52 protein-coding genes and 1 pseudogene (1 of these 53 cut by a window edge) are annotated in these 55,910 nt (G+C 65.1%); 25 read left to right on the forward strand and 28 right to left on the reverse strand.

Features of this window, described 5'->3' with window-relative positions; all coding sequences use genetic code 11:
- The 7 genes from CLI93_RS05810 to CLI93_RS05840 form a co-directional block, all read right to left on the reverse strand.
- Window positions 1-641, reverse strand: the 5' portion of a protein-coding gene (locus CLI93_RS05810; RefSeq protein WP_095543121.1) for a glycosyltransferase family 2 protein. 211 nt of this gene lie to the left of the window's left edge; only the first 641 of its 852 coding nucleotides appear in the window; the start codon lies at window positions 639-641; the stop codon falls past the left edge of the window.
- A 193-nt stretch (window positions 642-834) separates the two neighbouring features.
- Window positions 835-1,263 (reverse strand): glycerate kinase, encoded by a 429-nt coding sequence (locus tag CLI93_RS05815; RefSeq protein WP_095543120.1) that lies wholly within the window; start codon window positions 1,261-1,263, stop codon window positions 835-837.
- Between the two features lie 42 nt (window positions 1,264-1,305).
- Window positions 1,306-1,851, reverse strand: coding sequence for a hypothetical protein (locus tag CLI93_RS05820; protein ID WP_143326441.1), 546 nt, complete (start codon window positions 1,849-1,851; stop codon window positions 1,306-1,308).
- A gap of 13 nt (window positions 1,852-1,864) precedes the next feature.
- Complete coding sequence (locus tag CLI93_RS05825; protein WP_095543118.1) at window positions 1,865-3,319, reverse strand: phosphatase PAP2/dual specificity phosphatase family protein; 1,455 nt, start codon at window positions 3,317-3,319, stop codon at window positions 1,865-1,867.
- 23 nt (window positions 3,320-3,342) lie between these two features.
- Entirely contained in the window at window positions 3,343-5,136 is a 1,794-nt protein-coding gene (locus CLI93_RS05830) for a bifunctional alpha/beta hydrolase/class I SAM-dependent methyltransferase (protein WP_095995993.1), read from the reverse strand.
- Window positions 5,137-5,426: 290 nt separating this feature from the next.
- Window positions 5,427-9,278 carry an exodeoxyribonuclease V subunit beta gene (gene recB, locus CLI93_RS05835; RefSeq protein ID WP_095542029.1) on the reverse strand — a complete coding sequence of 1,284 codons (3,852 nt, stop codon included), beginning with the start codon at window positions 9,276-9,278 and terminating at the stop codon, window positions 5,427-5,429.
- A 43-nt stretch (window positions 9,279-9,321) separates the two neighbouring features.
- Window positions 9,322-9,906 (reverse strand): DUF4124 domain-containing protein, encoded by a 585-nt coding sequence (locus tag CLI93_RS05840; RefSeq protein ID WP_095542030.1) that lies wholly within the window; start codon window positions 9,904-9,906, stop codon window positions 9,322-9,324.
- A 278-nt stretch (window positions 9,907-10,184) separates the two neighbouring features.
- Here CLI93_RS05840 and CLI93_RS05845 point away from each other — a divergent pair, with 278 nt between their 5' ends.
- The 6 genes from CLI93_RS05845 to CLI93_RS05870 are packed head-to-tail and all read left to right on the forward strand — an operon-like array spanning window position 10,185 to window position 14,281.
- Window positions 10,185-11,051 carry an ABC transporter ATP-binding protein gene (locus CLI93_RS05845; RefSeq protein ID WP_095542031.1) on the forward strand — a complete coding sequence of 289 codons (867 nt, stop codon included), beginning with the start codon at window positions 10,185-10,187 and terminating at the stop codon, window positions 11,049-11,051.
- Entirely contained in the window at window positions 11,051-11,845 is a 795-nt protein-coding gene (mlaE, locus tag CLI93_RS05850; protein ID WP_095542159.1) for a lipid asymmetry maintenance ABC transporter permease subunit MlaE, read from the forward strand. Before CLI93_RS05845 ends, mlaE begins: the two co-directional genes overlap by 1 nt.
- A gap of 55 nt (window positions 11,846-11,900) precedes the next feature.
- Window positions 11,901-12,410 (forward strand): outer membrane lipid asymmetry maintenance protein MlaD, encoded by a 510-nt coding sequence (mlaD, locus tag CLI93_RS05855; protein ID WP_095542032.1) that lies wholly within the window; start codon window positions 11,901-11,903, stop codon window positions 12,408-12,410.
- 37 nt (window positions 12,411-12,447) lie between these two features.
- Complete coding sequence (locus CLI93_RS05860; RefSeq protein WP_095542033.1) at window positions 12,448-13,230, forward strand: MlaA family lipoprotein; 783 nt, start codon at window positions 12,448-12,450, stop codon at window positions 13,228-13,230.
- Window positions 13,231-13,290: 60 nt separating this feature from the next.
- Entirely contained in the window at window positions 13,291-13,929 is a 639-nt protein-coding gene (locus CLI93_RS05865) for an MlaC/ttg2D family ABC transporter substrate-binding protein (protein ID WP_095542034.1), read from the forward strand.
- Between the two features lie 13 nt (window positions 13,930-13,942).
- Window positions 13,943-14,281: an STAS domain-containing protein gene (locus tag CLI93_RS05870; protein WP_095542035.1), complete on the forward strand. Its 339-nt coding sequence runs from the start codon at window positions 13,943-13,945 to the stop codon at window positions 14,279-14,281.
- Window positions 14,282-14,484: 203 nt separating this feature from the next.
- Here the strand turns inward: CLI93_RS05870 and CLI93_RS05875 are convergent.
- Window positions 14,485-14,811: pseudogene (locus CLI93_RS05875) on the reverse strand (winged helix-turn-helix transcriptional regulator); the annotation flags it as partial.
- A 114-nt stretch (window positions 14,812-14,925) separates the two neighbouring features.
- On the opposite strand from CLI93_RS05875, the gene CLI93_RS05880 reads away from it, so the two are divergent.
- Together CLI93_RS05880 and CLI93_RS05885 are read left to right on the forward strand one after the other, a co-directional pair.
- Window positions 14,926-15,939, forward strand: coding sequence for a zinc-binding alcohol dehydrogenase family protein (locus CLI93_RS05880; RefSeq protein WP_095542160.1), 1,014 nt, complete (start codon window positions 14,926-14,928; stop codon window positions 15,937-15,939).
- 628 nt (window positions 15,940-16,567) lie between these two features.
- Window positions 16,568-18,577, forward strand: coding sequence for a BCCT family transporter (locus CLI93_RS05885; protein WP_238945770.1), 2,010 nt, complete (start codon window positions 16,568-16,570; stop codon window positions 18,575-18,577).
- Between the two features lie 144 nt (window positions 18,578-18,721).
- Here CLI93_RS05885 and CLI93_RS05890 read toward each other — a convergent pair whose 3' ends face one another.
- The 9 genes from CLI93_RS05890 to ypfJ all read right to left on the reverse strand — a co-directional run bounded on the left by CLI93_RS05890 (window position 18,722) and on the right by ypfJ (window position 27,245).
- Entirely contained in the window at window positions 18,722-19,393 is a 672-nt protein-coding gene (locus tag CLI93_RS05890) for a LysE family transporter (RefSeq protein WP_095542038.1), read from the reverse strand.
- Between the two features lie 195 nt (window positions 19,394-19,588).
- Complete coding sequence (ampD, locus tag CLI93_RS05895) at window positions 19,589-20,185, reverse strand: 1,6-anhydro-N-acetylmuramyl-L-alanine amidase AmpD (protein ID WP_095542039.1); 597 nt, start codon at window positions 20,183-20,185, stop codon at window positions 19,589-19,591.
- A 95-nt stretch (window positions 20,186-20,280) separates the two neighbouring features.
- Window positions 20,281-22,182, reverse strand: coding sequence for a sigma 54-interacting transcriptional regulator (locus tag CLI93_RS15110; RefSeq protein WP_238945771.1), 1,902 nt, complete (start codon window positions 22,180-22,182; stop codon window positions 20,281-20,283).
- A 30-nt stretch (window positions 22,183-22,212) separates the two neighbouring features.
- Window positions 22,213-23,859, reverse strand: a complete 1,647-nt coding sequence (locus CLI93_RS05910; protein ID WP_420823112.1) for an acyl-CoA synthetase — start codon at window positions 23,857-23,859, stop codon at window positions 22,213-22,215.
- Window positions 23,860-24,040: 181 nt separating this feature from the next.
- Complete coding sequence (locus CLI93_RS05915) at window positions 24,041-24,376, reverse strand: thioredoxin family protein (protein WP_095542040.1); 336 nt, start codon at window positions 24,374-24,376, stop codon at window positions 24,041-24,043.
- Window positions 24,373-24,624 (reverse strand): cysteine-rich CWC family protein, encoded by a 252-nt coding sequence (locus tag CLI93_RS05920; RefSeq protein WP_143326359.1) that lies wholly within the window; start codon window positions 24,622-24,624, stop codon window positions 24,373-24,375. The genes CLI93_RS05915 and CLI93_RS05920 overlap by 4 nt, the downstream gene beginning before the upstream one ends.
- Before the next feature lie 11 nt (window positions 24,625-24,635).
- The gene (locus CLI93_RS05925) at window positions 24,636-25,577 is read right to left on the reverse strand and encodes a phosphatidate cytidylyltransferase (protein WP_095542041.1); all 942 of its coding nucleotides are present in this window, start codon (window positions 25,575-25,577) and stop codon (window positions 24,636-24,638) included.
- Entirely contained in the window at window positions 25,574-26,362 is a 789-nt protein-coding gene (locus tag CLI93_RS05930; RefSeq protein ID WP_095542042.1) for a lysophospholipid acyltransferase family protein, read from the reverse strand. Before CLI93_RS05930 ends, CLI93_RS05925 begins: the two co-directional genes overlap by 4 nt.
- A 37-nt stretch (window positions 26,363-26,399) precedes the next feature.
- Window positions 26,400-27,245, reverse strand: a complete 846-nt coding sequence (gene ypfJ / locus CLI93_RS05935) for a KPN_02809 family neutral zinc metallopeptidase (protein WP_095542043.1) — start codon at window positions 27,243-27,245, stop codon at window positions 26,400-26,402.
- A gap of 334 nt (window positions 27,246-27,579) precedes the next feature.
- Here ypfJ and CLI93_RS05940 point away from each other — a divergent pair, with 334 nt between their 5' ends.
- From CLI93_RS05940 to CLI93_RS05965, 6 genes are all read left to right on the forward strand, one after another.
- The gene (locus CLI93_RS05940) at window positions 27,580-28,701 is read left to right on the forward strand and encodes a 3-deoxy-7-phosphoheptulonate synthase (protein WP_095542164.1); all 1,122 of its coding nucleotides are present in this window, start codon (window positions 27,580-27,582) and stop codon (window positions 28,699-28,701) included.
- Window positions 28,702-29,091: 390 nt separating this feature from the next.
- A complete protein-coding gene (locus CLI93_RS05945; protein ID WP_095542044.1) occupies window positions 29,092-29,517 on the forward strand; it encodes a hypothetical protein in 426 nt (141 codons plus the stop codon).
- Between the two features lie 65 nt (window positions 29,518-29,582).
- Window positions 29,583-30,191: a GTP-binding protein gene (locus CLI93_RS05950; RefSeq protein WP_143326360.1), complete on the forward strand. Its 609-nt coding sequence runs from the start codon at window positions 29,583-29,585 to the stop codon at window positions 30,189-30,191.
- A 4-nt stretch (window positions 30,192-30,195) separates the two neighbouring features.
- Window positions 30,196-31,527 carry a phosphatase domain-containing protein gene (locus CLI93_RS05955; protein WP_095542045.1) on the forward strand — a complete coding sequence of 444 codons (1,332 nt, stop codon included), beginning with the start codon at window positions 30,196-30,198 and terminating at the stop codon, window positions 31,525-31,527.
- Window positions 31,528-31,631: 104 nt separating this feature from the next.
- A complete protein-coding gene (locus CLI93_RS05960; protein WP_095542046.1) occupies window positions 31,632-32,033 on the forward strand; it encodes a hypothetical protein in 402 nt (133 codons plus the stop codon).
- 138 nt (window positions 32,034-32,171) lie between these two features.
- Window positions 32,172-32,534, forward strand: a complete 363-nt coding sequence (locus CLI93_RS05965) for a roadblock/LC7 domain-containing protein (protein ID WP_275249334.1) — start codon at window positions 32,172-32,174, stop codon at window positions 32,532-32,534.
- A gap of 105 nt (window positions 32,535-32,639) precedes the next feature.
- On the opposite strand, the gene CLI93_RS05970 is transcribed toward CLI93_RS05965, so the two are convergent.
- The gene (locus tag CLI93_RS05970; protein ID WP_095542047.1) at window positions 32,640-33,512 is read right to left on the reverse strand and encodes an acyl-CoA thioesterase; all 873 of its coding nucleotides are present in this window, start codon (window positions 33,510-33,512) and stop codon (window positions 32,640-32,642) included.
- An 88-nt stretch (window positions 33,513-33,600) separates the two neighbouring features.
- On the opposite strand from CLI93_RS05970, the gene CLI93_RS05975 reads away from it, so the two are divergent.
- The 9 genes from CLI93_RS05975 (at window position 33,601) to CLI93_RS06015 (ending at window position 43,638) form a co-directional block, all read left to right on the forward strand.
- A complete protein-coding gene (locus CLI93_RS05975) occupies window positions 33,601-34,572 on the forward strand; it encodes a DUF3025 domain-containing protein (RefSeq protein ID WP_172424244.1) in 972 nt (323 codons plus the stop codon).
- Window positions 34,573-34,681: 109 nt separating this feature from the next.
- Window positions 34,682-35,542 (forward strand): protease HtpX, encoded by an 861-nt coding sequence (gene htpX, locus CLI93_RS05980; protein ID WP_095542049.1) that lies wholly within the window; start codon window positions 34,682-34,684, stop codon window positions 35,540-35,542.
- Between the two features lie 188 nt (window positions 35,543-35,730).
- Window positions 35,731-36,546 carry a prolipoprotein diacylglyceryl transferase gene (gene lgt / locus CLI93_RS05985; RefSeq protein ID WP_095542050.1) on the forward strand — a complete coding sequence of 272 codons (816 nt, stop codon included), beginning with the start codon at window positions 35,731-35,733 and terminating at the stop codon, window positions 36,544-36,546.
- Between the two features lie 120 nt (window positions 36,547-36,666).
- Window positions 36,667-37,389 carry a response regulator gene (locus tag CLI93_RS05990; RefSeq protein ID WP_095542051.1) on the forward strand — a complete coding sequence of 241 codons (723 nt, stop codon included), beginning with the start codon at window positions 36,667-36,669 and terminating at the stop codon, window positions 37,387-37,389.
- A gap of 68 nt (window positions 37,390-37,457) precedes the next feature.
- Window positions 37,458-38,711 carry an ATP-binding protein gene (locus CLI93_RS05995; protein ID WP_095542052.1) on the forward strand — a complete coding sequence of 418 codons (1,254 nt, stop codon included), beginning with the start codon at window positions 37,458-37,460 and terminating at the stop codon, window positions 38,709-38,711.
- 127 nt (window positions 38,712-38,838) lie between these two features.
- Window positions 38,839-39,786: an oxygen-dependent coproporphyrinogen oxidase gene (hemF, locus tag CLI93_RS06000; protein ID WP_095542053.1), complete on the forward strand. Its 948-nt coding sequence runs from the start codon at window positions 38,839-38,841 to the stop codon at window positions 39,784-39,786.
- Between the two features lie 104 nt (window positions 39,787-39,890).
- Complete coding sequence (gene rsfS / locus CLI93_RS06005) at window positions 39,891-40,625, forward strand: ribosome silencing factor (protein ID WP_095542054.1); 735 nt, start codon at window positions 39,891-39,893, stop codon at window positions 40,623-40,625.
- 222 nt (window positions 40,626-40,847) lie between these two features.
- A complete protein-coding gene (gene tldD, locus CLI93_RS06010) occupies window positions 40,848-42,395 on the forward strand; it encodes a metalloprotease TldD (RefSeq protein WP_095542055.1) in 1,548 nt (515 codons plus the stop codon).
- Window positions 42,396-42,618: 223 nt separating this feature from the next.
- Window positions 42,619-43,638 (forward strand): LLM class flavin-dependent oxidoreductase, encoded by a 1,020-nt coding sequence (locus tag CLI93_RS06015; protein ID WP_095542056.1) that lies wholly within the window; start codon window positions 42,619-42,621, stop codon window positions 43,636-43,638.
- Window positions 43,639-43,683: 45 nt separating this feature from the next.
- On the opposite strand, the gene dmpG is transcribed toward CLI93_RS06015, so the two are convergent.
- The 5 genes from dmpG to CLI93_RS06040 form a co-directional block, all read right to left on the reverse strand.
- Window positions 43,684-44,724, reverse strand: coding sequence for a 4-hydroxy-2-oxovalerate aldolase (gene dmpG / locus CLI93_RS06020; RefSeq protein ID WP_095542057.1), 1,041 nt, complete (start codon window positions 44,722-44,724; stop codon window positions 43,684-43,686).
- A gap of 13 nt (window positions 44,725-44,737) precedes the next feature.
- Window positions 44,738-45,697, reverse strand: a complete 960-nt coding sequence (locus CLI93_RS06025; protein WP_095542058.1) for an acetaldehyde dehydrogenase (acetylating) — start codon at window positions 45,695-45,697, stop codon at window positions 44,738-44,740.
- A gap of 117 nt (window positions 45,698-45,814) precedes the next feature.
- Complete coding sequence (locus CLI93_RS06030; protein WP_095542059.1) at window positions 45,815-46,612, reverse strand: 2-keto-4-pentenoate hydratase; 798 nt, start codon at window positions 46,610-46,612, stop codon at window positions 45,815-45,817.
- A 289-nt stretch (window positions 46,613-46,901) separates the two neighbouring features.
- A complete protein-coding gene (locus CLI93_RS06035; protein WP_095542060.1) occupies window positions 46,902-47,699 on the reverse strand; it encodes an IS3 family transposase in 798 nt (265 codons plus the stop codon).
- Between the two features lie 20 nt (window positions 47,700-47,719).
- Window positions 47,720-48,037, reverse strand: coding sequence for a DUF1153 domain-containing protein (locus tag CLI93_RS06040; RefSeq protein WP_095542061.1), 318 nt, complete (start codon window positions 48,035-48,037; stop codon window positions 47,720-47,722).
- 246 nt (window positions 48,038-48,283) lie between these two features.
- Between CLI93_RS06040 and CLI93_RS06045 the strand changes: the two genes are divergently transcribed.
- The gene (locus tag CLI93_RS06045) at window positions 48,284-49,237 is read left to right on the forward strand and encodes a 3-carboxyethylcatechol 2,3-dioxygenase (RefSeq protein ID WP_095542062.1); all 954 of its coding nucleotides are present in this window, start codon (window positions 48,284-48,286) and stop codon (window positions 49,235-49,237) included.
- A gap of 76 nt (window positions 49,238-49,313) precedes the next feature.
- Window positions 49,314-50,174, forward strand: a complete 861-nt coding sequence (locus tag CLI93_RS06050) for an alpha/beta fold hydrolase (RefSeq protein WP_095542063.1) — start codon at window positions 49,314-49,316, stop codon at window positions 50,172-50,174.
- Here the strand turns inward: CLI93_RS06050 and CLI93_RS06055 are convergent.
- Genes CLI93_RS06055 through CLI93_RS06075 form a run of 5 tightly spaced genes read right to left on the reverse strand, consistent with a single transcriptional unit; the run spans window position 50,165 to window position 55,838 of the window.
- Window positions 50,165-51,157: a DNA-binding transcriptional regulator gene (locus CLI93_RS06055; protein ID WP_095542064.1), complete on the reverse strand. Its 993-nt coding sequence runs from the start codon at window positions 51,155-51,157 to the stop codon at window positions 50,165-50,167. The genes CLI93_RS06050 and CLI93_RS06055 overlap by 10 nt on opposite strands.
- Before the next feature lie 45 nt (window positions 51,158-51,202).
- Window positions 51,203-52,117, reverse strand: coding sequence for an IclR family transcriptional regulator domain-containing protein (locus CLI93_RS06060; protein ID WP_095542065.1), 915 nt, complete (start codon window positions 52,115-52,117; stop codon window positions 51,203-51,205).
- A 5-nt stretch (window positions 52,118-52,122) separates the two neighbouring features.
- On the reverse strand, window positions 52,123-52,884 hold the full coding sequence (locus tag CLI93_RS06065) for an SDR family NAD(P)-dependent oxidoreductase (protein WP_095542066.1): 762 nt from the start codon (window positions 52,882-52,884) through the stop codon (window positions 52,123-52,125).
- A gap of 30 nt (window positions 52,885-52,914) precedes the next feature.
- The gene (locus tag CLI93_RS06070) at window positions 52,915-54,828 is read right to left on the reverse strand and encodes a TRAP transporter large permease (protein WP_095542067.1); all 1,914 of its coding nucleotides are present in this window, start codon (window positions 54,826-54,828) and stop codon (window positions 52,915-52,917) included.
- A 2-nt stretch (window positions 54,829-54,830) separates the two neighbouring features.
- Complete coding sequence (locus tag CLI93_RS06075; protein ID WP_095542068.1) at window positions 54,831-55,838, reverse strand: TRAP transporter substrate-binding protein; 1,008 nt, start codon at window positions 55,836-55,838, stop codon at window positions 54,831-54,833.
- Window positions 55,839-55,910 lie beyond the last annotated feature (72 nt).

Raw genomic sequence — 55,910 nt, forward strand, 5'->3', positions numbered from 1 at the left:
TTGCGCTTGGTCGCGCCCAGCATGGCGTACTGCATCACCTTGGCCATGGAGGTGCTGACATCGGGGTTGGTGTAGTGCACCAGCAGGGCCTGGATGTCCTTGCGCGGCGCGGGCGCGCGCAGCAGGGCCTCTTCGTGCACCACCCCCTCGAAGCGCTCGATCAATTGCCGTGGGAACAGGCGCACGACCCGGGTGCGCGACATGGTGCGCGGCAGCACGCGGCCAAATGCCACCAACTGCCAGCGGATGCGCCAGACGGCCTGGCGGTCGTCCTGCGCGACGATGGCCAGCAGCTCCTTTTGGAAGGCCGGCGAGATCACCTCGTCGGCATCAAGGAAGAAGACGAAATCGCCGCTGGCGTGCTCCAGCAGGCGGTTGCGCTGCACGGCAAAGCCGTGCCAGTCCGCATGCACATGCACGGCCGCGCCCATGCTGCGGGCGATCTCCACCGTCCTGTCGGTGCTGCCAGCGTCCACCACCACTACCTCGTCGGCAAAGGCGGCGCTTTGCAGGCATTGGCCGATGTGCCGCTCTTCATTGCAGGCCAGCACCGCGATGGTCAGCCGGGGCCGCTGGGCACCTGCGGGTGCCCGGCCAGCGGCCAGGGGGGCGACGTGGGGATGTGGCAGCTCGCGGTCCATGGTGGGGCAGGCAGGGCGAGGGGCTAGCAAAAAGCGGTGCGGGCAAGGCTGGGCGCGCGGGGCACAAACCGCCAAGGGGGCGGCAGCGCAGGCCCAGCCATCGTTAAAAACCCGCCATTATCGGCGCGCCGCCAGGGGGCGGTCCGTGCCGGGCCGCAATTTTTCAGCGCGCGCCAAGTGTGTGAACAGGCTTTCATGGCGCTGTGCTTGCATTAGCGGCTGCGGCATCGGCCGGGCGGCCCAGCTGCCAGCTTTGCAGGCGGCCGGCGCGAAAGCGGCCATCCAGCCAGGCCCCGCCCGGGTCTTGCCAGCGGTAGACCTCCTCGGCCTGGCCCAGCGGGCCTTGCGGCTCGCCCAGCGCGCGGGTGTGCTGCACGACCTGCAGCAGCGTCATGCCGACTTTCAAGCGGCTGTTGAGCATCACGGCGCTGGAGACAAAGCCCTTGGGCGAGCTGGCCGCCGCGCGCAGCACGCGCAGCACCCGGCTCAGGTGCAGCAGCACGAAAAACACCACCGCGCCCAGCGCCAGCATGAAGCCGGGCCAGCCGCGAAAGACAAACCCGGCCATGAGCAAAGCCACTGCGGCGATCAGCCACAGCAGCAGTTTCAGTGTCGCTTGCATGGGGCGCGATTGTATCGGCGGCTGCTCATTGGCCTGCAGCCATCAAGTGCGCACCAGCACCAGCAGCGCCAGGGCCAGGGCCAGGGCCAGGGTTGCAGCCTGCAGCAGCAGACAGCCGGCTTGCCGGCGCAGCAGCCGCAGGCAGGCGCGTTGGCGTTGCGGCCAGGTGCGCGGCGGCGTTGCGCTGCGGCCTGGCTTCAGCCCCAGGGCCTGCAGGGCCGCATCGAGCTGGCTGGCCGCCTGCTGCGCATCACTGGCGTGGCAGGCCAGCCAGCCTAGCAGCTGCGCGTCGATGGCCGTGCGCGCGGCGGTGAGCTTTTGTGCCAATGCGGCCAGCAGGCTGATGGCCAGGCCCAGCGCCGCCCACAGACCAAGCTGGCTGGGCCAGGGCCAGGCGGTGGTCGCCAGCGCCGCCAGCACCAGCAGCGCCAGCCCAGCCAAGGCGTTGCTGCAGCCATCGATCAGTCGGCCTTGGCGCAGCACGGCCGCCAGCACAGCCCATTGGTAGCGTTGCGCGCTGGCCTCGGCCGCAGCGCTGGGGGCTGATGCTGGAGGGCATGACACCGGGCATGGCGTCGGGCCAGGCATGGCGGGCTTCCCTTCAGTCATGTGCACAGGCCCTGGGTTGCGGGGGGATGGTCGGTTCGTTGGTCAACTTGATGGCCAATTGCGCCAGCACGGCGCGGTGGCTGGCGTGCAGCACGGTCTGGGTGCGGGCCGCCTGCAATCGGGCGACGGCCGCGGCCGGGCTGGCGGCGTGACCGTAGCGCAGCAGCCAGGCGGCCACGGCCATGGCGCTGCGCGAATAGCCCAGCGCGCAGCACACCAGCACAGCCTGGCCGGGCGCTTGGCGGCGCGCCGCCTCAATGGCGTCTGCGGCCTGCAGGCATTGCTCGGCCGTGGGGATCAGCAAGTCCAGCCAGGGCAGGGTCGTGTAATGCGCCAACTGGCGGTGTACGGCGCGCGGGCAGGGCAGCTCGGCGCACAGGTCGATCAGCGCGGCGCATTGCGGCGGCAGCTCGGTCCCGGGCCGCGCCGGCATGCGGCCCAGCCACAGGCCTGGGGCGATGGCGCTCGGCTGCGGGTGGCGCCGCGTCCACCAGTGGCGATTCAGCCAAGCCGCCAGCGTGTAAGGAGCCAGCAGCCAGCGGCTGGCTGTGCTGTGGCGGCCATCGGGGCGCTTCTGAAAACCTGAACTGCCCCACCAGGCGTAATGCCCGGCCACCAGCAGCAGCGCCGTGGCCGGCCACAGCAGCCACAGGGCGATGGGCTGGCCCGAACTGGTCAGCCATGCGGCCAGCGCCGCGCAGGTCAAGGCCCCGCCCAGGTAGCGCCGCGCCAGCCGGCGTCGGGCCGCATCGCCAGGAGCCGGGCCGGTGGCGGTGTGCGCCATTGGCGGCATGGGCCAGAGCCAGGCGGCCAACAAGCCCAGCAGCGCGCCGGTGGGCAGGTCGATGAAGTGGTGCTGCCAGGTGGTCAGCACCGACAGGCCGATCAGCGCAAACCAGCCGTGCAGCAGCCAGCGAGCCCAAGGCGCTTGCAGGTGTCGCCCGTACAGCAGCCAGAGCACCACCAGCAGCGCGATGTGCAACGAGGGCGCTTGGTTGAAGGGCTTGTCAAAGCCCATCAGCGCATCGAACAGCAGGCCGAAGACTCCGTCGATGGCGGGGCGCTGCCAGGCAAAGCGCAGCGGCCACAGCAGAAAGCAGGCGATGGCCACGGCCTGCACTGTCAGCAGCCGCCGCCAGTGCGTCAGCAGCTCTTGGCGCGAGCGGCAGACGAACAGCGACAGCGCGTAGAGCAGGTTGATGGACCAGTAGGGCACGATGGTCCAGGGCCACAGCGGGATGTGGCGCTCCCAATCGAACACCACGCTGCCCACGCCCTGGCTGCCCCAGTGGCCCAGGGCGCGCTGTTCGGCCGCGTAGTTGGCCAGGCCATAGCTGGTATAGAACAACACGGCCAGCGCCAGCAGGCGCCACAGCGCTTGCCGCCAAAGGCCGGGCGGGCGCAGTGGCTGAATGGTGCTGGCGTTTGGGGCGGCGGCGTGGGCCATGGCGCATCCTTGGCAACAGGCTTTCAGCCCAGGCGCTGCGCCAGCGAGACGCTGAAGATGCCCCAGCGGTCGATGCGCTGGGTCAGCTTGCGAAAGCCGGCGGCGGCCACCAGCTCGTCCATCTCGGCCTGGCTGCGTAGGCGCATCACCCAGGGCTGGCCGCCGCGGTGACTGCTCAGGGCCCGGGCGATGAGCTCCTGCTGCGGGTGCCAGGGCTGGCCGGTGTAGATCAGGTAGCCGCCCGGGGGCACGGCCTGGGCCAGCCCGGCCAGCGAGCGCGCCACCAGCGCGTTGTCGTCAAACAGCTCGTACAGGCCGGAGACCACGGCCAGCGTGGGGCGCGGCTGCAGCTGGGCCAGGTCTTGCTCGTCGAAGGCGTCGCCCTTGGCAAAGCGCGCCACGTCCGCCAGGCCCTTGGCGGCGATCAGGGCCTGGCCGTCGCGCACGTTGATGTCGCTGTAGTCGCGCAGCAGCAGCTGCTCGGGCAGCGGGATCCCGGCTGGGCGCTCGGTAATGGCCTCGAGCATGTAGCGGCCGTGGCCTGCGGCGATGTCCACCATGCGCAGCGGCTGGCCGGCCTCGTGCAGGCGCTGCATGGCCAGGTGCAGCAGCTCTTCGAGGTGGCGCTTGCGCTGGCGGATGCCGCGCCAGCCGATGGAGTTCAGGTAGTTGCGATCCATGAGGCGGCCCAGCGCGCTGGGGCTGTCGGCCCGGTTGCGGTACACGTAGTCCAGCGTGCTGCCGGAGTCGAAACCGGTCTCGAAGCCCAGCTTCAGCCCGTTGGAGAAGCGGCTGCCCCAGCGCAGCGCAGCGCGCTGCAGCTGCCAGTAGCGCTGCGCCAGCGAGCCTGGCGGCAGCGGCGCGGCCAGCGCTTGGGCCTGGGCGCAGCCGGGGCCGGCGCGGTCGGCCTGGCGCAGGCTGGGCGGCGCGGGCGCGTCCCAGGCGGCGAGGATGAAGCGCCGCGCCTGGGCCACGGCGTGGGCGCGGTCGCGCTCGCCCAGGGTGTCGTGGTAGAAGCCCGGCAGCACGATGTGCTCTTTGAGGCTGGCGCCCAGGCGCTCGAAAAAGCGCTGCTGCGGGCCGGTGCGCACCACCAAGTCGCTGCCCGAGACGAGCAGCTGCGTGGGCACTCGGATGGCCTGGGCGTCGGCGACGATGCGCTCGGCCGTGTCGTACAAATCCAGCAGCACGTTCACGGCAATGGGCCGGGTGATCAGCGCATCGCTGGCATAGCTGGCCGCGCGCTCGCGGTCGTGCGTCAGAAAGCGCGGCTTGACGTAGCTGTTGACGAAGAACTTGCCGCGCAGCCTGTGCAGCAGCTTCAGCGCGGGGCGCGCAAAGGGCACGTACAGCTTGATGTCGAAGGCCGGCGCGGCCAGCACCTGGGCGCGGATCGGCGGCGCGTAGTCGTGCACCCAGGTGGCGGCCAGCACCGCGCCCACGCTTTGCGCCACCAGGGCCATGTCCTGCGGGGCCACGCCGTGCTGCTGCTGCAGGTGCTGGGCAAAGCTTTGCAGGTCGCGCACATTGGTGGCAAAGCCCGGGCTGTCGCCGCGCTCGCCGCCTGACAGGCCGTGGCCGCGCGCATCCCAGGCGAAGAACTGGAACTGCGGCAGCGCCAGCTCCTCGACCAGGTGCGCCATGCGCCCGGAATGCTCATGGCCGCGATGCAGCAGCACGATGGTGGGCGTGGGCGCTGCCGCCTGCACGCCATAGGCCGCATCGCCCTGTGCTGCCGGCGCTGCAGGCAGCACGGCCGGCCAGTGTCGGTAAAACAGCGACAGCCCATCGTGCGTGGTGAAGCGCCGCTCTTGCATGGGTCGCGCTGCCGGGTGGGTGTTGTTGTGGGCAGGGGCGCTGGGCAGGTCGGGCTGTGGCTGCGGTGGCAGTGGCTGGTGTGGCATGGCGTTGACCCTCATTGGTTTGGTGTTTGGGCTGATTGGCAGGCAGGCGGAGCCGGGCGCGGTGCCCAGGGTGCCGCCTGTGCGTCAATGGAGGGGTTATCGCAGAGTGATCCCGGCGCAGGGCTTTTAGGGCCTGCGCGTATCACTTCATGCTACCGCCGGAGGCGGCAGGCCGCCCTTTGGGGCGGCTTGCCCAGACCAACTCAGGCCGATGCAGGCGCGGCCAGCAACGCGTCCATCTCGGCCAGCGCCGCAGCCGGCAGCGGCAGGTGCAGCAGCCCGCCGTCGGCGTGGTCGGCGCCGCGCAAAAACCAGTACAGCAGGCCGCCCAGGTGCTGGCCGCTGTCGTAGTTGGGTAGGCGCTGGCGCAGCAGCCGGTGCAGCGCATGGCCGTAGAGCAGGGCCTGCACGTCGTAGCGGTGCGCCAGCATGGCCTCGCGCAGCGCCGCCGCGTGGTAGCTGGCCGGGCCGGGGCCGAGCCGGTTGCTCTTGTAGTCCAGCACCCAGAAGCGTTGGTGGTGTTGCAGCACCAGGTCGGCTGCGCCCATCAGCATGCCGTGCCATTGGCGTGTCTGCAGCGCGGGGCGATCCAGCCCGGGCCAGAAGTGGGCGCGGCAAATGGCGTCGATGGCCTGGGCGCTGGCCAATTGCGGCTGCTGCGCCACGGGCAGCCAGAACTCCATTTCCGGCAGGCAGTGCTCCAGCTCGCACAGGCGCGGCGCGGCCGTGGCCTGCAGCGGCAGTGGCGTGGCCAGCAGGCGGTTGAGCCATTGCTGCAGCGCGGGCCAGTGCTGCTGCATGCCCGCCAGAGTGGCCTGGCGCTGCAGGCGTGCGACCTGGGCCGGATTCAGTTGTGTGGGAAAGCCCTCGGCCTGCAGCCATTCCAGTGCTTCGTGTATCCAGTTGCCCAGCTGGGCGCTGCCGCGCAGTGCATGCCAGGCTGGGGCGGCAGGCTGCGCTGGCGCGGCCCATGCAGGGTTGGGCGGTATGGCGGGCCATTCGTCCTGTGCGCCCAGGGCGGCCGGCGGTGTCAGCAGGGTCAGGGTATCGGCCAGGGCGTGTGGCGCTGTCTCCACCCTGGCTTCTGCGTCGGCCTGCGCTTTTTCCTCTGCGGTGGCAGGCTCTGGCGGTTGTAGTTCGCGCACCAGCGCGCTGAAGCTGGCAATGGCGAAATGCTGGTCGGTATGGCCAGGGTAGGCTTGCGGCGCGCGCCAATGCCGCTGGGGTTGCTCGGGCTGGTAGCGCGTGCTGGCTGCGTGCGCGGCGGCGGCCTGCACCTGGATGGCGGCGCAGGGCGCGGCCCAGGCGCGCAGCTGCGGCAGCCACTGCGCATCGTCCAGCTCGCTGTCGCCATGCACCAGATAGCCCAGGGCGCTGCGGTGCAAGGCGTTGACCTTGGCGCGCGCGCCGGGGTAGATGGGCACGCCCAGCCACAGCGCGTGGCGCGCCCGCGTCAGCGCCACGTACAGCAGGCGCAGCGCCTCGCGGCACTCTTCTTCGCCCGCATCCTGCCCGGTGGGGCTGGGCGCGGCGGGCGTGCGGGCGCTGGATGCGCTGGGCGGGCGCTCGCCGTGCGAGGCAAAGGGCAGCATGACCACCGGGTATTCCAGCCCTTTGCTTTTGTGGATGGTGACGATCTGGATCAGCTGGGCATCGCTTTCGAGCCGCACGATTTGCTCTTCGGCTTGCATGGCGCTGTTCGAGCCCTGCTGCGCCTGCTGGATTTGCTGCGTGAAGTGGCGGATGAGCTGGTGCTCGGCTTCGCAGCCGACACTGGCCTGCTGCAGCAGCTCGGCCAGGTGCAGCACGTTGGTGAGGGTGCGCTCGCCGCGGCCGTCCTCGGCGGCCAGCCATTGGCGCGCCAGGCCCAATTGGTGGATGCTGTGGCGCAGCATGGGCAGCACGCCCTGGCGGCGCCAGATGTGCTGCAGCTGCTGCAGCAATTGCAGCTGCGCGTCCAGCAACGCTTCCTGCTCGGCCCCGGCCAGCAGGCTGGGCAGGGGCCAACCCAGCAGAGCGGTGGCAAAGGCGGCGCGCGCGCGGGCCACGTCGCCGGGCTGGGCCACGGCCTGCAGCCACAGCAGCAGGTCGCGCGCTTCGGCGCTGGCATAGACCGACTCGCGCCCGGAGAGGTACACCGCATGCAGCTGGCGCTGGCGCAGGGCGCGCTGCAGCAGCGCCGCGTCCTTCTGGTTGTGCACCAGGATGGCGATGTCGCCGGGCTGCAGGCGGCGCACGGCGCGGGGGCTGCCGTCTGCGCCGGCCTCGTACAGCGTCAGCTGCTCGCGTTGCAGCCAGGTGACGATCTGTTCGGCGCAGAGTTGGGCGAAGTGCTCCCAGGCCTCGTCCTTGGGCTGGGCCTGTTCGGGCACGCACAGCGTCATCGCGGTGAGCGCCTGCGCGCCAGCGGCTTGCTGCGGCCCCAGCCACTGGCCCAGGCCTTGGGCCTGCACAGGCTCGAACGGCAGCGGGCTGGGCTGGGCCTCATGGTCGCGAAAGCGAAATGCGCCCGGCCCGGGGCGCTGCTCGGCCTGGCTGAAGACGTGGTTGACGGCCTGCACCAGCGCCTGGCTGGAGCGGAAGTTGGTGTCCAGCGCGTCGTGGCGGCCCTGGGTCTGGCGCTTGGCCGCCAGGTAGCTGTGGATGTCGGCGCCGCGAAAGCCGTAAATGGATTGCTTGGGGTCGCCAATCAGCAGCAGGGCGTGCTCGGCCAGGTCGCGCTCGGGCTGGTAGAGGGTGTTGAAGATCTGGTACTGGCCGGGCGAGGTGTCCTGGAACTCATCGATCATGGCCGCCGGGTACTGCGCCAGCAGCTGCGCGCGCAGCGCCGCGCCATGCGCGCCGGCTAGGGCCTGTTGCACGCGCAGCAGCAGGTCGTCGAAGTCCATCACGCCCTGCTGGGCCTTGAGCTGCTGCCAGCGCTGGTGTGTGGCCGCCAGTGCGAAGGCCTGCGCGGCCTGGCCCAGGTTGGGCAATTGATCCAGGCGTTGCAGCAGGGCCTGCAATTGCGCGATTTCCTCGGGCAGCTCTTGCGGCGTCAGCGGCGGGGCCTGCGGGCGGCGCGCCTGCTGCAAGCCTTCGAGGCTCAGGCGCTGCCGGGCGGCGGCGGAGTCGCTCAGGCCGGCGATGTGCGGCGGCGGTGGCTGCTGCCGCGCCCATTGGCGCAGCGCTTGCAGCCAGGGCTGGTAAAAGCGCGCCTGCAGCTTGCGGCCATCCCAGTGGCTTTTTTGGGGGCTGCCCGCAGCGATTTGCGCATCCAGCCAGTTTTGCAGTTGATCGGCTTTTTCGTCCCAGCCGGCGGCCCATTGCGTCAGCAGCGCCTGTTGCTCTTGCAGGGCCTGCACCAGCCAGTCGCCCAGAGCCTGGCCGGTCAGTGCGGCGTCAGCGGCGGCGTGCTCCAGAAAGGGGGCTTTTTGCAGGCGGCGGCTTTGTGCCAGCCAATGCTGGGCATCAGGCCAGAGGGCCTGCACGTGCTGCAGCACATCGCCCTGCAACGGATAGACGTGGTTGCGCCAGAAATCCAGCGCCGCCACGTCCCACAGCTGGGCGCTGTCGCTGCCCAGCTGAGCCTGGCCGAGCTGGCCGGTGAGCGCGGCGTGGTCTTGCAGGACTTTGTGGCACCAGGCGTCGATGGTGTGGATGGCGGCCTCATCCATGCCCTGGGCGGCCAGCTCCAACCGCCAGGCGGCCAGCTCGCGCTGCGCGCCGGATGGGTAGTGCGCGCGCAGTGCGTGCAGCAGTGCGTCGGCCTGGTCGAGCTGACCGCGGAAAAAGCGCGTGGCCTCGTGCAGGCGTTCGCGGATGCGGGCGCTGAGCTCCTGGGTGGCGGCGCGGGTGAAGGTCAGCACCAGGATGTGCGGCGGCGTCAGCGGGCCAAAGGGTGGCGCAGCGCTTGGGTCGTGGGCCGCGCCGCCGTGGCCCAGCACCAGCCGAAGGTACAGCGCGGCAATCGTCCAGGTCTTGCCCGTGCCGGCGCTGGCTTCGATCAGGCGGCTGCCCTGCAGCGGCAGGCGCAGGGCCAGCGGCGGGGCGGCCGCATCGGCAGCGGCCGTCATGCCGATGTGGCGGCGCGCGCAGCGGCCTGGCGGGGGCGGCGCATCAGCAGTTCTCGCGCACGATGGCCTGGGCGCGCTGGCGCTGCGCCTCGCGCGTGGCGTCGTCCATGTAGCCGGCGTTGCCCTTGGCGTCGGTGGTCATGACGCGGCGGCCAGGCTCCAGGCGCTTGAGCGTGGCCTGGGCGGCGGCGCATTGGGCTTTGCGCTTTTCGGCGTTTTCGCGCCGGATGCGCTCGTTTTCCTGGGCGATGCGCTCGTTCTCTTGCTTGATCTTGGCGTTTTCCTCATCTTGCGCCGCCTGCTCGCGCGCCTGGGCTTCAGCCTGGGCCTTGGCCTGCGCGTCAACGCGGGCTTTGAGCTCGGCGTCCTCGCCGGCGCTGCTCTGGGCGGGGGCGCTATCGCCGTTCTCGGTGCTGGTTGGCGCGGCCGCTGCGGGGGCGGCCGGGGCGGCGTCGCGCGGCGCCTTGAGGATGCGGTTTTGCGGCACGTCCGGCGGGGGCGGGCGATCGCTGTACACCTTGCGGCCGCTGCCATCAAGCCATTGCCACTGGGGCTGGGCCTGCAGGGTGCCCAATGCGCCCAGGGCCAGCGCGGCGGCCAGCATCATGCGAAGTGAAGTCTTGCTCATGGATCAGGTCCCTCTCTCTTTGGATGGATGGGCTTGGCTGCGGCGCGCTGGCGCACAGTGCCAGGCTGGAACACTGCTTCGCAGCAAGGGGCCAAGTGTAGCGGGCCGGTCGGCCAGGGGCGGACAATGTCCGTGCGATGGCATTTGCATCCACGTGGCAGCACTGATGCTGGCCAAGCGGCTGGGAAATCACTTCGCTAGAATGGCCCGCTTGCCCGCTCTCGGGCGGCCTGGCAGGCCATTGCAATGGCCAAGACCCAGGCGCTTTCTTGACTTGTATGACATTCGAACCCAACCAAGCCGGTGCCGCCGCGCCGCTGGTGCAGATTCGCAATCTGCATTTCGGCTATGGCGAGCGCCCGATCTTGCGCGACGTGAGCCTGCAGGTGCCGCGCGGCAAGGTCACGGCCATCATGGGAGCCTCGGGCGGTGGCAAGACCACGCTGCTGCGGCTCATCAGCGGCCAGCACCTGCCGCCTGTGGGCAGCGTGTTCTTCGATGGCGTGGACGTGGGCGCGCAAACGCACAAGGGCTTGTATGCGCTGCGTCGGCGCATGGGCATGCTGTTCCAGTTCGGTGCGCTGTTTACCGACATGACGGTGTTCGAGAACGTGGCCTTCCCGCTGCGCGAGCACTCGGACTTGCCTGAGGCCGTGCTGCGCGACGTGGTGCTGATGAAGCTCCATGCCGTGGGCCTGCGCGGCGCGCGAGACCTGTACCCGAGCGAGATCTCCGGCGGCATGGCGCGGCGCGTGGCGCTGGCGCGGGCCATTGCGCTGGACCCGGAGCTGATCATGTACGACGAGCCCTTTGCCGGCCTGGACCCGATTGCGCTGGGCACGACAGCGCGGCTGATCCGCCGCCTCAACGATGCGCTGGGCACGACCAGCATCCTGGTCTCGCACGATCTGGACGAGACCTTCGCCATCGCCGATCACGTGGTGATTCTGGCCAATGGCGCCATTGCCGAGCAGGGCGCGCCGGCGCAAATTCGCCAAAGCCGCGATCCGCTGGTGCGGCAATTCGTGCAGGGCGCTTTCGATGGGCCGGTGCAGTTCCACTACCCCGGCCCTGGGCTGGAAGAGGATTTTGGCTTGCCGCGATTGAGCGGGCGTGCAGAGCGCGCAGCAGGAGGGCGGCCATGATGCAGCGTTGGTGGCAACCGGCCGAGGTGGGGGCGCGCGTGCGCCAGCTGTTGGCCAACTGGGGCTATGCGGCGCGCCTGTTCGTGCGCCTGTGGTTGCCGGGCTTGTTGTCGCTGCGGCGGTTTTCGCTGGTGCGCGACCAGGTGTTTTTTCTGGGCAACCGCTCGCTGACCATCATCGCCGTCTCAGGCCTGTTCGTCGGCAGCGTGCTCAGCCTGCAGCTGTACTACATCCTGCAGAGCTTTGGCTCGGCCCAGACCCTGGGCATGGTGGTGGCGCTGGCGCTGATCCGCGAGTTGGGGCCGGTGGTTACGGCGCTGCTGTTTGCCGGGCGCGCGGGCACTTCCCTGACGGCGGAGATCGGCCTGATGCGCGCGGGCGAGCAGCTCAGCGCCATGGAGATGATGGCCGTCGATCCCGTGCAGCGCATTCTGGTGCCGCGCTTTTGGGCAGGAGTCATCGTCATGCCGCTGCTGGTGGCCATCTTCAACGCGGTGGGCATTCTGGGCAGTTGGCTGATCGGCGTGGTGATGCTGAGCGTGGACGCAGGCGCGTTCTGGGGGCAGATGCAAAGCAATGTCGGCGTCTTCACCGACCTGCGCCAGGGGCTGGTCAAAAGCGTGGTGTTCGGCATTGCCGTGACCTTCGTGGCCCTGCTGCAAGGTTACGTCGCGCGGCCTACGCCCGAGGGCGTCTCGCGCGCCACCACGCGCACCGTGGTGCTGGCCTCGGTCGGCGCGGTGCTGGCACTGAACTTTTTGCTCACGGCCGTGATGTTCACGCCGGCCCATTGAGCACACGAGGGTCGCTGCACTTAGCGCGGCACATTGAGAGGAAAGCACAACAGCTATGCAGAAATCGAAAGTGGATGTTTGGGTCGGCCTGTTCGTCATGGCCGGCTTTGCGGCTTTGGTGTTCCTGGCGTTGCAGGCGGCCAATTTGCTGAGCATCAACTGGCACAGCCGCAGCTACCAGGTGCAGGCGCACTTCGACAACGTCGGCGGGCTCAAGCCGCGCGCGGCCGTGCGCAGCAGCGGCGTGGTCGTTGGGCGGGTGCTGTCCATCGGCTACGACGACACGCTCTACCGCGCCAAGGTGGTATTGGAATTGGACGAAAGTTACAAATTCTCGCGCGACAGCTCACTCAAAATCCTCACCAGCGGCTTGCTGGGCGACCAGTACATCGGCATCGAGCCCGGTTACGAGGATGAATACCTGCGCCAGGGCGACACCATTGTCGCCACCCAGTCGGCCATCGTGCTGGAAAACCTGATCTCGGCCTTCATGTTCACCAAGGCGGCTGAGCCTGCCGGCGGCACTGGCAGCGGCCAGGCCGCCAGCCAAGGCGGCAGCCAGTGATGCCGACCACCCAAATCCCCATGAGGGGCCTCAATCCATGCCATACCCACCACCCCGCGCCCGAAACCCGCTGACCTTGGCCCTGGCCGCCGCGCTGCTGACCGCCTGCGCCACTACTGGGCCGCATGGCGTGGGGCAGGATCCGCGCGATCCCTTCGAGGGCTTTAACCGCCGCATGTACCAGTTCAACGAAGGGCTGGACCGCGCCGTGCTGCGCCCCGTGGCCACCGGCTACCAGAAGATCGTGCCCAGCCCGGCGCGCACCGGCGTGGGCAATTTCTTCGGCAACCTGGGCGATGCCTGGTCCTTCGTCAACAACGGCTTGCAGCTCAAGGGCGAGGCAGCCATGAGCAGCTTCTTCCGCGTGGCCGTCAACAGCACCTTTGGACTGGGCGGCCTGCTGGACGTGGCCTCGGAAATGCGCCTGCAGCGCTACAAGAGTGACTTTGGCCTGACGCTGGGCCATTGGGGCGTGCCCACCGGCCCTTACGTCGTGCTGCCGCTGCTGGGCGCATCGTCGGTGCGCGATACGGCAGCGCTGCCGGTGGACATCTACGGCCATCCGCTTGGCCAGCTCAAACCGGCTGCGCACCGCTATGGATTGCGCGTGCTGGACATTGTGGACACGCGCGCGCGGCTGCTGCGCGCCAGCGATACGCTGGGCGATGCCGCGCTGGACCCTTACCTGATGGTGCGCGACTTCTACTTCAGCCGTCGTGGCCAGGCTGCAGGCAGCGATGGCCGCATCGCCGACGAGGCCAGCGATGGCTACATCCCGCCAGAAGACTACGGCGATACCCCCGCCCCTGCCGCGCAGTGAGTAGGCAGGCCGAAGCCGATTGCGCCCGGGCGCGCTTGAAACCGAGAAAGGAATGACCCCATGCTGATGCAATCCATTTACCGCCGTTTGGGCGCAGCTCTGCTGGGAGCAGCGGCTCTGCTGGCCGCCGCGCCAGCGGCCGTGCAGGCGCAGGACTTGGCCCCCAATGCCATGATCGAAAAAGTCACCCAGGATGTGCTGGGCGAAATCCGCAGCAATCGTGGCGTACAGGCTGGCAACATTGCCGCCGCCACCGAAGCCGTGGACCGCGTGGTGATGCCGCACATCAACTTCCCGCGCATGACCGCCGCCGCCGTCGGCCCTGCCTGGCGCAGTGCCTCGCCCGAGCAGCGCCAGCAAGTCATTGCCGAATTCAAGGCCATGCTGATCCGCACCTATGCCGGCTCGCTCGATCAGGTTGGCGATCTGCAAGTCGTCGTATTGCCCATGCGCGCCCAGGCCGATGCCAATGATGTGCTGGTGCGCTCTGAAGTGCGCGGTGGCGAGCAGCCCATCCAGCTCGACTACCGCCTGCAAAAGACCCCTGGCCAGGGCATGGGCTGGAAGGTTTACAACGTCAACGTCATGGGCGCGTGGATCGTCGATTCCTACCGCAGCCAATTCCAACAGGAAATCAGCGCCGGCGGCATTGAAGGCCTGATAAAGTCGCTGCGCAACCACAACCGCAAACCCTCTTGAACCTGCCCCAACCATGACTGTGCAGCCCGCTGACCAACCCGCCATCGTGCCACTGCCCACCCGCCTGACCCGCGATGAGGTGACGCAGTGGGTGCGCAGCATCCAGCCGCAGCTGCAGGCAGCGCGCAGCGCTGGCCATGCCGTGCTGCTCGATGCCTCGACGCTGCGGCAGTTTGATTCCTCAGCCCTGGCCGCGCTGCTGGCGTTGCGCCGCGAAATCCTCGCCCAGGGCATGCAATTTGCTGGCGTGGCCGGCATGTCGGCCACCTTGCAGTCGCTGGCCGATGTCTATGGCATCGAAGAGCTGCTGCCCCCGAGCGCGCCCAATGCGGCCGGCAGCGCAGGATCCTGAATGCCCTGTACGACTCCGACAACCGGAACCGGCCACTGGCCGGTTTTTTTGCGCCTCCTGAACAGGTTTGGCTGCTATTCACGCCACGGTTGGAGAGGACTGTCAGAAAAAAACGGGCGCGAGGGATGGCGCGATGGGCGTGTGCACCGAGTGCGCTGAGTGCAGACCTTTCTGGAAGATCATCATGCTGGGGGGCGGCGCACGTGCGCATCGCCCCACGCTTTCAGGGCGTGGATGACAGGGGCGAGCGTTTGGCCGTATTCAGTGAGCCGGTATTCGACCCGGGGCGGCACCTCGGCGTACACCGTGCGCGCCACCAGGCCGTCGCGCTCCAGCTCGCGCAGCTGGTTGGTCAGCATGCGCTGGGTGATGTGCGGCAGCAGGCGGCGCAATTCGTTGAAGCGCAGCACTTGTTGCGTGAGCAAGCGGTAGAGGATCACGCCTTTCCATTTGCCGCCAATCAAGGCCAGTGTGGCCTCGACCGTGCAGCCGGTGGCGCAGGTGAAGGAGTCGTGCGGGGTACGGGCCATATCCAGTTCCTTTTTTGACACTATAGGCAATTTATGTGCGTTCTTTTCTTTTGATGCTGTAGCAGCAAGAATCGCTGGCATGTTTTAACAGCCTGAAAGGAATCCGCCGTGATGATGAAAGCCATTGGCTTCAGCCAGCCCCTGCCCGCAGCCGACCCGCGCGCGCTGGAGGACATTGAACTGCCCGTGCCCGTGTGCGGCGAGCACGACTTGCTAGTGCAGGTGCAGGCCATTGCCGTCAATCCGGCCGATGCCAAAGTGCGCGCCTCAGCCCGGCCTGCGCCCGGCACGTGGCGCGTGCCGGGCTGGGATGCCGTGGGCCGCGTACACAGCGTAGGCGCGCGCGTGAGCGGCTTTGCGCCGGGCGACAGGGTGTTCTACGCCGGCAGCATCGACCGGCAAGGCGCCTATGCCCAGTTGCAGACCGTGGACGCGCGCATCGCCGCCCATGCCCCCGCGAGCTGGTCCGACGAGGACGCGGCCGCCTTGCCACTGACCGCCCTGACGGCCTGGGAGGTTCTGTTCGATCGCCTGCGCATCGATGTGCCCGTGGCTGGCGCGGCCCCGGCCATCGTCGTCATTGGCGGCGCGGGCGGGGTCGGCTCCATCACGTTGCAACTGGTGCGGGCGCTGACCCCGCTGACGGCCATTGCCACGGCCTCACGCCCGCAAAGCGCGGACTGGGCGCGCCAGATGGGGGCGCAGCACGTGCTGGACCACAGCCAGCCGCTGGCGCCGCAGCTGCAAGCGCTGGGCCTGGGCGCGCCGGCCTTCGTGCTGGGCACGGCGCAGACCGAGCGCTACCTGCCCGACATCGCGGAATTTCTGGCCCCGCAAGGGCGCATGGCCTTGATCGACGACCCGAAAGCGCTGGACATCGTGCCGCTCAAACGCAAGAGCCTGTCCGTGCACTGGGAATTCATGTTCACCCGCCCCTTGCTGGGCACGGCCGACATGGCGCGCCAGCACGACATCCTGCGGCAGGTGTCCAGCCTGGCCGATCAGGGCCGCATCGCCCCCACCCGCACACGTACCCTGGGCAAGATCAATGCAGCCAACCTGCGCCAAGCCCATGCCCTGCTGGAAGGCGGGCAAACCATCGGCAAGCTGGTGCTGGCAGGATGGTGAAGGCAAAGGGGCAGGGGCGAGAATCCAGTGTTTGTGCCGGCCTTGGCGCTGACACGGTACACTTGGCCCGCCCTTGTTTTGGCGGCGCCCACTGGCCGGGCCAGTGGGCGCCGCCAGCGCTTTGTAGTCATACAGTGCCGAAAAGGGTGCGCCGTCATGGCGCACGTGGGCTGGCGCATTGCTGCATGCCCTTTTCTTGGAGCCTGTTCAAAATCTCGGCACGAGTGAGCAAGAAGCGGCTTGGAATGGACTGCAAGGCGCAGCCTTAGCCATGGCGAGGCGTTTGCAACGCGCCGAAGACCGCCCAAATCCGCTCTCTTGACGGTCGTGTAGAGATTTTGAACAGTCTCTTATGGGCCCCCATCGGGCTCCGCAGGCTGGCCTAGCGCCCGCCCGCAGCCGCCATCGGCGGCGTTTCATGCAGGGCACCTCTTGGTGCTGCCCGGCACTGCATCTCCATCCATTTGCCAGCCAAGACTGCACACTGGTGGCCTTGGGCCTATGCCGCCGCGCGCGAGGCGGTCAGCCAAGCTGCCGTGCCATGACATCCCTTGCCCGTGGCTGCACAGGCTTGGGTGCCATGGCAGCGATGTTTTGCTGCTCCCATCACACAGGAAAGGACGCACTTTTGAGCCATCCCGCCTCGCCTTCCCCCGCCCAGTCCGTTGCCGCCAGCGGCGGCAGCGCCATCAACCGGCCCGTGTTCTACACGGCTTCGGCCATCATCGTCTCCATCATTGCCTTTGCCACCATTGCGCCGCAGGCAGCCGACCAGGCTTTCAAAGCGGTGCAGGCGGCCATCGTCGCCAATGGCAGCTGGTACTACGTGTTGACGGTGGCCATCATCCTGCTGGCCGTCATTTACCTGGGCGCCTCGCGCTACGGCAGCATCCGCCTGGGGCCAGACCATGCCAAGCCCGATTACAGCAATGCCTCGTGGTTCGCAATGCTGTTTTCCGCTGGCATGGGCATTGGCCTGATGTTCTTCGGCGTGGCCGAGCCGGTAATGCACTTTCTCGCCCCGCCGCTGGGCGAGGGCGGCACGGTGCAGGCCGCGCGCGAGGCGATGCGCCTGACCTTCTTCCACTGGGGCGTGCACGCTTGGGCCATTTACGCCATCGTGGCGCTGATCCTGGCCTTCTTCAGCTACCGTCACAACCTGCCCTTGACGTTGCGCTCGTCTCTCTACCCGCTGATCGGCGACAAGATCAATGGCCCCATCGGCCACGCAGTGGATGTGTTCGCCGTGGTCGGCACGCTGTTTGGCGTGGCCACCTCGCTGGGCTATGGCGTGTTGCAGGTCAATGCCGGGCTGAACCACGTATTCCCCTCGATCCCGGTGTCGGTGACCACGCAGATCGTGCTGATCGTGGCCATCACCGCGCTGGCCACGGTATCGGTGGCCACGGGCCTGGATCGCGGCGTAAAGCTGCTCTCTGAGCTCAACCTCGGCCTGGCGGCCTTGCTGCTGCTGTTTGTGCTGTTGGCCGGCTCCACCGTGCTGCTGCTGCAGGCGCTGGTGCAGAACGTGGGCTACTACGCCTCCAACATCGTGAACATGACCTTCAACCTGTTCGCCTACCAGAAGACCGACTGGATCGGCGGCTGGACCATCCTCTACTGGGGTTGGTGGCTGAGCTGGGCGCCCTTCGTGGGCCTGTTCATCGCGCGCGTCTCGCGCGGGCGCACCATCCGCGAATTCGTCATCGGCGTGCTGCTGGTGCCCACGGGCTTTACCTTCATGTGGATGAGCTTCTTTGGCAACTCGGCCATCGACATGATCCTCAACCAGGGCATGGCCGAGCTGGGCCAAGTCGTCTCGCAAGACGTGTCGCTGGCGCTGTTCTCTTTTCTCGAGCGGCTGCCGCTCTCCAGCCTGTTCATCTACCTGGCGCTGTTCATGGTGGTGGTGTTCTTCGTCACCTCGGCCGACTCCGGCGCGCTGGTGATGGACATGCTGTGCGCCCACGGCAAGACCAGCGACCATCTGGGCTACCGCCTGTACTGGGCCATTGGCTCGGGCGTGGTGGCCATCGTGCTGCTGCTGGCCGGCGGCCTGGGCGCCTTGCAGACCATGGCCATCGCCAGCGCCCTGCCCTTTGTCACCGTGCTGATGGTGGCCATGTATGGCCTGTTCAAGGCGCTGCGCGTGGACATGCAAAAGCAGCTGGTGCAGCAACTGGCCGCGCCCACTGCCGCGCCCATGATGCGCGCGCGCGGCGCCTGGCGCGAGCGCCTGCACGTCATCATGGACTTTCCTGACCAGAAGGCCGTGCACCGCTTCGTGGACGGCACGGTGGCCCAGGCCTGCCGCGAAGTGGCCGAGGAACTGGGCTCCCTGGGCGTGCAGGCGCAGGTCAGCCAACCCGCGCCCGGCCAGGTGCTGCTGACCACCAACCACGGCAGCGAGATCGACTTCACCTACCGCGTCGTCGCCACCGCCCACGCGCAGCCGGCTTTCGTGCAGGGCGATGCCAGCCCGGCCGCTGCCGATGCGCCGCAGTACTACCGCGCCGAGGTACACCTGGGCCAGGGCGGGCAGGATTACGACATCATGGGCTGGAGCAAGGACGGCGTGATCAACGACATCATCGACCAGTACCACAAGCACATGCACCTGCTGCACAGCCTGCGCTGAGGCGCTCTTGTGTCCGGTCACGGCGCGGCCGGGCAACCAGAGTGGCTTTTTTGGGCGTGCTCTGGTGCTGGCAGGGCGCCGAATCCTGACGGCGTTTTCCGCCTGACGGCTTACTTGACCACGCGACGGCCTTGATTGCCGGCTTCAACGCTGGGCATGGGCGACGCTGTGCAGCAGCTTGGCTCCCATCAGGCCCAGCAAGGCCCCGGCCATCTTGTCTAGATAAAAGGCCAAACGGCCAAACGCTCGGCGTACGCGTTGCTGTGAGAGCACAAGGATGATGGCGGCATCCCACAGAAACACCAGCGCTGTCATCCACAGGCCCAAGCCAATACGAAAGCCGTTGCCCACCTGTGGCGTAAGTACTACCGAGAACAGGCTCAGGTAGAACAAGATGTTCTTTGGGTTGGACAGTCCTGAGAGCATTCCCAGCGCAAACTCGCGAGTGAATGAAGGTGCTCTTTGCAATGCCGTTGCATCATGGGCAGCGCCTGGGGCGCTGATGAAGGCGTAATCGCTCCGGCGTGCCCTCAAGGCATGAAAAGCCACATACAGCAAAAACAGGCCGCCAGCGATCTTCAGTATCGTCATGAGCCACAGGGAATGCGCCAGCACCGCCGCCACACCCAGAATGCACAGAGCGATATAGATGCCATTGGCCAGCGCGATGCCCAGCGCTACGCCCAAGGCGCGGCGGGGTGTATTGCGCAAGGCGCTGCGTACTACCAGCAGGAAGTCAGGGCCTGGGCTGATGAGGGCCAAAAAATGCGCGGCCACCACGGTCAGAATGATGGGTAGGGAATTGTCGGCAGGCATGGCGTCTCCTTCAATGCTGTGAACAGGCCCTAGCATATCGGCTTTGCAGACTGCAATCCTGTAGGCTTTGAACGTCCGTGACACGGCTTGTGCCACAGCGCCATGATGCTCAGTGGGTGTTGGCAGACGATCCAGTGCAGGCGGCAAGTGGCGGCGCTCAAACGGCCTGCCGCCCTTGGGTGGCAGGCCGTTTTGTCATGTGGGGAACATGGCGGTCGGCCATTGCAGTCGTTGCTGCAGCCGGGCCCAGTCAAAGCCGGGGCCGGGGTCGCGCTTGCGCCCTGGAGCGATGTGTTCGTGGCCGGCGATGTGGGCAATGGGGTAGCGCGTGCGCAGGGCCTGGCACAGCGGCGCCAGGGCCTGGTATTGCTGGCTGGTGAACAGGCCGCCTTCCAGGCCTTCGAGCTCGATGCCGATGGAGTCGTCGTTGCGGGCGCTGCGGCCGTCGTAGCAGGATTGGCCGGCATGCCAGGCGCGTGCGTCGGCATCGACGAACTGGATCAGGCGGCCATCGCGGCGGATGAAGAAGTGCGCCGAGACGCGCAGCCCGCGAATGCCCTCGAAGTAGGGGTGCGCGTCCCAGTCCAGGGTGTTGGTGAACAGCTGCTGCACGGCCTGGCCTTCGAACACGCCCGGCGGCAGGCTGATGGAGTGCAGCACGATCAGGTCGATCTGGGCAGCGTCGGGGCGGGCATCGCAATTGGGTGAGGCGATCCATTGCGCAGGCAGGTAGCGGCCACCCTGCCAGTCTTGGGTTTGAGCGGTGTCGTTGATGGGAGGCTGCTGTGGCATGGGGCGTGGCGGAGATGGTCGCGGGGGAGGTGCGCACTGCGCGCGTATTGCATCCAGCGCCGGGGAGCGCGCGCCGCAGCGCTCGGCGCAGGTTTTCAGGCGCGCGCGTCCGGCTCGGTGGGGATGTTCAGGCGCTCGATGCGGTAGCGGATCTGGCGCAGGTTCAGCCCCAACATGGCGGCGGCGGCGGTGCGGTTGTAGCGCGCCGCCTGCAGGGCGCGGATGAGTACGGCGCGCTCCTGCTCGTCGAGCCAAGCCTGCAAATCGCTGGGCAGGGGCTCGACGGTGGCGCCGCCCGCGCTTGCGCTGCTGGCGTGAGCAGCCGGTGCGGCGCTGGCGTTGGGCGCAGGTGCGGGCGCGGGCGCAGCGCCGCTGCCTGTGGGCAGGCCCAGACTGGGCATGGCGAATTGGGCCTGGTACTGCATCCATGGCGCTGCGCCGGTGTGGAAGCTGGCAGGCGGTGGCGCAGGTGCGGGCGGCGGCGGAGGAGGCTCGGCCACTGGCGGTGTGGGCGCGACGGCAGGGATGGCGGCCGGGGCAGCGACAGCCGGGGCTGCGGGCATGGCTGCAGGCGCAGCCACAGGGGCGGCCAGGGGCGCTGTGCCCGTTGGCGTGTGATTGGGTGCGGCCTGCGGCGGCGCAGCGCTGGCGTGGGCCAGGCTGCCGGCGTCGTCGATGTATTCGGGGCGCAGGATGCCGTCCTCGCTCAGGGCCATGGCGCGGTGCAGAAGATTTTCCAGCTCGCGCACATTGCCGGGGAAGGGGCGGCGCAATACGGCGGCCATGAAGGCCTGCGAGGCTTCGACGTGTTCGAAGCCCGAATCGCGCGCCAGGCGCGCCAGCAGCGCCTCGACCAGGGCGGGAAGATCCTCGCGGCGCTCGCGCAGCGGCGGGATGCGCACTTCGATGACGTTGAGGCGGTAGTACAAATCCTGGCGGAAACGCCCCTGCTCGACCTCCTGGGCCAGATCGCGGTGCGTGGCGCTGACCAGGCGCACATCCACGACTTCTTCTTGCGTGGCGCCCAGCGGGCGCACGCTGCGCTCCTGGATGGCGCGCAGCAGCTTGGTCTGCATGGCCAGCGGCAGGTCGCCGATTTCGTCGAGAAACAGCGTGCCGCCCTTGGCGGCCTGGAAGAAGCCAGCGCGGTCGTGCGTGGCGCCGGTATAGGAGCCTTTCTTGGCGCCGAAGAATTCTGCTTCGAGCAGGTTTTCCGGAATGGCGCCGCAGTTGACGGCCACCAGCGGCCCGCTGGCGCGCTGACTGTTGGCGTGCAGGGCGCGCGCCACCAGCTCCTTGCCCGTGCCCGATTCACCATGGATGTGCACGGGCGCCATGCTGCGCGCGACTTTGCCGATGCGCTCCTTGACGGCCTGCATAACGGGCGATTGGCCCACCAGGTTGGCCAGCGCGGCCGCGCCGGGGTCATCGTCGGCTTCCTGCTTGGCGGGGGCCTTGCGCTTCCTGGGGCTGGGTGCGGCAGCCGCCGGCGCGGCCGTTCGCGCGCCTGCCGCCTGTGTGGGGCTGCCGGTCTGCTCGGGCTCGGCCTCATCGCATTCTGGCTCGGGCTCAGGGGCTGGCTGCGCAGCGTGTGTGGCGACTGCCTCCAGCGCGGAGGGCTTGCCCGGCAGCCCCTGCACGGCCGAGGCCACCACAGTGCGCAGCTGCTTGAGTTCCACCGGCTTGGCCAGATAGTCGAAGGCGCCGGCGCGCAGCGCCTCCACGGCGTTCTCGGCCGAGCCGTAGGCGGTGACGACGATGCAGCGCTCGGGCCGGCCGGCCGCTTGCAGCTCCAGCAGGATCTCCATGCCCAGCCCATCGGGCAGGCGCATGTCGGTAAGCACCACGTCGAAGTGCCGCTGCAGCTTCTCGCGCGCCTGGGCGACGGTTTCGGCCGACTCGACCTGGTAGCCCTCGCGCATCAGCGTCAACTCGTAGAGCAGGCGCAGATCGGGCTCGTCGTCGATGACCAGGATGGAGGCGTTCTTCTCGGGCATGGCCCGATTATGCGGCGTGCGCCTGCGGGCTCACACGTCGATGGCCTGGGCCGAGCCCACCTGCTTGCGCAGCTCGAACTTTTGGATCTTGCCGGTGCTGGTCTTGGGCAGCGGGCCGAAGACCACGGCCTTGGGCACCTTGAAGCCCGCCAGGTGCTTCTTGCAGTGCGCCACGATGTCCTCCACCGTGGTGGTGGCGCCTTCCTTGAGTTCGACGAAGGCGCAGGGCGTTTCGCCCCATTTCGGGTCGGGCTTGGCGACCACGGCGGCGGCCAGCACGGCAGGGTGGCGGTAGAGCGCGTCCTCGACCTCGATGGAGGAGATGTTTTCGCCGCCGGAGATGATGATGTCCTTGCTGCGATCCTTGATCTTGATGTAGCCGTCGGGGTACTGCACGGCCAGGTCGCCGGAGTGGAACCAGCCGCCGGCAAAGGCCTTTTGCGTGGCCTGCGGATTTTTCAGATAGCCCTTCATGGCGATGTTGCCGCGGAACATGATCTCGCCCATGGTTTCGCCGTCCCAGGGCACGGGCTGCATGGTGTCGGGGTCGAGCACGCAGGCGTCCTGCTCCAGGTGGTAGCGCACGCCCTGGCGCGCGTTGAGCTGGGCGCGCTCGCCGATGTCCAGGGTTTGCCAGTCGTCGTGTTTGGCGCAGACGGTGGCCGGGCCATACACCTCGGTCAGGCCATAGACGTGGGTGAGGTCAAAGCCCATTTCCTCCATGCCTTCGATCATCGAGGCCGGTGGCGCGGCGCCCGCAACCATGGCCTTGACGCCGCTGGGCAGCCCCACCTTCATGGAGGCCGGGGCGTTGACCAGCATGCCGTGCACGATGGGCGCGCCGCAGTAGTGCGTCACGCCGTGCTCGCGCATGGCGTCGAAGATGGCGGCCGGATCGACGCGGCGCAGGCACACGTTCACCCCCGCGCGCGCTGCCACGGCCCAGGGGAAGCACCAGCCGTTGCAGTGGAACATGGGCAGCGTCCACAGATAGACCGGGTGCTTGGGCATGTCCCATTCAAGGATGGCTGATACCGCGTTGAGCGCCGCGCCGCGGTGGTGATAGACCACGCCTTTGGGGTCGCCGGTGGTGCCGCTGGTGTAGTTCAGGGCGATGGCGTCCCACTCGTCGGCCGGGCGCTGCCAGTCGAACTCGGGGTCGCCACGGGCGATGAAGTCCTCATAGTCGATCGCGCCGTCGAGCTGCACGGGCGCGGGGCCGTAAAGCGCGTCCTGCACGGTGATGATGGTTTTGAGGTGCTCGCTCTTGCGCAGCGGCAGGGCCTTGTGGATCAGCCCTGCGAACTCGGGATCGACGATCAGCGCCTTGGCCTCGCCGTGGTCGAGCATGAAGGCGATGGTTTCAGGATCCAGTCGGGTGTTGAGCGTGTTGAGCACGCCCCCGGCCATGGGCACGCCAAAGTGCGCCTCCACCATCGGTGGGGTATTGGGCAGGATCACGGCCACCGTGTCGTTCTTGCCAATGCCTGCTTGCTGCAATGCGCTGGCGAGCTGGCGGCAGCGCGCATAGGTCTCGCGCCAGTTGCGGCGAATTTCGCCATGCACCACGGCCAGTCGGCCGGGATAAACCTCGGCGCTGCGGCGGATGTAGTCCAGCGGGGTGATGGCAGAGAAGTTGGCGGCGTTGCGGTCCAGGTGTTGGTCGTAGGCGCTCATGATGGTGTACAGGTCTTTCTTGATGATGGAAGTGTTGGCGCGAACCTCTGTCGCATGCCGACATGGCAGGCCAGGCGCGCCGCGCGGTGACACAGGCTTGTACTGTGCCGCGCAGCGCTTGGCAATTGGCAGGAACACGGGGGTGGCCGCAGCTGCGGGAAAACCCCGGCAGGCCCTGATCTCAGGCGCCGGGCGAGCCGGGCAGCGCTGCAGCCAGTGCGGCGCGCACGGCTTCGGTCGATTCAGGGCGCACCAGCTGCGCCTGCACCTGCCCATCGCGCAGCAGGAACAGCGAGGGCCAGAGCTTGACGCCAAACTCCCGCCCCAGCGGGCGGCCCTTGCCGTCCTCGATGCGGATGTGGCGCACCTGTGGGTGATCGGCCAGCGCTGCCTCCACATGGGGGCGCGCGGCGTTGCAGATGCTGCACCAGTTGGCGCCGAAATCCAGCACCACCGTACCGGGCAGTTGCTCGGCTTGGGCGCGGGTCATGGTCTCGGGTTGATAGTCGTGGCTCATGGGGAGTCTCCTTGTGGTGTGTGGCCCGTGGCGCAGGCGCGGCACAGGCATTGCTGGGGCTGGGCCTGCTGGGCGCGCGCCAGGGCGGCGGGGGCAATGCGGATGTGCTGGCACCAGCAATCAAAGGGCCTGGCAGCCGCAGGCGCGGCGCCGTGCCGGGGCGCCATGGCGCAGCCATTGGGCGCGCCGCACAGCGGGCAGAGGCTTGCAGGGCTGGTGGCTGGGCTGGCAGACGGGGCGGGCGGCACGGGGCGCGGGCTCAAACGGGCACGCCCCAGATGTAGCGCACCAGGTGGAAGAAAATTGGGGCCGCAAAGCAAATGGAATCCAGCCGATCGAGCATGCCGCCGTGGCCTTCGATCATGTGGCCCCAGTCCTTGACGCCGCGATCGCGCTTGATGGCCGACATGACCAGACCGCCGGCAAAGCCCAGCAGGGTGACGACCAGTGCCATCAGCAGCGCATGCACCGGGCCAAAGGGCGTGATCCAGTGCAGGGCCGCGCCCAGCAGCGAGGCCAGCAGCACGCCGCCTGCAAAGCCTTCCACGGTCTTGGATGGCGACAGCGCCGGGGCGATCTTGCGCCGGCCCATCAGCTTGCCGCAGACGTATTGCAGGATGTCCGAGCCCTGCACCACCAGCACCAGCCAGGCGATCAGCAGCAGGTTGCGCCCTTCGTAGCCGGGGATGCTGATGAGCAGCAGCGCAGGCACGGCAGAGATGCAGTAGATCGCGATCATCACGCCCCATTGCACGCTGGAGGCGCGCTCCAGAAAGCGCGTGGTGTCGCCGCCGAGCGCGGCAAAGATCGGCAGCAGCAAGAAGCCGTACACAGGCAGGAAAATGGCCATCATGCCGTACCAGCCCGTGAGGATGAAAAAGTACTGCAGTGGCAGGGCCACGTAGAAGGCCGCCAGAAGCGCAAAGTAGTCCGCACGGCGCGTGGGCGTGAGCGTGATGAACTCGCGCAGCGCATAGAACGAAATGCCCAGGAACAGCAGCACCACGGCCACGCGCCCCAGCGCAAATGCCAGGCCCAGCACCAGGATCATGACCCACCAGGCCTTGATGCGGGCGTTGAGGTTATCGATCACCGAATGCGGCTGCCAGCCCGCGCGCAGCTTGAGTGCAAAGCCCACGGCCGAGGCCAGCAGCATCAGGCCCAGCACCAGGGCAGAGAGCAAGAAGGTCTCATGGCTCATGGCTGGCCCTCCCTGGGCGCGGGCGCTGGGCCCGTGATCGGGGTTGGCTCTGCGGCCAGCGCCGGCCCTGGGCTGTAGGGCTCGTCGGCGCTTTCGCCGCTGGCCAGGTGCAGCAGGGCCTGGCGGGCCCGCAGCAGAAAGTCCTGTTTTTCCTCACCGGGCAGCAGCTGCACTGGCGCGCCGAAATGCACTGTGCACAGCAGCGGCAGTGGAATCAGCGCGCCTTTGGGCATGACGCGATTGAGGTTGCCCAGCCAGACGGGCACGATCTCCACCTCCGGGTAGGCCCGGGCCAAGTGGTAGAGCCCGCTTTTGAAGGGCAGCAGGCCCTCGCCCATGTTGCGCGTGCCTTCGGGAAAAAGAATCAGCGAATCGCCCGCCTCCAGCGCGGCCTTGAGCGACTGCAGCGCATCGGGCCGGGGCGCAGCGTTGGCTGTCCCAGCACCGGCGTCGGCGTCGGCTTCGGCTGGCGCAGCGGCTGCGCCGTGGCCTGCGCCGCTGCCGTTGCGCTCGACCAGCACGCCCTGGAACACTTGGTTGATGATGTAGCGGCGCAGCCGCCCCTGCAGCCAGTAATCGGCCCCGGCCACGGGCCGGGTGCGCTTGCGCAGCAGCGGCGGCAGCGAGGCCCACAGCAGCACGAAATCGCTGTGGCTGGTGTGGTTGGCGTAGTAAATGCGTTGCTGCGGCACGGGCGCGCAGCCCAGCCACAGGCTGCGCGCACCAGTCAAAGCCTTGGCTGCACCGCAGATGGCGGAGGCGCTGAAGCGGGCCAGGATGCTCATGCGAAAGCTCGCTCTCTCCACACAAGGTGGGCTGGGGTTACAGCTGCTGGGCGTTGAAAGTGTCGCAGGCGTTGGGGTCGCCCGTCTTCAGGCCGATATGGAACCAGCGCTGGCGCTGCGCGCTGCTGCCGTGGGTAAAGCTCTCGGGCCGCACGACGCGGCCAGCGCCGCGCTGCAGCGCATCATCGCCAATGCGCGCGGCGGCGTTCATGGCGGCCTCGATGTCGCCATTTTCCAGGATCTGGCGTTGGCGGTCGGCATGGTGGCCCCAGACGCCGGCATAGCAGTCGGCCTGCAGCTCCAGGCGTACGCTCAATTGGTTGTACTCAGCCTGGCTGATCTGGCCGCGCAGCCGTTCGAGCTTGTGCGTCGTGCCTTGCAGGCGCTGCAGGTGGTGGCCGACTTCGTGCGCAATCACGTAGGCCTGGGCAAACTCGCCCGGTGCACCCAGGCGATGCTTGAGCTCGTCAAAGAAGCTCAAATCCAGGTAGATGGTCTGATCGGCCGGGCAATAAAACGGCCCTGTGGCCGATTGGCCCATGCCACAGCTGGTGGGCGTGGCGCCGCGAAACAGCACCATGCGCGGCTCCTGATAATTGCGGTAAATGCTGTTCCAGACGTCCTCGGTGTCGGCCAGCACGACCTTGGCAAACTGGCTGGAGCGGTCGTCTGGCCCTGGCGCGGGTGCGGGCGCTTGCTGCACCTGTGGGCTGGGCAGGCCCTGCATCAGGCCCAGGATCGTCAAAGGGTTGACGCCAAAAATCCAGCCGGCGACGACGGCGACGATGATCGAGCCGATGCCCAGATTGAGGCCGCCGCGCCGTCCGCCTGCGCCGCGCCGATCTTCCACGTTGCGCGATTGCCGATTGCCTTCCCAACGCATGGTCTGTGTACTCCAAGTGCAGTCAAAATATGGCGGGCAAGTGTAGCGCTGGCGGCAAAGCCTGCCTCAGGCAAATCCTTGACCCCGCCGGGTTGGCCTGGAAATCTGTGCTACATTGCGCCGCTATGGCATACACCACTTGGTTTGCATTTTTTGGCTTTTATTTCTCTGTCCAAGGCGGATGAGAGGCCCAGTCGCAAACCTGTAAAGCGCCCAAGCTCTGAAAACCGCCGCAGCCCAGCAGCTCCGGCGGTTTTTTTCTGGCATGGCGTTGTGCGTTTTTCTCTTGCTGTTCTTTTTCTTTTTTGACTATCCGACCATTACGGGGGCTCCCATGAACGCTATCGCAACACAAGGCACCGCAGCTTGGCCAGGCGCTGTCGAGAAAACCAGTCAGACAGACAACCAGCGCATTCGGGAAATCACAGTGTTGCCGCCACCAGAGCATTTGATTCGTTTCTTCCCCATTCAGGGCAGCCCGGTGGAGCGTCAGGTGCTGCAGACGCGCCAGCGCATCCGCCACATCATGCACGGCAAGGACGATCGCCTGCTGGTGGTCATCGGCCCGTGCAGCATTCACGACCCGGAGGCAGCCCTTGAATACGCACGGCGCCTCAAGCCGCTGCGCGAGCAGCTGCACGATCGTCTGGAGATCGTCATGCGCGTGTATTTCGAGAAGCCGCGCACCACGGTGGGCTGGAAGGGCCTGATCAATGACCCCTACATGGATCAGAGCTACCGCATTGATGAAGGGCTGCGCATTGCGCGCCAGTTGCTGATCGACATCAACCGCATTGGCCTGCCCGCAGGCAGTGAGTTCCTGGACGTGATTTCCCCGCAGTACATCGGCGATCTGATTGCCTGGGGCGCCATCGGCGCGCGCACCACCGAAAGCCAGGTACACCGCGAACTGGCCAGCGGCCTGTCTGCGCCCATTGGCTTCAAGAACGGCACCGACGGCAACATCCGCATTGCCACGGACGCCATCATGTCTGCCAGCCGCCCGCACCATTTCCTCTCGGTGCACAAGACTGGCCAGGTGGCAATCGTCACCACCGAGGGCAATGACGATTGCCATGTCATTTTGCGCGGCGGCAAGAAGCCCAACTACCAGGCGCAAGACGTGCAGGCGGCCTGCGCCGATCTGGAGAAGGCCAATCTGCCGCCATCGCTGATGGTGGACTGCTCGCACGCCAACAGCAGCAAGAAGCACGAGCTGCAAATGACAGTGGCCAGTGACATCGCCCAACAGATTGCCAGTGGCTCGCGGGCCATTTTTGGTGTGATGATCGAGAGCAACCTGCAGCCCGGTGCGCAGAAATTCACCCCCGGCGTAGATGATCCGCAACAGCTGGAGTATGGCAAGAGCATCACCGATGCCTGCGTGGGTTGGGATGAATCCACGCAAATCCTGCAGCGCCTGGCCGATGCGGTGCAGCAGCGCCGCAAAAGTTGAGAGCCTGCTCAAATCCCTCCGTACGGTTGCTTGCAGGCGCCTGGATTGGGCGCCTCAGGCGGCCGGGCTTTTGCTGCCATGCGGGCCGTATGGCGCGGACGATGGTTTTCAGGCCTGAAAACAGGGCGATAATGACGAGTTTGGAAAATGCTGCACAGCACAATAGGCTGCTGGCGTTGAATGGGTTTACACCTGTGAGCGCCAGTGGCTTGTTGCCATTGGGGATTGCCTGGGGGCACATCGGTGCTTGATTGACGCGTCGCGGCTGTATGCTCGCGCAGCCGGGGCTTTGATGGTCGAAGTGCGCCATACCAAAGGCGCGCAGACCGTTGTGGCGCAAAGAGTTTCCCGGTGTGCCCAAAGCCAGCTTTCGATCAATAGTTCAATGACATGACAAGTCCAAACCCTTCAAGCCATGAAACGCAAGAGGACATCCGCTCCAAGCTGTTGTACCTCAAGCAGTGGCCTGATTTTTCCAAGGAATACGATTTGGTTCGCGTAGGCGACATCGCGCGCATTTGCGCGCTGCTGGCGCGCAAGCCAACTGTAGGGTTTTTGGTGCATCGCTCGGTAGACATGCCCAGCCATAAAGTGGAGAAGGTGCTGCGCCAGTTGCAGGAGTCGGGCTGCGTGGATGTGTTCCAGACCGGGCGCGATGCATTGAAGGCTCAGATTCAGACCGTGGGCGAAATCCTCTCTGATGCTGCAGATGTCCCGCCCGACGCGGCAGTGGTGCAAGAAGACGCTGCGCCTGCGGCCATGCCAACACCGGCGGGCTCCTTTCTCAAGCGGCTGTGGAAAAAACTCTTGTCTTGATGCCCACCGCCCTGCGGCCGATGGCAGGGCGAGCATGGCGCCATTCGCGCTTTGGATGAAAAACTATGGATTGGAATATTGCGGTATTGGGTTCGGTGGGCTCGGGCAAGACGACGGCCATTCGCGCCATCAGCGACATTGAAGTGGTGGACACCGATGTCAAACCCACTGATGAGGATACCCTGGCCCTGAAGGACACGACCACCGTGGCCATGGACATGGGGGTTATGGAGTTGGGCAGCGGTGACCGCCTGCGCCTGTACGGCGCGCCGGGCCAGGACCGCTTTGACTTCATGTGGGAAATCCTGCTGGAGCAGGCCAAGGGCGCGGTGTTGTTCGTGGACCATACCCGGGCAGAGCGTTTTGATGACTTGACCACCTACCTGGATGCCATCCGCGCGCAAAAGCCCCATGGCGATGCGCCGCTGATCGTTGCCGTGACCCATGCCGAGGCCGATGAGCGCCGTAATCTGGACGAGTATCGGCGCTTTTTCAGCCAGCGCAATAGCTGCACCTGCAGCATTTGCCAGCCCCCCGTCATGTGGTGCGATGCGCGAGAGCAGCGCGATGTGGCCCTGCTGATGGTGGTCATGGCGGCGCTGCTGGAGTCGTTCCACGCCTATCCCGAATCCGTTCTGCATGAGCGCATGAGCACTTTGCAAGTGAGGACATGAGGCCATGGCCGCCACGGTATTGATGCAATTGACGGGCCTGGATGCCTGGTATGGCGATAAACAGGTGCTGCACGGCATCGATGTCACGCTGCCAGTGCGCGGTTGCACGGCCTTGCTGGGCCCATCGGGCACGGGCAAATCCACCTTGATGCGCTGCATTGACGCCTTCAGTCAAACGCAGGAGCATCAGTTGCAGCAGGACAACTGGCGCGCCAGTTACCAGCAGGGCAATGTCTCGCACGCGCCCCTGCAGCGCATGCGCGTGCAGCAAAAAGCCCAGCGCCCTGCGGGCATGACGGGGCTGCAATTCTTCGTCGAAGGCCAGGCCCAGAGCGCCGCCAGCGTCATGCAAGCGCTGCGCGAGCTGTTCGCGCAGCTACAGGAAGGCGATTTGCTGACTCGGCTGTTTGCCAACGTGGCCGATCTCAGCGACGTGGAATGGGCGCTGTTTTGTATTTTGCGCGCGGCCCAGCGCGCGCCGGACTTGCTCATGCTCGACGAGCCTACCGCTGGCCTGGCAGATGCCGATGCGGCGCGTGTTGTGGCGCTCATCGAGCGTTTGGCGCAAACGCGCGCCATTGTCATCATCACCCACCACGTGCAACAGGCCAGGGCGCTGGCGCAGCATGTGGTGCTGCTGGGCAATGGCCGAGTCGTGGAAGCAGGGCCTGCCGGGCAATTCTTCGCTGAGCCACGTACGGCAGCAGGGCAGCACTACCTGGCCAATGGCACGCTGCCCGAGCGCAGTGAGAGCGGCGATGGCGAATCCGCACTGACGGCCTGCCTGATTGAGGAAACCATCGAAACCCTCAGCGCAGGCCGCGTGCCGCGCAACGGCAAGATCAACCCCTTGCTGCCGGCCAGGTTCCGCTGGGTGGTGCCCGACCGCCTCGCCGGCGTGTCCATCCCCGGCCTGCTGCGTGAGGCGCGTCAGGATCTGGCCGGCCTGCAAGGCGCAGGCATCAACACATTGCTGAATCTGACTGAAACCCCCTTTGACCGGGAGCTGGCTGCAGAGTTTGGCATCGACTGTTTGTTCATGCCCATCCCGGATATGACCCCGCCGACCCTGGCGCAGGCCGTGGACCTGTGTGCGCTGCTGGACAAGCAAATGGCTCAGGGCCGCTGCGTGGCTGTGCACTGCAAGGCCGGCCAGGGGCGCACGGGCACGGTGCTGGCGCTGTACCTGATGTGGCGTGCCAAAGGACAGTGGAGCGGTGAGGATTCGGTCAAGGCCATGCGGCGCATTGATCCAGGCTGGATCCAATCGGCCTCGCAGGAAGTGTTTCTGTCTGCGTTCGAGCAATTCATTCGCAGAAACGTGACGTTTACATAAAAACGCTGCGCGCCAAACAGAATTTCCTTACAATCGCGGCTTCGTTCGAACGCGTTACTGATGTAACAATATTTATTCTTACTTGATCGTGAAAGGTCCCTACGATGTCCTTGGATTCCAGCCTTGAAAAAGCCGTCACCTCCATCCCCGATTGCGTAGCTGCAGGCTATGTGGATTTGGATTCCGGCATGCTGTTGGCGATCAAGACCGTTGATTCCCACGCCCAGGAAGTGATCGATCTGCTCGCCGCCGCCACGTCCGACCTGTTCCAAGGCCCCAACGTGCAGGCGATCGAAAAGATCTTCCGCCGCGTGCGTGGCGTGCAGGAAGATGGCCGTCACTACTTCCAGGAAATCATCGTCAATAGCGACAACCTGCTGCATGTCTTCATTCGCGGCAAGAATCAATCCCAAGTGGCCACCTTCGTGTGCCGCAAGGGCGCCAACCTGGGTATGGTGCTGACCAAGGCCCGCATGGCGATGCCCTTGATCGAGTCTTCTCTGTAAGCAAAGCCCAGTTTCGCGCGCCGCATGCGGCGTGCGCTGGTTTCAGCGGCTGTTGGTCGGGCTCTGCTGAGACCATGAAATTCGATGGTCCTGGCCGTTTGCGGTTACTTCGTTTTTCTCACCATGCTGTCACCAGTAATGCAATCGCAGGCGCGAAGCATCTTGCGCGAGCTTCGTGCAGGTTCGGCGCAAATAGAGTTGACGGCGTGGGTGTCATTTGACGGTTTCGTGCTGGCCGCAGCCACCGAGGCCAACGTCAATGCCGACCGCATCGGCGCCATGTGCGCCTCGTTGCTGGCCCTGTCGCGGCGCGCCACCAAGGAAATCGACGTGGGCGATCTCAAGCAGATCATCCTGGGCGGCAGCAGCGGCATCATGCTGCTGATCGAGGCTGGCACGGGCCGTGCGCTGACGCTCTCGGCCGAGAGCAGTGCCAACCTGGGCCGCATCCTGCTCGATGCCCGTAAGGCCGCCATGCGCCTGGCGGAGCTGGGCGGCTGAGGGCGTTGTGCGCTCTGTCAATGCATACGGCCCGCATCTGCGGGCCGTTGTGTTTTTTGCAGTGGATCTGTATCTGCATCTGGCAGGTCGGTTGCCCGCCATCCATCACTGCTGCGCTGTCGGTGGCCGATAGCGCATCAGGCCTTCCTGGGCTACTGAGGCCACCAACTGTCCCTGCTGGTTGTACAGCGCGCCACGCGCAAAGCCGCGTGCGCCGCTGGCCGAAGGCGAATCCATGTCATAGAGCAGCCACTCGTCGCAGCGGAATGGGCGATGAAACCACATGGCGTGATCCAGGCTCACGGTCTTGAGCCCGGGCATGCCAAAGTGCAGGCCATGCGGGCGCAGCGCCACGCCCAGTAAGCTGAAATCCGAGATATAGGCCAGCAGCGCTTGATGGATCAACGGATCGTCTGGCACGGGCGCACAGGTACGCAGCCAGACTTGGTTAGTCGGCGGCAGCGGTCCATGCGCCTTGGTCGTGCGCGGATCGACAAAGCGAATCTCGAACGGCCGCTCCAGCACACTGACTGGTGGATGGTGCGGGCGCGTCTCCTGTGGCGCAGGCGCAGCTGGCATGGGGCTTTGGTGATCGGCGCCGGGCTCCTCGCGCTGAAACGAGGCCGACATGTGGAAGATGGCGCGCCCGTGCTGCACGCCCACTACCCGGCGCGAAGTAAAGCCCTGGCCATCACGCACCGGATCGACCTCATAGACGATGGGCGCCTGCTTATCGCCGGGCAACAAGAAGTAGCCATGCAGCGAATGCAGCCGGTGCGTTTGCACCGTGCGCGCTGCCGCCATCAGCGCCTGGCCCAGCACCTGGCCGCCAAACACGGCTGGCGCGCCAATGTCGTTGCTCAGGCCGCGAAACAAGCGCTTTTCCAGCTGTTCAAGCTGCAATTGCGCAATCAACTGCGCCAATGCCTGGCGCCGCTGGGCATCGTTGGGGGGTGTGGTGTCAATGTCGGAAGCCATGGGGGAAAACTGTGAGAGGGCGCGCCAACGCACCCGCAGGCGCATTATCCAGAAAGCCCGCCTCGCGCGGGCAGCGACAATGTCGCCCATGTCGAATGAAACGCCCGCACAAAGCCACGCCTTGCCAGAGCGGCCCGGCTGCGCCCTGCTGCAGCGGCTGGATTGGGCCCAGCCCTGGTTTGCCCCCTTCGCCCAACCCTATGGCGTGCCATTGGCCCAGGCCGTGCTTGCGCAAGGCCTGCCGGTGCACCAGGCCCTTGATCGAGTGGCGCATCCCGAACTCGCGAACACCGCATCGGGCGCGGGCGATGGTGTGGGCCTTGTGCCTGGTCGCCACGGTGCGCCGCGCTTCGTCGCGCAGCAGCAATTGCCAGTGGGCGCCAGCTACGAAGCCTTTATTCACGCCCACTGGGCCGTGCCCACGCGCGACCACGCGCACGACTTCTTCAATGGGTTGATTTGGCTGCACTTTCCGCGCAGCAAGGCGCGCCTGAATGCCATTCAGGCCGAGCAAATCCGCCAGCACGGCATCCAGGGCCGGCGCGGACCGGTGCGCGATGCCTGCACCCTGTTCGACGAAAACGGCGCGCTGCTGCTGGCCCCCGAGAGGCTGTGGCAAACCCTGTTGGCGCGCGATTGGCAGGCCCTGTTCTGGACCCTGCGCCCGCTGTGGCGGCAGGCCTTTGTTGTGCTCTTTGGCCACGCGCTGCTGGAGCAACTGTGCACCCCGCGCAAGCCCCTGTGCGCCCATGTGCTGACATTGCCACTGGCCAGCAACGCGCCGCTGGCTGCCGCATGGCAGGCCGCGCTGGGCCCGGCCATGGCGCCCGGCCAGGCTGTCCAAGCCGCCCCCGAGCCCGCAGCCTGCGCGCTGCCCCAATGCCCAGCCCCCTTGCTGGCCGCCTGGGACCAGGCCCTGAGCGAGGCCCTGCAACCCGAGGCCCTGGCGCACAAGCCGCTGACGCCGCTGCCTGTGCTGGGCCTGCCCGGCTGGTGGCCCGCCAACGCCCAGCGCGCCTTCTATGAAGATCCCCAGGTCTTCCGCCCGCCCAGGTGGTGACCAGACGGTGATCCTGGGCCTACTTGAAAACCGCTGGCAGGCCACCATCTGCCAGTGTTCGCATGGCGCGCAGGCGCCGTGGCCATTTTGACCAAGGAGGTTCCCCACCATGCAACGCATTCTTCTTTTTGTTGCCACCAACCTGGCCGTCGTGCTGGTGCTCGGGGTGGTGACCAGCCTGCTCGGGCTGGATCGTGGCAGCCAGGCTGGCCTGTTGGTCATGGCCCTGGTCATGGGCTTTGGCGGCTCGTTGATCTCGCTGATGCTGTCCAAGACCATGGCCATTCGCGGCATGGGCGTGCGCCTGATCAATGAGCCCAGCAACCGTGATGAGGCCTGGATCGTCGAGACCGTGCGCCGCTTTGCCGATAAGGCTGGCATTCAAATGCCGGACGTGGGCATTTACGATGGGCCCGCCAATGCCTTTGCCACGGGCGCGCGCCGCGATGCGGCGTTGGTGGCCGTCTCCACCGGGTTGCTGCAAAGCATGACGCACGAGGAGGTCGAAGCCGTCATCGGCCATGAGGTGGCCCACGTGGCCAATGGCGACATGGTGACGATGGCGCTGATCCAGGGCGTGATGAACACCTTTGTGATCTACATCTCGCGGGTGGTGGGCGCGCTGGTCGATGCCTTTTTGCAGCGCGGCAATGAGCGCGGCGGCCAGGCAGGCATGGGGCCGGGCTACTACCTGACGGTGTTCGTCATGGATGCGCTGCTGGGCGTGCTGGCGGCGATCATCGTGGCCTGGTTCAGTCGCCGGCGTGAGTTCCGCGCCGACGCGGGCGCGGCGCAAATGATGGGCCAGCCGGTGTCAATGCAGCGCGCGCTGGCGCGGCTGAGCAATATCAACACGCAGGATTTGCCCAAGGGGTTGGCGTCGATGGGCATCTCTGGCGCCATGGGCAAGCTGTTCAGCTCGCACCCGCCGCTGGAAGAGCGCATCATGGCGCTGCAAAAACTCCAGTGATGCTTCAGTGATGCCTTCATGGGGCCGCCGAGTCGTTCGGCGCTGGTAGCCCCTGACCAACAAGGCCCGCTGCCCCAGCCACGTGCATTGGGCCAGCGGGCCTTGTGCTGTTTGGCGCTGGGCGTGCCGGCCTTCCTTTAGGATGCGTGCTGCGCCGCCCCTGCGGCGCGCACTGATTGCGCTACGCCATGCTGACCTATCCAAACATCGACCCTGTTGCGTTTTCCATCGGGCCCCTGTCCGTGCACTGGTACGGGCTGACTTATCTGGTGGGCTTTGTGCTGTTTGTCGTGCTGGGCCGCCTGCGGCTGCGGCACCCGCCGTATGCGCAGCTGGTGCAGCAGGGCCAGTGGCAGGTGCGCGATGTGGAGGATTTGCTCTTCATCGGCGTGCTGTGCATCATCATCGGCGGCCGCTTGGGCTACGTGCTGTTCTACAAGCCGGGCTATTACCTGGCCCACCCGCTGGAGATCCCGCTGATCAACAAGGGCGGTATGGCCTTTCACGGCGCGCTGCTGGGCTCTATCGTGGCCATGGTGTGGTTTGCCGTGACGCGCCAGCGGCCGTTCTGGCAGGTGGCCGATTTCGTTGCGCCCTGCGTGCCGTTGGGCTTTGCCGCTGGGCGCATCGGCAATTTCATCAATGGCGAACTCTGGGGGCGGCTGGCCTCGCCCGATCTGCCCTGGGGCATGGTGTTTCCGCACAGCGGCAGCATGCAGCCGCGCCATCCCTCGCAGCTGTACCAGTTCCTGCTCGAAGGGGTGTTGCTGTTCGTGATTCTGTGGCTGTTCGCCCGCAAGGAGCATGCCCAGGGCCGGGTGGCGGCGCTGTTCCTGATGGGCTATGGCAGCTTGCGCTTCGTGGCCGAGTTCTTCCGCGAGCCCGATGCCTTCCTGGGCCTGCTGCCGCTGGGCATGAGCATGGGCCAATGGCTGTGCGTGCCGATGATTGCCGCCGGTGCGGGCGTGTGGATCTGGGCCGGGCGGCGTGCGCAGGCGCACTGAGGGCGCGCTCTGGCTCTGGCCGGCTTTACGCGGCCTTTACCCGCAGGACAAACGCTGCGCGGCAAGCCGGGCGATAGTGCCTGGCTGTGTCACCGTCCACTGACTGCAAGATCACCTGCCATGACCACCCCTGTTTTGATGATCGAAGACGATGCGCGCCTGGCGGCCATGGTGTCGGAGTATTTGGCCCAATCGGGCTACCGTGTCGAGCACGCGCCCGATGCCCACACCGGCCTGGCCGCCCTGCAGGGGCGCGGCACGGGGCCAGCGCCCGAGCTGGTGGTTCTGGACTTGATGTTGCCTGACATGGACGGGCTGGAGGTTTGCCGCAGGCTGCGCGCCTTGCCTGGCGCGGCCGCGCAGCTGCCCGTGCTGATGCTCACGGCCAAGGGCGACCCCATGGATCGCGTCATCGGCCTGGAGATTGGCGCCGACGATTACCTGCCCAAGCCCTTTGAGCCGCGCGAGCTGCTGGCGCGCATCCGCGCCTTGCTGCGCCGCCGCCAGGCTGGCACTGTGCAGCAGACTGTGCCTGAGACCATGCGCTTTGGCTCGTTGGAGATCGACCGCAGCGCGCGCACGGTGACGATTGCCGCGCAGCCCGTGGAGCTGACCTCCTACCAGTTCGACCTGCTGGTGACGCTGGCCGAGCGCGCCGGGCGCGTGCTCACGCGCGATCAAATCATGGAGGCCGTGCGCGGCCGCGAGCTCGAAGCCTTCGACCGTTCCATCGACGTGCACATCGGCCGCATTCGCGCCGCGATCGAGAGCGACCTGAAGAACCCGCGGCGCATTCTCACCGTGCGCGGCGTAGGCTACGTGTTCGCCAAGCAGCAGGACTGAGCTGCCGCGCATCACTGGCCGTCGCGGCCGGTGCCTCCGTTATCCAGCACAGGTTTTTGCACTATCCCATGGCGCTTCGCAACCCCTTTTCCCAGCGCATGTATCTGCGCATCTGGCTGGCCGTGGTCGGCTGCGTGGCCGTGCTCATGCTGGCCGTGGGCTGGGGTTGGCGCGTGGCTGAGGAGCGCCGCGAACAGGCGCGCGTGATCGTGCCGCGCGAAGTGGTGATCAGCCGCGTGGATCGCAGCGAGCCGCCCATCCGTGGCGTTTCGGTCTTCATCCCCAGTGACGAGCCGGGCTTCAAGCTCGGCATCACCACAGAGCAAGGGCGTGAATACATTGCCAGTTTCGCGCCGCGCAACGACCGCCCGCCGCGCCCGCCGCAAAACGGCTGGTCCTTCTGGGCGCTGCCGCCCTTTGGCTACCTGTGGCTGCTGGGCCTGGTGGGCCTGTCGGTGATCATCGGCGTGTTCCCCATCATTCGCCACCTGATGAAGCGCCTGGAGAACTTGCGCCTGGGCGTGCAGAAATTCGGCGAGGGCGACCTCAGCGTGCGCATCCCCGTCGATGGCCAGGATGAGGTGGCCGAACTGGCCGGCCAGTTCAACGCCGCCGCCGCGCGCATCCAGACCCTGGTGCGATCGCACAAGGCGCTGCTGGCCAATGCCTCGCACGAGCTGCGCTCGCCGCTGGCGCGCATCCGCATGGGCCTGGAGCTGGCCGAGCACGGCCCGCCCTCGGGTGCGGCGCGCCAGGAAATCCAGCGCAACATCGCCGAGCTGGATCAGCTCATCGACGAAATCCTGCTGGCCAGCCATCTGGATCTGGCCGAAGACTCGGCGCTGGCGCTCGAAACGGTGGATCTCATCGGCCTGGCCGCTGAGGAAAGCGCCCGCATTGGCGCGGAGATGGACATCGACACCGGCGGCGCGGCGCCAGCCATGGACATCCTGGGCGACGCCAAACTGCTGCGGCGTGCGTTGCGCAATCTGCTGGAAAACGCGCGTCGCTACAGCCAGGGAGCGATCGAGCTGGTGCTGCAGGACCAAGGCGCGCACATCGCCATCCACGTGCACGACCGCGGCCCAGGCGTGCCCGAGGCGCTGCGCGAGCGCATCTTCGAGCCCTTCTACCGCGCCCCCGGCGCCAGCGAACGCAGTGGCGGCGTGGGCCTGGGCCTGGCGCTGGTCAAAACCATTGCGCAGCGCCACGGCGGCAGCGTGCGCTGCGCACCGCGCGCAGGCGGCGGCAGCAGCTTCACGCTCACCCTGCCGCGCATGGCCCAGCCCGCCGCCCCAGCCGCAGGCGTTGGGCTGAAGTGAACCCAGGGCGATTTGCTCGGGTTCAGGCCACGGTCGCAGCCTGCTGAAGATAATGCGCGCTTCGTTTTTTCGCCGGGTGCGCATGCCATCGCTGCCTTGCGTGGCCCGCCTTCAGGAGTCTTCATCCATGTCCCACACCAACGCCTCGGCCCAGCAAGTGCGGCCGTGGCTGATCGCCTTGCAGAAAACCATCGTCGATGCCTTGCAGCACATCGAAGACCAGGCCGGCAGCGGCGTGCAGTTCGTGCGCGAGCCCTGGCAGAAATCGGCCGATGAGCCGCTGCAAGGCGATGGCATCACCTGCATCATCGAAGGCGGCCAGGTGTTCGAGCGCGCCGGCTGCGGCTTCTCGCACGTGCGCGGCGCGGCGCTGCCGCCATCTGCCACGCAAAAGCGCCCCGAGCTGGCCGGCGCCCCTTTCGAGGCGTTGGGCGTGTCGCTGGTGTTCCACCCTCGCAACCCCTATGTGCCCACGGTACACATGAATGTGCGCATGCTCTCTGCCCAGCCAGCGCAGGGCCAGGCGGTGAGCTGGTTTGGCGGTGGCATGGATCTGACGCCCTATTACGCCTATGAGGAGGACGCGCAGCACTTCCACCGTGTTTGCCAGGCCAGCCTTGCGCCCTTTGGCGCAGACAAATACCCGCGCTTCAAAACCTGGTGCGACGAGTACTTCTACCTCAAGCACCGTGGCGAGCAGCGTGGCATCGGCGGCATCTTCTACGACGATCTGTCCGAGCTGGGCTTTGAAGGCGGCTTTGCACTGATGCAGTCCGTGGGCGAGCACTTTCTGCAGGCCTACCTGCCCATCGTCGAGCGGCGCATGCACCAGCCCTGGGGCGAGCGCGAGCGCGCCTTCCAGCTCTACCGCCGCGGGCGCTATGTGGAGTTCAACCTGGTCTTCGACCGAGGCACACACTTCGGCCTGCAATCGGGCGGGCGCACCGAATCCATTTTGCTGTCCATGCCGCCACTGGCCAGCTGGGCCTATCAGCAGCGCTTCGAGCCCGGCTCGCCCGAGGCCGAGCTGACGCAGAAATTCCTCGTGCGCCGCGACTGGCTGGGGCAGGGCTGAACGCCCGCCCCGGAACAGACGCAGCAAAGGGGGCTGCGTTACACTGGCGCGCCAGGCTTTGCCCAGGGGCCCTTGACCGCATTGATTCGCACACCACACACCGCATGAAAATCCTCAGTGAGACCACCGCCAAACGCCACCTGAGCAAGCTGCAGGCCGCCATCGTCGATGGCCTGGAAGACATCAAGGCGCAGGACATCCAGGTGTTCGACACGGCGCACCTCTCGCCCCTGTTCGAGCGCGTCATCGTCGCCACCGCCACCTCCTCACGCCAGACTAAGGCGCTGGCGGCCAGCGTGCGCGACAAAGTGCGCGAAGCCGGCTTCGACAAGCCGCGCGTCGAGGGCGAGGACAACGGCGAATGGGTCATCGTCGATTGCGGCAGCATCGTTGCGCACATCATGCAGCCAGCCATCCGGCAGTACTACCGCCTGGAAGAAATCTGGGGCGACAAGCCGGTCAAAAAGGCCAAGCCCAAGACCCAGCCCGCCGCCACTGCCGCCGAGGATGCAGACGCAGCCGATGCCAAGGCCCCGGCCAAGCGCCCGACCGCCGCCAAGAAGGCCGCAGTGAAAAAAACGGCTGCAAAGACCACCGCCAAGACCGCCGCAAAAACTGCAGCAAAGACCACGGCAAAAACCACTGCGAAAAGCGCAGCCAAGGTGCCCGCCAAAACTGCGGCAAAAACCGCAGTGAAAACCCCTGCCAAGACGGCGGCCAAAACCCCCGCTGCCAAGGCTCCGGTGAAAAAGCTCACTGTCAAGACCACCAAGGCCGCAGCCAAGAAAAGCCCCGCTGCCGCAGCGAAAAAAACCGCTGCCCGCAAGGCTGGGGCATAAGCCCTGAGAACCTGCTGTTCAAAATCTCTGCACGGTGTGCACGAAGCGGATTTGGGCGGTCTGCTGAGTTACAAAGCCTCGCCATGGCTTCGGCTATGGCTGCGTTTTGCGCCTTGCTGCCCATCCCAAACCGTTTCCTGCCCACTCGCACCGAGATTTTGAACAGGCTCTGGGCGCCAGGGGCTCGGCAGCGGCGCGCCAGCCCTCCTACAATCTGGCGCCATGAACTCTGTACCCGCCTTCCCTGCGCTGCGCGCCGCCAGCGCGCCTGCCGCCCCAGCGGCCAATCCATTTGCACAGGCTGGCCTGCCCGAGCCGACCTGCACCGAAGAGCGCCTGGCGCTGGCGCAGCAATGGCTGCTGGAGCCCTACGGCTTGCAGGAGCGCCATCTGCATGAAGCGCTGGCGCACATCCGCCAGCGCCAGGTGGACGATGCCGACCTGTACTTCCAGTACACCCGCCACGAGGGCTGGAGCCTGGAGGAAGGCATCGTCAAAACCGGCTCCTTCAGCATCGACCAGGGCGTGGGCGTGCGCGCCGTCTCTGGCGAAAAAACCGCGTTTGCCTACTCCGACGATCTCTCGCCCGCAGCGCTGATGGACGCCGCCGCCACGGTGCGCGCCATCGGCGCCGGTCGCGCCAGCGGCGCCCGCGCGCGCGTGGGCGCGCGCCGCATCGCACCCAGCCGTGCGCTATACCCGGCGCTCGATCCGATCGGCACGCTGGGCAGTGAGCAAAAGGTGGCGCTGCTGGGCCAGGTCGAGCAATTGGCGCGTGCGCGCGATCCGCGCATCGTGCAAGTCATGGCCGGGCTGGCCAGCGAATGGGACGTGGTGCTCATCGCCCGCGCCGACGGTACGCTGGCGGCCGACGTGCGGCCACTGGTGCGGTTGTCGGTCACTGTCATCGCCCAGCAGGGACAGCGCCGCGAGGTCGGCACGGCTGGCGGCGGCGGTCGATTTGGCCTGGCGCATTTCGATACCGAATTGGTGCAAGAGTATGTGGACAAGGCCGTCGATGCCGCGCTGATCAACCTGCAGGCCCGCCCTGCGCCTGCAGGCGAGATGACCGTGGTGCTCGGCCCGGGCTGGCCCGGCGTGCTGCTGCACGAGGCCGTGGGCCACGGGCTGGAGGGCGACTTCAACCGCAAGGGCTCCAGCGCCTTCAGCGGCCGCATCGGCCAGCGCGTGGCGGCCAAGGGCGTGACCGTGCTGGACGACGGCACCATCGCCCAGCGCCGTGGCTCGCTCAACATCGACGACGAAGGCCATGCCACGCAGCGCAACGTGCTGATTGAGGACGGCATCCTGGTGGGCTACCTGCAAGACGCCATGAACGCGCGCCTGATGAAGACTGCGCCCACTGGCAATGGCCGGCGCGAAAGCTACGCCCACATCCCCATGCCGCGCATGACCAACACCTATATGCTCGGCGGCCCCTACGACAGCGCCGAAGTCATCGCCAGCATCGAACGCGGCCTGTACGCCACCAACTTCGGCGGCGGCCAGGTGGACATCACCTCGGGCAAATTCGTCTTCAGCGCCAGCCAGGCATGGTGGGTCGAAAAAGGCAAGCTGCTCTACCCCGTCAAGGGCGCCACCATCGTGGGCAATGGCCCTGAAGCCCTCAAGCGCGTGAGCATGATCGGCAACGACGTGTGCCTGGATAGCGGCGTGGGCGTGTGCGGCAAGGAAGGCCAGAGCGTGCCCGTGGGCGTGGGCCAGCCCACCTTCCGCATCGAAGGCCTGACCGTTGGCGGCACGGTGTAAGAGCCTGTTCAAAGGGTTGTTGAGATTGAGTGTTGCGGCGGTGTTTTCGGTCAAAACCGAGCAGCTGCGGCATTGAAAACGCTTGCGAGGTGATTTGCCTAGGTGTTTCACCTTGCATGCGATTTCGCCTTGCATTTGCGACTTTTTTCTCGAAAACCGCTTCGCAAACCCAATCTCAACAACCCCTAATCCTCTGAACAGAGCACCTAGCCAGAAAGGTCCCATGCCAAGTCACAGCCCCATGCCGCGCCTGTCCATGCTCGATCTGGTCACCGTACGCCAGGGCCAGAGCATTGCCGCTGCCATCGACACCGCCGTGCGCACGGCCCAGCACGTCGAGCGGCTGGGCTTTGTGCGCTACTGGATGGCCGAGCACCACAACATGCCCGGCATCGCCAGCTCGGCCACGGCGGTGCTGATCGGCCACGTCGCCGGTCAGACCACACGCATCCGCGTTGGGGCCGGCGGCATCATGCTGCCCAACCACGCGCCATTGGTGGTGGCCGAGGCTTTTGGCACGCTGCAGGCCATCTACCCAGGGCGCATCGACCTGGGCCTGGGCCGCGCCCCCGGCACCGACCAGCCCACCATGCGCGCCCTGCGCCGTGGCCGCGTGGAAAGCGAGGACGACTTCCCGCGTGAAGTGCAGCAGTTGCAGCAACTGCTTGACGACCCCCGCCCCGGCCAGGCGCTGGTGGCCACGCCGGGCGCCGGCAGCCATGTGCCCATCTGGTTGCTGGGCTCCAGCTTGTTTTCGGCTCAGCTGGCTGGGCAGCTGGGCCTGCCCTACGCCTTTGCCTCGCACTTCGCGCCGCGCCTGCTGCACCAGGCGCTGCAGCTGTACCGCAGTACCTTCCGTCCGTCGCCAGCACTGCAGCGGCCCTACGCCATGATCGGCGTGCCAGTGGTGGCCGCCGCCAGCGACGCCCAGGCCGAATACCTGGCCAGCAGCACCTATCAGCGCATCCTGGGCATTCTCACCAACCAGCGCGGCCTGATGCAGCCGCCCGTGCAGGGCTTCATGGCGCAGCTCGACGAGCGCGCCCGCCAGGCCATCCGCGACTTTCTGGCCATCGGCCTGATCGGCGGCCCGCAAACCGTGCAGCAGGGCCTGCAGGCCCTGGCCGCAGCCACGCAGGCCGATGAGTTCATGCTGGTGACCGACACCTTCGAGCTGGAGGCGCGCCTGCAATCGCTGGACATCACCGCTGCCGCCTGGACCGCAGCCACCGCAGCGCCTTAGGTTTCAACTCATAGTCTTTGTACAGGCCAGAATCGTCGCCATGCTCTATGGCTTAGATGCGCCATCCGATCCACGTTTGAGCATATCCAGTGCCACATCGACAATCATGTCCTCCTGTCCGCCGACCATGCCGCGGCGGCCCAGCTCGACCAGGATGTCAAAGGCGTTGAGGCCGTATTTTTTGGCGGCGGCCTCGCTGTGCAGCAGAAAGCTGGAATACACGCCGGCATATCCCAGGGCCAGAGTTTCGCGGTCCACCCGCACTGGGCGGCGTTGCAGCGGGCGCACCAGATCCTCGGCGGCATCAATGAGGCCGCGCACGTTACAGCCATGGTTCAGGCCCATGCGATCGACGGCGGCGATGAAGACCTCCAGCGGTGCATTGCCTGCGCCCGCGCCCATGCCTGTCAGGCTGGCATCGACGCGGTCACAGCCATGTTCAAGCGCCACCATGCTGTTGGCCACGCCCAGGCCGAGGTTGTGGTGGGCATGGATGCCGGTCTGGGTCTGGGACTGCAGCACATCCTTGAGGGCCTTGATGCGCTCGGCAATGTCGTACATGTTCATGGCGCCACCGGAGTCGACCACGTAAATGCACTGTGCGCCATAGCTTTCCATCAGCTTGGCCTGCTGGGCCAAGCCCTGAGGGCTGTTCATATGGCTCATCATCAGAAAGCCCACTGTATCCATGCCCATGGCGCGGGCCGACTCGATGTGCTGCCTGGAAATATCGGCCTCGGTGCAATGGGTGGCCACGCGCACGGTGCGCGCTCCAGCGTCGTAGGCGGCCTTCAGGTCATGGATGGTGCCGATGCCCGGCAGCAGCAAAGTGGCAACGCGGGCGTGCCGCACAGTCTCGGCCACGGCGGCAATCCATTGCAAGTCCGTGTGTGCGCCAAAGCCGTAGTTGAAGCTCGAGCCCTGCAGGCCATCGCCGTGCGCCACCTCGATGCTGTCCACCCCGGCGCGATCCAATGCCTGGGCAATGGCGCGGACTTGATCGAGCGAATACTGGTGACCGATGGCATGCATGCCATCGCGCAAGGTGACGTCGGAGACAAAGATTTTTTTCTTGGTGTCGAACATGGCTGGGCTCCCTTCAGACCGTGGCGGATGGCTGCTCAGGCAAGGCCTGGGCGATGCGTTCGGCAGCGGCCATGGCGGCGCTGGTCATGATGTCCAGGTTGCCGGCATAGGTCGGCAGGTAATGCCCAGCGCCCTCGACTTCGAGAAACACCGAGACCTTCAGCCCGCACAGCGGCCCCAGGCCGGGGACGTTGAGGCGTTGGGACTGGTCATACAGATCGAACTGTGGCGCCTGCTTGAGACGATAGCCCGGCACGTAGCGGGCCACCTCGGCCACCATGGCCTCGATCGATTGGGCGATGGCCTGGCGATCGGCATCGGCCTGGGTGAGGCAATACACGGTGTCGCGCATCACCAGCGGCGGCTCGGCAGGGTTGAGGATGATGATGGCCTTGCCCTTTTGTGCCCCGCCAACATCCACGATTGCGCGTGCAGTGGTCTCGGTGAACTCGTCAATGTTGGCGCGGGTGCCAGGCCCGGCGGACTTGCTGGCGATGGAGGCCACGATCTCTGCATAGGCCACGGGCGCAACGCGCGAGACGGCCTTGACCATAGGAATGGTGGCCTGGCCCCCACAGGTGACCATGTTGATGTTCGGCGCTGCGAGCTGCTCCTCCAAGTTCACCACTGGTATCACATAAGGCCCAATGGCTGCAGGGGTGAGGTCGATCACGCGCACGCCGTGTGGCTGCAGCAGGGCGTTGTTCTCGATGTGGGCTGCGGCGCTGGTGGCGTCAAAGACAATGCGGATGTCCTTGAACTCGGGCAGGGCCAACAGGCCTTGGACGCCGGCATGGGTGGTGGCAACACCCAGGCGCGCTGCGCGTTGCAGACCCTCGGATGCAGCGTCGATGCCGACCATGGCCGCCATCTGCAAATGCTTGGCGTGGCGCATGATCTTGATCATCAAGTCGGTGCCGATGTTGCCCGAGCCAATGATGGCCACGGGCGTTTTTGTGGTGTTTGAAGTCATGGGGCAGTGCATTCAGGGCAAGAAAAAGCAACAAAGGAAGCGAAATGGCCTTTTGCAGACTGCCGCAACAGGCAGACGCACCGGGCCATGCAGCAGGCTCGCGGGAGCGGCCTGCATTCAATCCTGGCCAAAAACAGCGGTGACATTGCCCAGGCCCTGGATTTGCGCCGTGAACACATCGCCAGGACGGGCCGCCACCATCGGGCCCAGCGCGCCGGTCAGCACGACATCGCCTGCACGCAAGGGAGCGCCCAGGCGCACCATGGTGTCGGCCAGCCAGACGGCGGCGTTCAGTGGATTGCCCAGGCAGGCCGAGCCTGCACCGATGGAGACCTGTTCACCGGCGCGTTCCATGACCATGCCGCACTGCACCAAATCCAATTTGCGCAAGGGCACGGGCGTGGAGCCCAGCACGAACAAATCCGAGGAGGCGTTGTCGGCCACCGTGTCGGCCAGACGGATGTCCCAGTTGGCGATGCGGCTGCCCACCACCTCGATGGCCGGCAAGGCATAGGCCACGGCGGAGATCACATCGGCATAGGTGTGCCGCTCATGGGGCAGGTCGCGCTGCAGTACCAGAGCGATTTCGGCTTCGGCCTTGGGCTGATGGGTGCGCGACCAATCGATTTCCTCATGGTCGCCGACAGCCATGTCGGCAAACAAGGCGCCGTAATCGGGGGCATCCACCCCCAGTTGCTGTTGCACGGCTGTGGAGGTCAGGCCAATCTTGCGGCCCACCAAGCGGGCGCCGCTTTGCAGGCGCCGGTGGGTCAGCTCTTGTTGCACTTGATAGGCCAGATGCAGGGTCTGGCGTGCATCGCCCAGCCGGGCGAGCTCCTCGCGCACCGGGTGCGTGCAAGTGCCGCTGATATGGGCTTGCCAGAGCCGATCGGCTATGCGCTGGATGCTGGTCATGTCTCTCCTTGTTGGAACAGGGCCGTCAATGGGCCGCTAGAAACGTCATTGCCATCAACGAACGCACGCATTTGCCGCATTCATTGGTCAGAGCAGGTCAATGTCGGCGTGCATGCTGGGCGTTCTGCTGCTGATTGGTGCAAGTGGGGCGAAAGGATATCGAGTGCAGGCAGACAAATGACCTGCCTGTATTCATAAAAAACAGGAATAAAGCAGGAAATTTGAGTTCGTTCACTGCATGAACGACATAGACGGGTGTTGTGTATTGACCCAGCAGAACCTGCACAGGTCAGGCCGCTAAAGCATAAGCCTCAGCGGGCGTCTTCATGCCCAGCGCCTGGTGAGGACGCTGGTGGTTGTAAAAGCCGATCCAATCGCCGATCACGCGGTTGGCGTGCTGCAGGGTTTCGAATCGGTGGCGGTGCACGCATTGGTCTTTGAGCGTGCGGATCACGCGCTCGATCATGCCGTTTTGCTCAGGGCTGTAAGGGGTGATGAACTCCTGCTGCAGGCCATAGCTCTTGACCAGGGCTGTGTAGCTGCGGCTGGTGAACACCAGGCCGTTGTCCGATCTCAGCAGGAACGGGTGCTTGACCTTGCCCAGGCAGCCGTAGCGGGCGATCAGCGCCTGCTCCAGCGCTGCCTCGGCGGTCTTGGATCGGCCGCTGCGGCTGAGGTGCCAGCCCAGCAGCTCGCGGCTGTAGCAGTCGATCACCAGGGCCAGCCAGGCCCAGCCATCACGGCCTGTCCACACCCGGCACAGGTCAGTCGACCAACGCTCATCAGGCGCTTTGGCCACGGATGGCAAGGCCTGGATGCGTGGCCTGAAGCCCACCGGGCGCTTGCGCACCTGCCAGCCCAAGATCTGGAAGATGCGCTGCACGGTGTTCTTGTTGAACCCGAGCAGGTGCGCTACCGTGCGGTAGCCGAACGACGGGTTCTCTTCGATCATCGCCTTGATCGGCTTGACGAACTGCTCCTGCACCTTGGGCGCGGCTTTGGTGCTGCGGTAGTACACCGTGCGTCGGGGTATCTCGAACCACTGGCACAGCTTGACCAGGCTGACCTTGAACCCGTCTTCAGCCAATCCCTACGGAAGGCTGAGGATCATTTCTCGTCCTCGTTGCCCAGCAGGGACGCCAGCTTTTTTCTGGCACGCAGCTCCAGCATGGCTTGGCCGTAGGCCTCCTGCAGCTCACGCAGTTGCTTCTCGTACTGCTCCTTGATTTCCAGCGGCTTGGTACGCAGGGCGTTCTCCATGCCCCGCTTACCTTCATCGACCCACTGCTCCACCTCGCAGGGGTTCAGATCGAAAGCCCGGCTAGCCTCCGAGACTGTCGTCTTGCCCTGGATGATGTCCAGGACCAGGGCCGTTTTACGCTTGGCCGTCCAGCGCTTGATGTCGTCTTCCATCAGGGTGCTCATCGTCGTTTCCTTCAACGTTAACACCTGTGCAGGTTTTCACTGGGTCAATACAGTTGAAGCTTTTGGAGGGTGCAGCTCGTGCAGAATTTATCTAGACGATGTCCTTGATGGAATGTGCGCTATGTGCACGTCAGATGAATTTTTTTGCTGTTTCGTGGCCTAGCTTCGCAAAATCTCCGGTATTCATTCGCCGCCATAAGCGCAGGTCAGCTGCGGCTTTGGTTTTTTTATTCGGAGAAATTGCCCATGGGTGCCAGCATCGTCCAACTCAAATGCTTGTCGCACACCCCGCTGCGGGGCTTGAATGACCCTTCGCCAAATATCGTGGCAGAGGTCAATCAGGTCATTGCCTCGGCTCGTGCTGATGTGGAGCAGTTCGACCCGGAGCTGATCGTCGTGTTCGCGCCCGATCATTACAACGGCCTGTTCTATGACTTGATGCCGCCTTTTGTCATTGCGACTCACGCCGTTTCCGTGCAAGACTATGACACTCTGCCTGGCCCGCTGGCCATTCCTGCTGATATGGCGCTGGATTTGGTGCGGCATGTGATGGACAGCGATATCGACGTTGCGCTGTCGCACCGTTTGCAGGTCGATCACGGCTGCACGCAGATTCTGGAAGAAATGACGGGCAGCCTGACGCGCTATCCAGTGATTCCCATCATCATCAACTCGGTCGCGCCGCCGTTCACGCCGTATCGTCGTGTGCGCCTGCTCGGTGAGGCCGTGGGGCGTTTCATTGCCTCGCTGGGCAAGCGCGTGCTGATCCTGGGTTCGGGGGGGCTTTCGCACGAGCCGCCTGTGCCGTTGCTCTCCGGGGCCAGCCAGGAGGTCAGTGAGTTCCTGATTGCGGGCCGCAACCCCACGCCAGAGGCGCGGGCTGCCAGGCAGGCGCGCACCGTGGCTGCCGGCAAGATTTTTGGTACCCCCGACTGCCCCCTGACGCCGCTGAACGCCGAGTGGGACAAGGCTTTCGTGGACATGCTGATTCACGGCCGCCTGCAAGAAGCCGATCACTTTGAGATTGACGCCATCTCCCGCACGGCTGGCCGATCCACCCATGAGATCCGCACCTGGGTAGCCGCTTTTGCCGCCATGGCCGTGCAAGGTGCCTATACAGGCCGGTGTGATTACTACCGCCCCATCAACGAATGGATTGCTGGCTACGGTGTGGTCAGCGCCGAGCCTGCCAGCGCCTGAGTGGCATAGGCCCGGCTATCCCAGTCGGGCCGCGCGAAATCAAACCCACAAGCCCTGATGAATAAGGAGAAATGCCATGAGCACTGCCTACACCGAAGCCGACACTAGCCGTTTTGCCCGCATCCAAGAGCAGTCGCTGGATCTACAAGTGCATTACAACGATACGGGCAGCGGCAAAGAAACGGTCGTCATGCTGCATGGTTCAGGCCCTGGCGCCAGTGGTTGGGCCAATTTCAATCGCAATGTGCAGCCTCTGGCGGATGCAGGCTATCGGGTCATCTTGCTGGACTTCCCGGGCTGGAGCAAAAGCGATCCCATTGTCTGTACCGGCTCACGCTCTGACTTGAACGCCTCGGCGCTCAAGGGCCTGCTGGATGTGCTTCAGTTGGAGAAGGTGCATGTCATCGGCAACTCCATGGGGGGGCACAGCGCCGTGGCATTCGCACTGTCCAATCCCACGCGGGTAGGCAAGCTGGTGTTGATGGGTGGAGGGACAGGGGGGCCCAGTCAATTTGTGCCCATGCCGGCCGAAGGCATCAAGTTGCTGCAACAGCTCTATCGTGAGCCGAGCATCGAAAACCTGCGTCGCATGATGCAGGTCTTCGTCTATGACACCAGCCATCTCACGGAAGAGCTGTTCCAGGCCCGCTTGGCCAATATGCTGGCGCGGCGCGAGCACTTGGACAACTTCGTCAAAAGCCTGCAGGCCAATCCGCGCCAATTCCCTGACTTTGGGCCACGGCTGGGAGAAATCCAGGCGCCTGCGCTCATCATTTGGGGGCGTGATGATCGTTTCGTGCCCATGGACATTGGCCTGCGCCTGCTTTGGGGCCTGGGCAACGCCCGGCTGCATATCTTCAGCCAATGCGGACACTGGGCGCAGTGGGAGCATGCCGACGCTTTCAACCGCTTGGTGTTGGATTTTCTTCAGCACTGAGCAAGTGCATGTTCAATGTCGTGCACGGCTTCCTGCAGCAAGGGCAGTAGGCGGGGCACGGCGTCTTCAATGCACATGGCCCGTTTGAAGAAAATGATGTTGACACACCCCAGCACCCGCGTGCCTGCGCGCACAGGCAGGGCAAGGGCGCGCACTTTTTCTTGATGCAGCCAGTCCCCGTCGTTGGCGCCAAAGCCCTGAGATCGTGTTTTTTTCAGCAATGCATCGACTAGGCGAGCATTGCGTGCCAGGCGTGCCTGCTCATCATGCCCCTGGCGCAGAAAGCGCAGGATTTCTTGCCGTTCCGTATCTGGGCAGGCGCTTAGATAGGCTCGTCCAACGGCGGTGAACAGCACAGGCATGCGCTGGTCAATTACCGCACGATGCAGCGACAGCGGGCTGGTGTGGTGTGTGGACTCGCGTACCACCATGTGCCCGCCCTCCAGCACGCAGAAGTCCGAAGGCCAGATCGCCTTTTGTTGCAAGCGCTCTAGGGCTTTGCCCGCCACTTCGCAAACCCAGTCCCCATCGGTGAAGCCATCGCTGAGCAGGCGCACTTTCCGATTCAAGCTGTAGTGCTCGTTAGATTGGTTGCGCCGCACATAGCCTTCGGATTGCAGGGTTTCCAGCATGCGCCGCACTGTGGTGCGGTGCAGCCCTGTTTCTCGGCTAATTTTTGAGATGGATGCCCGTCCGGAGGGCTCCTGATTCAGGCTTTGCAGGATAGCCAGCCCACGCCGCAAGCTCTCGACGGGCTTGTAGGCGCTGCCCTCAATGTTGGAGGCCTCCGCATTGACTTCAGGCACAGCGGGGGACAGACTGGCCGCCGAAGAAAAATCGGGCGCTGCGCGAGGATGGCGTATGGCCCTTTCCAACCCCAGGTCTTCTGGAAGGCATGGAAAGTCCTTCCATTGGGAGTTGCTCGCATTGTAAAGGTTGGCATAGGTCCTGTGACGGGCACCTTGATCGGTATGATGTTTCATGCCTGACGGCTTCTCCTACATAGTGCGACAGACCCTCTGTAGGGGTTAGTTGGTTGACACAGATCTGCCTGTTGGATCTGTGGACCATGGTGGTGTTTCTTTTTTCGTGCAACGGCGTGGCCAGCCGTATTCCCCAAGAATCAAGGTATCGAGCTCGCGCTCAATGTCTTGCACGCACTGGCGCAACGAGCCCAGATAACGTTCAGCGGCTTGGTCCGTGGTCATGACCCGGCGAAAGAACATGATGTTGATGGCCCCCAGCACACGGTTTCGCCAACACACTGGACAGGCAATGGCACTGATGTTGGGGTCGGTGCCGCCGGTGGAGTCTGCATAGCCGCGCTCACGCGCTTGTTGCTGACTGTGCATCAGTGCATGCAGTTGCTGTTCGCGCGATGCGCCATCGTCTCCCAGCGCGTCGGCCACCGCCAGCATTTGCTGCATGCTGGCGTCTGATACGGCGCTGAGGATGGCCACTCCCAGGGCGGAATGCAACAAAGGGCGGGTCTTGCCGATCATGGCCCGATGTACGGACAGAGGGCTGAATCGGTGTGTGGACTCCTTGATCTCCAGTTGCCCTGCAGTAAAGGTTGCAAAATCGCTGGGCCACTGCACTTTGGCCAGCAATCGGCCCATGTGTGGCCCTATGACTTGCACGATCTGGTCCTCATCCTTGACGCCATCGGAGAGCTGCTGGATTTTTTTTGTCAGGAAAAAACGCCCATCACCAGGGCGCCGGTAGATGTAGCCAGACTGTTCCAGCGTGAACAGCAGCCGGTAGGTCGTGGCGCGGTTGATCCCTGTGCGCCTGGTCAGCTCACCAGGGTTGGACCAACCCAGGTCACTCAATGCGGCCAGCAGATCCAGTCCGCGCTCCAGCGCTCTGACGCGAGGGTAGGTTTCGGTATCTGACAAGATGTTTTCCTTCGACAGACTCTTAACAGTGGCTGGTTGTTGCACCTTGCTCAGGCCATGTAATAGCCGCCATTGACATCCAGTGTGCTGCCCGTTACGTAGCTCGCCTCAGGCCGGATCAGGTACGACACGGCAGCGGCCACCTCCTCGGGCAGGCCAATGCGCTTCAGAGGCACCAAGCCCAGGGCTGCGCGCTCATCATCAGGGCGCAAACGGGCGCGCAGCATGGGCGTGTCGATCAGACCTGGTGAAACGACGTTGGCCGTGATTCCTTGTGGCGCTACTTCGCGGGCCAGGGCCTTGGTAAAGGCGATGACCGCAGCCTTGCTGGCGACGTAGGCGGCGCAGGACTGGTAGCCCCCCAGCTGCGCAGCCGTCGATGCGAAATTGACGATGCGCCCATGCGCAATGTCGGGCGGCAATTGCATCAGAAAGCCTCGGCACATGGCGTAGGTGCCAAAGGCATTCACGGCAAATACCCGGTTCCACAGTTGCGGTGAAGTTGCCTTCACGTCAATGCGCGCCCCACCGTCACCCACTGGCGAGATGGCTGCCACATTGACCAGAACGGACAGCCCGATGCCTTGCGATTGCAATCGGGCATACATCCGCTCGATCGATTCCAGCTCGCCAATATCCACTTGGACTACCGCATGCCGCTGCCCTGGCAATGTATCGGCCAGAGCCTGCAAGGCCACCACCTCTTGGCAATCGGCCAATACGATTCGCAGCTCCTGCTGTGCCAATGCTCGGCATACTGCCTGCCCAATGCCACCGGCTGCGCCTGTCACCAGCGCGGTTCTTGTTTCCATGCTTGCCTCCTAGCGTTGGCTGGGTCTGGATCAATCGCCCAAGATCTTGGGCAGCCACAGTGCAATGGCAGGGAATGCGATCAGCAAAGTCAGGCGAATCAGGTCGGCTGCCAGAAACGGCGTCACCCCTTTGAAAATGATGAGCAAGGGCAAGCGTTCACCCACTACGCTGCGCATCACGAAGACATTCATGCCCAGAGGCGGGGTAATCATGCCGATTTCCACTAAGGACAGGGTCACAATCCCCCACCAGACTAGGTCATGACCCATGCCCACAATCAAAGGCACCACCAAGGGTGTCGTGACCAGCACGGCTGCCAGAGTGTCGAATACCGTGCCCAGCAGCAGGTAGAACATTGCCAGCATCAGCAGAATCAGCCAATGGGGCATGGTGTCGATGTCTACCAGGCTGAGTACCAGCTGCGTCATGTCGGTAAAGCTCATGAAGCTGGCAAAGATATTGGCGCCAATGAAAATCACATAAATGGCGCCAGCATTCAAGGCCGTATCCAGCAGCGAAGCACGGAACTGTACCCATGTGAAGCCCTTGGTCGTGATGGCAAAAGCCAGTGCCAGCAGCACACCGACCGAGGCCGCCTCTTGTGTGGTGAAGAAACCGCCATACAGGCCGCCCAGAACCAGTGCAAACAACACCACCGGTCGCCAAGCCTGTAGCGTGCTCCTGTATGCCAAGGTCCAGTCGAAGGACTCTGGCGCTGGCGCAATGTCTGGCTTGAGACGTACCGCCGCGGCAACGGCTAGCACATACATAAGCACGGCCAAAAGTCCTGGAAGCAAGGCAGCCTGGAAAGCGACTTGGATGGACTGTTCGACTACCAGGCAGTACACAATCAGGACCACTGAAGGGGGAATCAACGCTCCCAGAGTCCCTCCAGCGGCAATGCAGCCGGCAGCCAAGCTCAGGGCGTAGTTGCGGCGCTCCATTTCGACAAAGGCCACTTTGCCGAATGTCGCTGTCGTGGCAATGGAAGAGCCGCAAATGGCGCCGAAGCCGCCGCAGCCCAGTACCGATGCCACAGCCAGCCCGCCACGGCGCGAGCTCAGCCATGCCGATCCCGATTTGAAAATGTCTCCGGACAATCCAGCCCACGTGGCAAAGTTGCCCATGAGCAGGAACAGCGGAATGGCCACCATGTCGATACTGCTCAAGGCCCGGGCCACCTCGTTCTGGGACACGACCAGCGCTTGCTCAGCACCCAGCGTGAGGGCCAGATAGCCTGCGCCCACAATGGCCAGCGCCACCCCAATGGGCACTTGCACGGCAATCAGCAGATACAGCACCAAAAATGCCATACCAGCCTGCATGCCGGCAGAGGCGTCTGCATCGACCCAAGTCAAGCTCAGCCAGACACAGAGTGCCACGGAGCCCAACACCACGGCAGCAGCGCGCCAGAAACCAGACTGACCATACGCCCGGTCGCGCAATGCGAGCCACCAGGCCCACAGCGCCTTGAGCAATACCGCAGCGGCGGCCAAGGCCAGCACGGCTGCGGCCAGGCCCCACCATTTGGCAGTTGCCCAGCCCAGCACCATGGTTTTTTCGTCATAAGCCAGCGCGTCCTGAGCCCGAAACGCCAGTGCGCCAGCAAACCAGCCCAGCACTATGGCTTCGGCCAGATCACACACCAGGCGCACGGCGGTTTGATTGCGTCCGGCCAAGGCTCGCATCATGTCCATGCGGATATTGAGATGGCGCACGAACACCAGCCCGGCAAGACCCGCCACGCAAATACAAATAAACAGGCCATTGAGTTCGTAAAGCCCTCTGACGTTGTATGGCGTCAGAGTGCGCAGCAGGATGTCGACGACCGTTCCCGCCGCAATCAGCAAAAGGCCAATCAAAGATGCCAGAGCCAGGTTTTTGCAAAACTTTTCAACCCATCCCTCTCGGGGGATGGGTGCTGCATGGGCAGAGGAACTCATGGTTACTCAGCCTTGCGGACTTCCTGTATTGCATCTGAATACACTTGCCATATCTTTGGGCCATTTTCAATGGATCCTGTCCAATGATCAATGACAGGTTGAACCATTTTTGACCAACGCTCGATATCGGCATCACTTGGTGTAATGATGGTGTGTGCAGGATTGTCCTCAAGCATTTTCCTCAGACGCTGGTTTTCATTTTCCAAGCCATTTGACCAACGATCAATGAAATTGACTCCGCCATGCTTCTCTAGGGCAGATTTCGCTGCCTCTGGAAGCTTGTCGAAGGAGCGTTTGTTGATGACGAGAAAAACCGTGCCAGACCCCATAGGTGCATCAACATGCCAAGGCACGAAATCAAGCACCTGCCACGTATAGAGGGCATTCCAGTCATTGAGGCTGCCGCGAAGAATTTTCTTGGAAAGATTCTCAGCCGTCTGGGTCACGGGTAAACCAACCGGGATGATGCCCAGCGCTTCCACAGAGGCGCTGGCCAGTGGCCCTGCTGCACGTATGCGCTGGCCTTTTAGATCGTCCAGCGACTCGATTTTCTCTGTTGAATGGGCAGTCAAAATTCCGGAGGACGCCAAGGCAAAAACTTTGACATCCTCAAACCCATCCATCAGTCCGGCTTCGTATAGGCGCCAAATTCCAGTCGATGCTTCTTTGATAGTGCGCGCCTGGAATGGAATTTCTGGAATGTCTGCGGCTTTGAATCGGCCCGGCATGTATCCAGTAACGCCCCATCCCATATCCACCAAGCCGCGTCGTACCGCATCGAAAACTTCATCTGCCTTGGCCAATGAGGCGCCAGAGTAAATCTTGATTTTTAAAGTCCCCTGAGAGTCTTTTTCAATATCTTTTGCCAATGGCTCATACATGCCTTTGGTGAGGTAGGCGGTGGGTCCTGCAAAATTGGCAAATTTGAACGTCACTGGTTTGCTCTGGGCCAAGGCAGCGCCGCAGGCCAGAGAAATGGAAAGTGCGAATGCCTTGAAAACCATTTTCATCGTTTTTCTCCATTAAGAGCCATCCTTATCGCCTATCGGCAAGATAGGCTGCCGAATTAAACACAGACACCG

The sequence above is a fragment of the Vandammella animalimorsus genome, from assembly GCF_002288875.1.
In the GTDB taxonomy this organism is placed as follows: Bacteria; Pseudomonadota; Gammaproteobacteria; order Burkholderiales; family Burkholderiaceae_C; genus Lampropedia; species Lampropedia animalimorsus.

Coding starts and splice junctions, on each gene's coding strand:
- CLI93_RS06015 (WP_095542056.1), top strand. CDS start 42,619: ATGCCAAGTCACAGCCCCATGCCGCGCCTGTCCATGCTCGATCTGGTC.
- CLI93_RS05955 (WP_095542045.1), top strand. CDS start 30,196: ATGGCCGCCACGGTATTGATGCAATTGACGGGCCTGGATGCCTGGTAT.
- CLI93_RS05945 (WP_095542044.1), top strand. CDS start 29,092: ATGACAAGTCCAAACCCTTCAAGCCATGAAACGCAAGAGGACATCCGC.
- CLI93_RS06050 (WP_095542063.1), top strand. CDS start 49,314: ATGAGCACTGCCTACACCGAAGCCGACACTAGCCGTTTTGCCCGCATC.
- CLI93_RS05830 (WP_095995993.1), bottom strand. CDS start 5,136: ATGCAAGAGCGGCGCTTCACCACGCACGATGGGCTGTCGCTGTTTTAC.
- CLI93_RS06070 (WP_095542067.1), bottom strand. CDS start 54,828: ATGAGTTCCTCTGCCCATGCAGCACCCATCCCCCGAGAGGGATGGGTT.
- CLI93_RS06065 (WP_095542066.1), bottom strand. CDS start 52,884: ATGGAAACAAGAACCGCGCTGGTGACAGGCGCAGCCGGTGGCATTGGG.
- CLI93_RS05870 (WP_095542035.1), top strand. CDS start 13,943: ATGACTGTGCAGCCCGCTGACCAACCCGCCATCGTGCCACTGCCCACC.
- htpX (WP_095542049.1), top strand. CDS start 34,682: ATGCAACGCATTCTTCTTTTTGTTGCCACCAACCTGGCCGTCGTGCTG.
- lgt (WP_095542050.1), top strand. CDS start 35,731: ATGCTGACCTATCCAAACATCGACCCTGTTGCGTTTTCCATCGGGCCC.
- CLI93_RS05950 (WP_143326360.1), top strand. CDS start 29,583: ATGGATTGGAATATTGCGGTATTGGGTTCGGTGGGCTCGGGCAAGACG.
- CLI93_RS05960 (WP_095542046.1), top strand. CDS start 31,632: ATGTCCTTGGATTCCAGCCTTGAAAAAGCCGTCACCTCCATCCCCGAT.
- mlaD (WP_095542032.1), top strand. CDS start 11,901: ATGCAGAAATCGAAAGTGGATGTTTGGGTCGGCCTGTTCGTCATGGCC.
- tldD (WP_095542055.1), top strand. CDS start 40,848: ATGAACTCTGTACCCGCCTTCCCTGCGCTGCGCGCCGCCAGCGCGCCT.
- CLI93_RS05970 (WP_095542047.1), bottom strand. CDS start 33,512: ATGGCTTCCGACATTGACACCACACCCCCCAACGATGCCCAGCGGCGC.
- CLI93_RS05840 (WP_095542030.1), bottom strand. CDS start 9,906: ATGAGCAAGACTTCACTTCGCATGATGCTGGCCGCCGCGCTGGCCCTG.
- CLI93_RS05925 (WP_095542041.1), bottom strand. CDS start 25,577: ATGAGCCATGAGACCTTCTTGCTCTCTGCCCTGGTGCTGGGCCTGATG.
- CLI93_RS05820 (WP_143326441.1), bottom strand. CDS start 1,851: ATGCCTGGCCCGACGCCATGCCCGGTGTCATGCCCTCCAGCATCAGCC.
- CLI93_RS05930 (WP_095542042.1), bottom strand. CDS start 26,362: ATGAGCATCCTGGCCCGCTTCAGCGCCTCCGCCATCTGCGGTGCAGCC.
- CLI93_RS05860 (WP_095542033.1), top strand. CDS start 12,448: ATGCCATACCCACCACCCCGCGCCCGAAACCCGCTGACCTTGGCCCTG.
- CLI93_RS05990 (WP_095542051.1), top strand. CDS start 36,667: ATGACCACCCCTGTTTTGATGATCGAAGACGATGCGCGCCTGGCGGCC.
- mlaE (WP_095542159.1), top strand. CDS start 11,051: ATGCAGCGTTGGTGGCAACCGGCCGAGGTGGGGGCGCGCGTGCGCCAG.
- CLI93_RS05815 (WP_095543120.1), bottom strand. CDS start 1,263: ATGCAAGCGACACTGAAACTGCTGCTGTGGCTGATCGCCGCAGTGGCT.
- rsfS (WP_095542054.1), top strand. CDS start 39,891: ATGAAAATCCTCAGTGAGACCACCGCCAAACGCCACCTGAGCAAGCTG.
- CLI93_RS05880 (WP_095542160.1), top strand. CDS start 14,926: ATGAAAGCCATTGGCTTCAGCCAGCCCCTGCCCGCAGCCGACCCGCGC.
- CLI93_RS05940 (WP_095542164.1), top strand. CDS start 27,580: ATGAACGCTATCGCAACACAAGGCACCGCAGCTTGGCCAGGCGCTGTC.
- CLI93_RS15110 (WP_238945771.1), bottom strand. CDS start 22,182: ATGCCCGAGAAGAACGCCTCCATCCTGGTCATCGACGACGAGCCCGAT.
- CLI93_RS05910 (WP_420823112.1), bottom strand. CDS start 23,859: ATGAGCGCCTACGACCAACACCTGGACCGCAACGCCGCCAACTTCTCT.
- hemF (WP_095542053.1), top strand. CDS start 38,839: ATGTCCCACACCAACGCCTCGGCCCAGCAAGTGCGGCCGTGGCTGATC.
- CLI93_RS06055 (WP_095542064.1), bottom strand. CDS start 51,157: ATGAAACATCATACCGATCAAGGTGCCCGTCACAGGACCTATGCCAAC.
- ypfJ (WP_095542043.1), bottom strand. CDS start 27,245: ATGCGTTGGGAAGGCAATCGGCAATCGCGCAACGTGGAAGATCGGCGC.
- CLI93_RS05975 (WP_172424244.1), top strand. CDS start 33,601: ATGTCGAATGAAACGCCCGCACAAAGCCACGCCTTGCCAGAGCGGCCC.
- CLI93_RS06030 (WP_095542059.1), bottom strand. CDS start 46,612: ATGACCAGCATCCAGCGCATAGCCGATCGGCTCTGGCAAGCCCATATC.
- CLI93_RS05915 (WP_095542040.1), bottom strand. CDS start 24,376: ATGAGCCACGACTATCAACCCGAGACCATGACCCGCGCCCAAGCCGAG.
- dmpG (WP_095542057.1), bottom strand. CDS start 44,724: ATGTTCGACACCAAGAAAAAAATCTTTGTCTCCGACGTCACCTTGCGC.
- CLI93_RS06040 (WP_095542061.1), bottom strand. CDS start 48,037: ATGAGCACCCTGATGGAAGACGACATCAAGCGCTGGACGGCCAAGCGT.
- recB (WP_095542029.1), bottom strand. CDS start 9,278: ATGACGGCCGCTGCCGATGCGGCCGCCCCGCCGCTGGCCCTGCGCCTG.
- CLI93_RS05965 (WP_275249334.1), top strand. CDS start 32,172: ATGCAATCGCAGGCGCGAAGCATCTTGCGCGAGCTTCGTGCAGGTTCG.
- CLI93_RS06025 (WP_095542058.1), bottom strand. CDS start 45,697: ATGACTTCAAACACCACAAAAACGCCCGTGGCCATCATTGGCTCGGGC.
- CLI93_RS05865 (WP_095542034.1), top strand. CDS start 13,291: ATGCTGATGCAATCCATTTACCGCCGTTTGGGCGCAGCTCTGCTGGGA.
- CLI93_RS05890 (WP_095542038.1), bottom strand. CDS start 19,393: ATGCCTGCCGACAATTCCCTACCCATCATTCTGACCGTGGTGGCCGCG.
- CLI93_RS06075 (WP_095542068.1), bottom strand. CDS start 55,838: ATGAAAATGGTTTTCAAGGCATTCGCACTTTCCATTTCTCTGGCCTGC.
- ampD (WP_095542039.1), bottom strand. CDS start 20,185: ATGCCACAGCAGCCTCCCATCAACGACACCGCTCAAACCCAAGACTGG.
- CLI93_RS05825 (WP_095543118.1), bottom strand. CDS start 3,319: ATGGCCCACGCCGCCGCCCCAAACGCCAGCACCATTCAGCCACTGCGC.
- CLI93_RS05995 (WP_095542052.1), top strand. CDS start 37,458: ATGGCGCTTCGCAACCCCTTTTCCCAGCGCATGTATCTGCGCATCTGG.
- CLI93_RS05845 (WP_095542031.1), top strand. CDS start 10,185: ATGACATTCGAACCCAACCAAGCCGGTGCCGCCGCGCCGCTGGTGCAG.
- CLI93_RS06045 (WP_095542062.1), top strand. CDS start 48,284: ATGGGTGCCAGCATCGTCCAACTCAAATGCTTGTCGCACACCCCGCTG.